The 57,671-nt window shown below is 43.8% G+C and carries 57 protein-coding genes (2 of these 57 only partly in view); 56 read left to right on the top strand and 1 reads right to left on the bottom strand.

What is annotated here, in order from left to right; translation table 11 throughout:
• The 6 genes from rplS to pgeF form a co-directional block, all read left to right on the top strand.
• On the top strand, nucleotides 1-118 hold the 3' portion of the coding sequence (gene rplS, locus V7D18_RS27255) for a 50S ribosomal protein L19 (RefSeq protein WP_097004120.1). 230 nt of this gene lie to the left of the window's left edge; the window shows 118 of its 348 coding nt (coding positions 231-348); its start codon lies off the left edge, out of view; the stop codon is at nucleotides 116-118.
• A 63-nt stretch (nucleotides 119-181) separates the two neighbouring features.
• Nucleotides 182-733: a signal peptidase I gene (gene lepB / locus V7D18_RS27250; RefSeq protein ID WP_426159164.1), complete on the top strand. Its 552-nt coding sequence runs from the start codon at nucleotides 182-184 to the stop codon at nucleotides 731-733.
• 9 nt (nucleotides 734-742) lie between these two features.
• The gene (ylqF, locus tag V7D18_RS27245; protein WP_426159162.1) at nucleotides 743-1,588 is read left to right on the top strand and encodes a ribosome biogenesis GTPase YlqF; all 846 of its coding nucleotides are present in this window, start codon (nucleotides 743-745) and stop codon (nucleotides 1,586-1,588) included.
• Between the two features lie 71 nt (nucleotides 1,589-1,659).
• Complete coding sequence (locus V7D18_RS27240) at nucleotides 1,660-2,316, top strand: ribonuclease HII (RefSeq protein ID WP_426159160.1); 657 nt, start codon at nucleotides 1,660-1,662, stop codon at nucleotides 2,314-2,316.
• On the top strand, nucleotides 2,309-2,650 hold the full coding sequence (locus tag V7D18_RS27235) for a YraN family protein (protein WP_426159158.1): 342 nt from the start codon (nucleotides 2,309-2,311) through the stop codon (nucleotides 2,648-2,650). Before V7D18_RS27240 ends, V7D18_RS27235 begins: the two co-directional genes overlap by 8 nt.
• A gap of 14 nt (nucleotides 2,651-2,664) precedes the next feature.
• Nucleotides 2,665-3,519, top strand: coding sequence for a peptidoglycan editing factor PgeF (gene pgeF / locus V7D18_RS27230; RefSeq protein WP_426159156.1), 855 nt, complete (start codon nucleotides 2,665-2,667; stop codon nucleotides 3,517-3,519).
• A 63-nt stretch (nucleotides 3,520-3,582) separates the two neighbouring features.
• On the opposite strand, the gene V7D18_RS27225 is transcribed toward pgeF, so the two are convergent.
• A complete protein-coding gene (locus V7D18_RS27225) occupies nucleotides 3,583-4,761 on the bottom strand; it encodes a ribose-phosphate pyrophosphokinase (RefSeq protein ID WP_426159154.1) in 1,179 nt (392 codons plus the stop codon).
• Between the two features lie 202 nt (nucleotides 4,762-4,963).
• On the opposite strand from V7D18_RS27225, the gene V7D18_RS27220 reads away from it, so the two are divergent.
• The 50 genes from V7D18_RS27220 to V7D18_RS26975 all read left to right on the top strand — a co-directional run.
• Complete coding sequence (locus V7D18_RS27220) at nucleotides 4,964-6,322, top strand: DUF512 domain-containing protein (RefSeq protein WP_426159153.1); 1,359 nt, start codon at nucleotides 4,964-4,966, stop codon at nucleotides 6,320-6,322.
• Between the two features lie 3 nt (nucleotides 6,323-6,325).
• Nucleotides 6,326-7,654, top strand: coding sequence for a ribosome biogenesis GTPase Der (gene der, locus V7D18_RS27215; RefSeq protein WP_426159152.1), 1,329 nt, complete (start codon nucleotides 6,326-6,328; stop codon nucleotides 7,652-7,654).
• Between the two features lie 2 nt (nucleotides 7,655-7,656).
• Entirely contained in the window at nucleotides 7,657-8,301 is a 645-nt protein-coding gene (plsY, locus tag V7D18_RS27210; RefSeq protein WP_426159150.1) for a glycerol-3-phosphate 1-O-acyltransferase PlsY, read from the top strand.
• Between the two features lie 10 nt (nucleotides 8,302-8,311).
• Nucleotides 8,312-9,319 carry an NAD(P)H-dependent glycerol-3-phosphate dehydrogenase gene (locus V7D18_RS27205; RefSeq protein WP_426159264.1) on the top strand — a complete coding sequence of 336 codons (1,008 nt, stop codon included), beginning with the start codon at nucleotides 8,312-8,314 and terminating at the stop codon, nucleotides 9,317-9,319.
• Between the two features lie 151 nt (nucleotides 9,320-9,470).
• Nucleotides 9,471-10,688: an ABC transporter substrate-binding protein gene (locus V7D18_RS27200; protein WP_426159262.1), complete on the top strand. Its 1,218-nt coding sequence runs from the start codon at nucleotides 9,471-9,473 to the stop codon at nucleotides 10,686-10,688.
• Nucleotides 10,689-10,775: 87 nt separating this feature from the next.
• Complete coding sequence (locus V7D18_RS27195; protein WP_426159261.1) at nucleotides 10,776-11,657, top strand: branched-chain amino acid ABC transporter permease; 882 nt, start codon at nucleotides 10,776-10,778, stop codon at nucleotides 11,655-11,657.
• A gap of 9 nt (nucleotides 11,658-11,666) precedes the next feature.
• Entirely contained in the window at nucleotides 11,667-12,743 is a 1,077-nt protein-coding gene (locus V7D18_RS27190) for a branched-chain amino acid ABC transporter permease (protein WP_426159149.1), read from the top strand.
• A 2-nt stretch (nucleotides 12,744-12,745) separates the two neighbouring features.
• Nucleotides 12,746-13,504, top strand: a complete 759-nt coding sequence (locus V7D18_RS27185) for an ABC transporter ATP-binding protein (protein ID WP_426159147.1) — start codon at nucleotides 12,746-12,748, stop codon at nucleotides 13,502-13,504.
• Between the two features lie 13 nt (nucleotides 13,505-13,517).
• Nucleotides 13,518-14,228, top strand: a complete 711-nt coding sequence (locus tag V7D18_RS27180; RefSeq protein WP_426159145.1) for an ABC transporter ATP-binding protein — start codon at nucleotides 13,518-13,520, stop codon at nucleotides 14,226-14,228.
• Nucleotides 14,229-14,381: 153 nt separating this feature from the next.
• Complete coding sequence (locus V7D18_RS27175) at nucleotides 14,382-15,161, top strand: ABC transporter permease (RefSeq protein ID WP_426159144.1); 780 nt, start codon at nucleotides 14,382-14,384, stop codon at nucleotides 15,159-15,161.
• Nucleotides 15,162-15,167: 6 nt separating this feature from the next.
• On the top strand, nucleotides 15,168-15,962 hold the full coding sequence (locus V7D18_RS27170) for an ABC transporter permease (protein ID WP_426159142.1): 795 nt from the start codon (nucleotides 15,168-15,170) through the stop codon (nucleotides 15,960-15,962).
• Between the two features lie 20 nt (nucleotides 15,963-15,982).
• Nucleotides 15,983-16,996 (top strand): ABC transporter ATP-binding protein, encoded by a 1,014-nt coding sequence (locus V7D18_RS27165; protein WP_426159139.1) that lies wholly within the window; start codon nucleotides 15,983-15,985, stop codon nucleotides 16,994-16,996.
• On the top strand, nucleotides 16,971-18,287 hold the full coding sequence (locus V7D18_RS27160; protein WP_426159138.1) for a helix-turn-helix domain-containing protein: 1,317 nt from the start codon (nucleotides 16,971-16,973) through the stop codon (nucleotides 18,285-18,287). Before V7D18_RS27165 ends, V7D18_RS27160 begins: the two co-directional genes overlap by 26 nt.
• A 48-nt stretch (nucleotides 18,288-18,335) precedes the next feature.
• Entirely contained in the window at nucleotides 18,336-19,811 is a 1,476-nt protein-coding gene (gene spoIVA, locus V7D18_RS27155) for a stage IV sporulation protein A (RefSeq protein ID WP_426159137.1), read from the top strand.
• A gap of 44 nt (nucleotides 19,812-19,855) precedes the next feature.
• Complete coding sequence (locus tag V7D18_RS27150; protein WP_426159136.1) at nucleotides 19,856-21,457, top strand: MBL fold metallo-hydrolase RNA specificity domain-containing protein; 1,602 nt, start codon at nucleotides 19,856-19,858, stop codon at nucleotides 21,455-21,457.
• A gap of 21 nt (nucleotides 21,458-21,478) precedes the next feature.
• A complete protein-coding gene (gene rnhA / locus V7D18_RS27145) occupies nucleotides 21,479-21,958 on the top strand; it encodes a ribonuclease HI (protein ID WP_426159135.1) in 480 nt (159 codons plus the stop codon).
• 125 nt (nucleotides 21,959-22,083) lie between these two features.
• Complete coding sequence (locus V7D18_RS27140; protein ID WP_426159134.1) at nucleotides 22,084-22,926, top strand: lysozyme inhibitor LprI family protein; 843 nt, start codon at nucleotides 22,084-22,086, stop codon at nucleotides 22,924-22,926.
• 141 nt (nucleotides 22,927-23,067) lie between these two features.
• Nucleotides 23,068-23,217, top strand: coding sequence for a hypothetical protein (locus tag V7D18_RS27135; RefSeq protein WP_170313342.1), 150 nt, complete (start codon nucleotides 23,068-23,070; stop codon nucleotides 23,215-23,217).
• A gap of 51 nt (nucleotides 23,218-23,268) precedes the next feature.
• Nucleotides 23,269-25,875 carry an alanine--tRNA ligase gene (alaS, locus tag V7D18_RS27130; protein ID WP_426159259.1) on the top strand — a complete coding sequence of 869 codons (2,607 nt, stop codon included), beginning with the start codon at nucleotides 23,269-23,271 and terminating at the stop codon, nucleotides 25,873-25,875.
• Between the two features lie 140 nt (nucleotides 25,876-26,015).
• Nucleotides 26,016-26,192 carry a 30S ribosomal protein S21 gene (gene rpsU, locus V7D18_RS27125; protein WP_003504099.1) on the top strand — a complete coding sequence of 59 codons (177 nt, stop codon included), beginning with the start codon at nucleotides 26,016-26,018 and terminating at the stop codon, nucleotides 26,190-26,192.
• Nucleotides 26,193-26,323: 131 nt separating this feature from the next.
• Nucleotides 26,324-26,590 carry a YabP/YqfC family sporulation protein gene (locus V7D18_RS27120; RefSeq protein ID WP_117415513.1) on the top strand — a complete coding sequence of 89 codons (267 nt, stop codon included), beginning with the start codon at nucleotides 26,324-26,326 and terminating at the stop codon, nucleotides 26,588-26,590.
• 26 nt (nucleotides 26,591-26,616) lie between these two features.
• Nucleotides 26,617-27,861: a sporulation protein YqfD gene (yqfD, locus tag V7D18_RS27115; RefSeq protein WP_426159131.1), complete on the top strand. Its 1,245-nt coding sequence runs from the start codon at nucleotides 26,617-26,619 to the stop codon at nucleotides 27,859-27,861.
• Nucleotides 27,848-28,864, top strand: a complete 1,017-nt coding sequence (locus tag V7D18_RS27110; RefSeq protein ID WP_426159130.1) for a PhoH family protein — start codon at nucleotides 27,848-27,850, stop codon at nucleotides 28,862-28,864. The genes yqfD and V7D18_RS27110 overlap by 14 nt, the downstream gene beginning before the upstream one ends.
• Complete coding sequence (gene ybeY, locus V7D18_RS27105) at nucleotides 28,854-29,351, top strand: rRNA maturation RNase YbeY (RefSeq protein ID WP_426159127.1); 498 nt, start codon at nucleotides 28,854-28,856, stop codon at nucleotides 29,349-29,351. Before V7D18_RS27110 ends, ybeY begins: the two co-directional genes overlap by 11 nt.
• Nucleotides 29,348-30,502 (top strand): DUF3048 domain-containing protein, encoded by a 1,155-nt coding sequence (locus V7D18_RS27100; RefSeq protein ID WP_426159125.1) that lies wholly within the window; start codon nucleotides 29,348-29,350, stop codon nucleotides 30,500-30,502. Before ybeY ends, V7D18_RS27100 begins: the two co-directional genes overlap by 4 nt.
• Nucleotides 30,489-32,165, top strand: coding sequence for a putative polysaccharide biosynthesis protein (locus V7D18_RS27095; protein WP_426159123.1), 1,677 nt, complete (start codon nucleotides 30,489-30,491; stop codon nucleotides 32,163-32,165). Before V7D18_RS27100 ends, V7D18_RS27095 begins: the two co-directional genes overlap by 14 nt.
• 54 nt (nucleotides 32,166-32,219) lie before the next feature.
• Nucleotides 32,220-32,606, top strand: a complete 387-nt coding sequence (locus V7D18_RS27090) for a hypothetical protein (RefSeq protein WP_117415507.1) — start codon at nucleotides 32,220-32,222, stop codon at nucleotides 32,604-32,606.
• Nucleotides 32,607-32,675: 69 nt separating this feature from the next.
• Nucleotides 32,676-33,890 carry an NAD(P)/FAD-dependent oxidoreductase gene (locus V7D18_RS27085; RefSeq protein WP_426159122.1) on the top strand — a complete coding sequence of 405 codons (1,215 nt, stop codon included), beginning with the start codon at nucleotides 32,676-32,678 and terminating at the stop codon, nucleotides 33,888-33,890.
• Between the two features lie 5 nt (nucleotides 33,891-33,895).
• Nucleotides 33,896-35,491 carry an NAD(P)/FAD-dependent oxidoreductase gene (locus V7D18_RS27080; protein ID WP_426159120.1) on the top strand — a complete coding sequence of 532 codons (1,596 nt, stop codon included), beginning with the start codon at nucleotides 33,896-33,898 and terminating at the stop codon, nucleotides 35,489-35,491.
• Between the two features lie 67 nt (nucleotides 35,492-35,558).
• On the top strand, nucleotides 35,559-36,422 hold the full coding sequence (gene proB, locus V7D18_RS27075; RefSeq protein ID WP_426159118.1) for a glutamate 5-kinase: 864 nt from the start codon (nucleotides 35,559-35,561) through the stop codon (nucleotides 36,420-36,422).
• 10 nt (nucleotides 36,423-36,432) lie between these two features.
• The gene (locus V7D18_RS27070) at nucleotides 36,433-36,654 is read left to right on the top strand and encodes a DUF896 domain-containing protein (protein WP_426159116.1); all 222 of its coding nucleotides are present in this window, start codon (nucleotides 36,433-36,435) and stop codon (nucleotides 36,652-36,654) included.
• Entirely contained in the window at nucleotides 36,632-37,174 is a 543-nt protein-coding gene (locus V7D18_RS27065; RefSeq protein WP_426159114.1) for a 5-formyltetrahydrofolate cyclo-ligase, read from the top strand. Before V7D18_RS27070 ends, V7D18_RS27065 begins: the two co-directional genes overlap by 23 nt.
• A 16-nt stretch (nucleotides 37,175-37,190) precedes the next feature.
• Nucleotides 37,191-38,435 carry a glutamate-5-semialdehyde dehydrogenase gene (locus tag V7D18_RS27060; RefSeq protein ID WP_426159113.1) on the top strand — a complete coding sequence of 415 codons (1,245 nt, stop codon included), beginning with the start codon at nucleotides 37,191-37,193 and terminating at the stop codon, nucleotides 38,433-38,435.
• A gap of 299 nt (nucleotides 38,436-38,734) precedes the next feature.
• Nucleotides 38,735-40,237: a ribosomal protection-like ABC-F family protein gene (gene abc-f, locus V7D18_RS27055; protein WP_426159112.1), complete on the top strand. Its 1,503-nt coding sequence runs from the start codon at nucleotides 38,735-38,737 to the stop codon at nucleotides 40,235-40,237.
• Between the two features lie 75 nt (nucleotides 40,238-40,312).
• On the top strand, nucleotides 40,313-41,755 hold the full coding sequence (miaB, locus tag V7D18_RS27050; RefSeq protein ID WP_426159110.1) for a tRNA (N6-isopentenyl adenosine(37)-C2)-methylthiotransferase MiaB: 1,443 nt from the start codon (nucleotides 40,313-40,315) through the stop codon (nucleotides 41,753-41,755).
• Between the two features lie 27 nt (nucleotides 41,756-41,782).
• Nucleotides 41,783-44,437 carry a DNA mismatch repair protein MutS gene (gene mutS / locus V7D18_RS27045; RefSeq protein WP_426159109.1) on the top strand — a complete coding sequence of 885 codons (2,655 nt, stop codon included), beginning with the start codon at nucleotides 41,783-41,785 and terminating at the stop codon, nucleotides 44,435-44,437.
• A gap of 17 nt (nucleotides 44,438-44,454) precedes the next feature.
• Nucleotides 44,455-46,380, top strand: coding sequence for a DNA mismatch repair endonuclease MutL (gene mutL, locus V7D18_RS27040; protein WP_426159108.1), 1,926 nt, complete (start codon nucleotides 44,455-44,457; stop codon nucleotides 46,378-46,380).
• Nucleotides 46,377-47,330, top strand: a complete 954-nt coding sequence (miaA, locus tag V7D18_RS27035) for a tRNA (adenosine(37)-N6)-dimethylallyltransferase MiaA (protein WP_426159258.1) — start codon at nucleotides 46,377-46,379, stop codon at nucleotides 47,328-47,330. Before mutL ends, miaA begins: the two co-directional genes overlap by 4 nt.
• A 3-nt stretch (nucleotides 47,331-47,333) precedes the next feature.
• Nucleotides 47,334-48,614, top strand: coding sequence for an aminotransferase class I/II-fold pyridoxal phosphate-dependent enzyme (locus V7D18_RS27030; protein WP_426159106.1), 1,281 nt, complete (start codon nucleotides 47,334-47,336; stop codon nucleotides 48,612-48,614).
• 90 nt (nucleotides 48,615-48,704) lie between these two features.
• Nucleotides 48,705-48,956, top strand: coding sequence for a DUF4321 domain-containing protein (locus tag V7D18_RS27025; protein WP_426159105.1), 252 nt, complete (start codon nucleotides 48,705-48,707; stop codon nucleotides 48,954-48,956).
• 48 nt (nucleotides 48,957-49,004) lie between these two features.
• Complete coding sequence (radC, locus tag V7D18_RS27020) at nucleotides 49,005-49,700, top strand: RadC family protein (RefSeq protein WP_426159103.1); 696 nt, start codon at nucleotides 49,005-49,007, stop codon at nucleotides 49,698-49,700.
• On the top strand, nucleotides 49,701-50,633 hold the full coding sequence (gene mreC, locus V7D18_RS27015; protein WP_426159102.1) for a rod shape-determining protein MreC: 933 nt from the start codon (nucleotides 49,701-49,703) through the stop codon (nucleotides 50,631-50,633).
• Between the two features lie 11 nt (nucleotides 50,634-50,644).
• The gene (mreD, locus tag V7D18_RS27010; RefSeq protein WP_426159099.1) at nucleotides 50,645-51,163 is read left to right on the top strand and encodes a rod shape-determining protein MreD; all 519 of its coding nucleotides are present in this window, start codon (nucleotides 50,645-50,647) and stop codon (nucleotides 51,161-51,163) included.
• A complete protein-coding gene (locus V7D18_RS27005; protein WP_426159097.1) occupies nucleotides 51,156-54,020 on the top strand; it encodes a penicillin-binding transpeptidase domain-containing protein in 2,865 nt (954 codons plus the stop codon). Before mreD ends, V7D18_RS27005 begins: the two co-directional genes overlap by 8 nt.
• Nucleotides 54,021-54,040: 20 nt before the next feature.
• On the top strand, nucleotides 54,041-54,706 hold the full coding sequence (locus V7D18_RS27000) for a septum site-determining protein MinC (RefSeq protein WP_117415490.1): 666 nt from the start codon (nucleotides 54,041-54,043) through the stop codon (nucleotides 54,704-54,706).
• A gap of 35 nt (nucleotides 54,707-54,741) precedes the next feature.
• Nucleotides 54,742-55,533: a septum site-determining protein MinD gene (gene minD, locus V7D18_RS26995; RefSeq protein ID WP_104437449.1), complete on the top strand. Its 792-nt coding sequence runs from the start codon at nucleotides 54,742-54,744 to the stop codon at nucleotides 55,531-55,533.
• Between the two features lie 11 nt (nucleotides 55,534-55,544).
• Nucleotides 55,545-55,823: a cell division topological specificity factor MinE gene (gene minE / locus V7D18_RS26990; protein ID WP_426159095.1), complete on the top strand. Its 279-nt coding sequence runs from the start codon at nucleotides 55,545-55,547 to the stop codon at nucleotides 55,821-55,823.
• A 2-nt stretch (nucleotides 55,824-55,825) separates the two neighbouring features.
• Nucleotides 55,826-56,950 carry an FtsW/RodA/SpoVE family cell cycle protein gene (locus V7D18_RS26985; protein ID WP_426159093.1) on the top strand — a complete coding sequence of 375 codons (1,125 nt, stop codon included), beginning with the start codon at nucleotides 55,826-55,828 and terminating at the stop codon, nucleotides 56,948-56,950.
• A 16-nt stretch (nucleotides 56,951-56,966) separates the two neighbouring features.
• Nucleotides 56,967-57,362, top strand: a complete 396-nt coding sequence (gene mgsA / locus V7D18_RS26980) for a methylglyoxal synthase (protein WP_097004165.1) — start codon at nucleotides 56,967-56,969, stop codon at nucleotides 57,360-57,362.
• Nucleotides 57,363-57,377: 15 nt separating this feature from the next.
• Nucleotides 57,378-57,671: the start of a D-alanyl-D-alanine carboxypeptidase family protein gene (locus V7D18_RS26975; protein ID WP_426159092.1), read on the top strand. 675 nt of this gene lie beyond the right edge of the window; the window shows 294 of its 969 coding nt (coding positions 1-294); the start codon lies at nucleotides 57,378-57,380; the stop codon falls past the right edge of the window.

Genomic DNA, 57,671 nt, shown 5'->3' with positions numbered 1-57,671 from the left:
TTCCCCTTCCGTAGACAACGTTGAAGTTGTAAGAAAGGGTAAAGTAAGAAGAGCAAAACTGAATTACTTAAGAGACAGAGTTGGTAAGGCTGCTAAGGTCAAAGAACTGGTTAAATAATTCCGGAACATTTGAGGGGGACAATGTAAATTGTCCCTTTCTTTAGTAGGTGGGGTGTCATAGATGGATTTTTATCATAGTGAAGATAATAACAGGCTCCGCCATTTTGTCAACTGGATTGTTGACATCGTTGTAGTGATTGCATTTGCATGGTTTCTGGTCTATGCTTATGGAACTCAGATCGTTGTTGCAGGGCATTCCATGCTACCCCTTTTAGCGTCCGGTGATGTGGTTTTAATGGATCGCCTGTCCTATGATTTTGGGAAGCCGGACCGGTTTGATGTGGTTGTGTTTCAAAGAGAAGACCAGAAGATGAATGTAAAGCGCATCGTTGGACTGCCGGGAGAGACGGTACAGATCAAAAACGATGAGATCTATATCAATGGCGAGAAGCTGGAAGAACCGGCAGGACTTGGCCGGATATCTCTGGCAGGGCTGGCTGAAAAGCCCATGAAGCTGGGAGAAGAGGAATATTTTTTGTTAGGAGATAACCGGGACAGCAGTGAAGACAGCCGTTTTTCCAATATTGGGAATGTAAGCGGCAGTCAGATCAAAGGGAAAATATGGTTACGAATGCTGCCCCTTGTAAAGCTGGAATTAATTCGTTCGAAGTAGAGGAATGTTATGAATATACAATGGTATCCAGGTCACATGACCAAAGCCAAAAGGGCAATGAAGGAAGATATCAAATTAATTGATTTGATTATCGAACTGGTAGATGCAAGAGTGCCTTTAAGCAGCCGAAATCCGGATATAGATGATCTGGGAGCAGGGAAAGCCCGCCTGATACTGCTGAATAAATCAGATCTTGCAGATGAACGGTGTAATAATGCATGGGCAGCTTATTTTGAAGAAAAGGGTTGTCATGTTGTAAAAGTGAATTCAAAAAGCGGTGCAGGCTTAAAATCTATTAACGGTGTTGTTTTGGAAGCCTGTAAGGAAAAGATCGAACGGGACCGGAGAAGGGGAATCTTAAACCGCCCGGTACGTGCCATGGTAGTTGGAATTCCCAATGTGGGAAAGTCCACATTTATTAATTCTTTCGCAGGGAAAGCCTGTGCAAAAACAGGAAATAAGCCGGGTGTCACAAAGGGAAACCAGTGGATCCGTCTGAATAAAAGCCTGGAGCTCCTTGACACACCGGGAATATTGTGGCCAAGATTTGAAGATCAGACGGTAGGCATCCGTCTTGCTCTCATCGGTTCCATCAACGATGAGATTTTAAATAAAGAGGAACTGGCCATGGAACTGATCCGTTTCTTAATGAAATCCTATCCGCATGTTTTATCCGAACGTTATGAGCTTTCAGCAGAAGATCCGCTGGAAGGTCTCATGCAGATCGCAAAGGCCAGAGCCTGTCTTGCAAGAGGAGGAGAACTGGATTTAAACAGAGCGGCTAATCTGCTGATTGAGGACTTCAGAAGCGGAAAACTGGGCCGTCTGACCCTGGAGACTCCGCAGCAATCATAAGAATACATCAATGGGCCGGCTCATTTACAGGAGCAGGTCCTTATTTTTAATCATATTACTGGAGAAAAAGGATGAGAAAATTAACAGAAGAGAAACGTCTGGAAGAGTTAAAACGGTTAGAAGTGATGAAGGAATTTGAACTGAAATATGATGCTCACGTACTTGTCTGCGGGATTGACGAGGCAGGAAGGGGTCCTTTGGCAGGACCTGTTGTTGCAGGAGCGGTTATACTACCCAGAGATTGTGAAATCCTCTTTTTAAATGATTCGAAAAAGCTGTCTGAAAAGCGCAGGGAAGCTTTATTTGAGGAAATACAGGAAAAGGCACTGGCAGTTGGACTGGGCGTAGTGGGTCCGGACAGGATTGACGAAATCAATATATTGCAGGCAACCTATGAAGCCATGAGAACTGCGGTTTCAAAAATGGGAATGGTACCTGAAATCCTGTTAAATGATGCGGTTACCATTCCATTGCTTGACATTCCCCAGATCCCCATCGTGAAAGGGGATGGAAAAAGCGTGTCAATCGCAGCTGCCAGTATCATGGCAAAAGTGACAAGAGATCATATGATGGAAGAGTATGATAAACTATTTCCCCAGTATGGTTTTGCAAAACACAAGGGATATGGCACCGGAGCCCACATTGTAGCACTGAAAGAACATGGACCATGCCCCATTCACAGGAGGAGTTTCATTAAACATTTCGTGTCCGGGGAGAACCATGAATAACAGAGAGACCGGAAGCCGGTTTGAAGGGATCGCAGCAGATTATCTGGAACGTGCCGGCTATGAAATTCTGGAGCGGAATTACCGGGACCGGTCAGGAGAAATCGACTTAATAGCAAAAGATGGAATGTATTATGTGTTTATAGAGGTAAAATACCGGGAGAATATAAAAAAGGGAGATCCTGCAGAAGCGGTGGATGCCAGAAAACAGCTGAAAATAAGGAATACTGCTAGACGGTATTTATACAGACACCGGCTGGGAGAGTCCGTCCCATGCAGGTTTGATGTGGTGGCTATCTTAGGGCAGGAAATCAGATTGATTCCGGATGCATTTTAAAAGGAGGTGCTGGAATGAGTGATATATGGAAACGTAAGGACAAAGAACTGGGAATGGATTATATTGAGACAGATCCGGTACCTTATTTATCCTTTCCCATATTGGAAAAAACAGGACTGGTTACCCAGGGATTTTCCACAAAAATGGGTGGAGTCAGCCAGGGTAAATTTGCAACACTTAATTTTACATTTACCAGAGGAGACAATCCCGATCATGTAATGGAGAATTACAAAAGAATGGGTGCAGCTCTTGGCGTCGACGAAAAACGGATGGTTTTATCTTATCAGACCCATACCACCAATGTCCGTCTGGTTACGAAAGAGGATGCCGGCAAGGGAATTGTAAAGGAAAGAGATTACACAGATGTTGACGGGCTTATCACCAATGTCCCGGGAATTACTCTGGTCACCTTTTATGCGGACTGTGTTCCCCTGTATTTCTTAGATCCGGTGCATAAAGCAATCGGACTCAGCCATTCGGGCTGGAGAGGCACGGTAAAGCGTATGGGAGCAGTCACGGCCGAAAAAATGAAGGAAGTATACAAAACAAAAGCAGAAGATTTAATTGCCTGTATCGGTCCCAGTATCTGCGGGGACTGCTATGAAGTAGGGGAAGAGGTGGCTTTGGAATTTAAAAAGGCTTTTGCAAAAAAAGACTGGGATAAGATTCTGCGGGAAAAAGAGAATGGCAAGTTCATGCTGGATTTATGGAAAGCCAATGAAATCATACTGACGGAGGCCGGATTGAGACCGGAGAACATACAGATAACGGATATCTGCACCCACTGCAATTCCGATTATCTGTTTTCTCACCGCACCTGCGGAAATGACAGGGGTAATCTGGCAGCATTTCTGGGATTAAAAGAATAAGGCAGTAAAAATCCGGAAGAATCCGTTCGTTCTTCCGGACTTTTACTGCATGATATAAGTGGCTTATGCTTTGTATTTTTTCAGCAGCTGCTGAATCTTATCCGTTGAGGATAATGCTGTACTGATGGAGACATCGTGGTTTAAGGAATTTACAATTGCAGCGATATACTTGCTGATGTCGGCTTCTACATACCACTCTCTGTTAAACAGCTCTTTGGGACGGTAATTTAAGTTTGTAGTTACAACTCTGTCAATGTATCCTTTGCTGTAATAATCATCAAACTTATCAAGACCATTGGTGAACAGTCCGAATGTACAGCATACAATTACCTTGTCCGCCTTGCGTTCTTTTAATTCCCTGGCAGTATCCAACATGCTTTCCCCGGAAGAAATCATATCATCTACGATCAGCACTGTTTTGCCTTCCACGGAAGCACCAAGAAACTCATGAGCTACGATGGGGTTGCGTCCGCCTACAACTTTGGAATAATCTCTTCTTTTGTAGAACATACCCATATCTACACTTAAGTTATTGGCAAGGTATACGGCGCGGTCCATGGCACCTTCATCGGGGCTTATAACCATCATGTGTTCTTTGTCAATCTTTAAATCAGGATATTGTCTTAAAACTGCTTTCGTAAACTGGTAAGTCGGCATGAAATTGTCAAAGCCGTTTAAAGGGATGGCATTCTGCACTCTGGGGTCATGGGCATCAAAGGTAATAATATTGCTTACTCCCATATTCACCAGTTCTTCTAATGCCATTGCACAGTCAAGGGATTCCCGCTTGGTTCTCTTGTGCTGGCGGCTTTCATATAGAAATGGCATAATTACGCTGACCCTGTGGGCAGTAGCTGTACATGCACCGAGAATACGCTTTAAATCCTGAAAATGATCGTCAGGAGACATGTGGTTTGTATATCCGTTCACTGTATAGGATATGCTGTAATTAGTGACATCCACCATTGCGAAAACATCGGTACCACGGACAGATTCCTTGACGATTCCTTTTGCTTCGCCGCTTCCAAAGCGAGGACACTCGCAGCTTAGAAGATAAGAATCGATATCGTAACCGCGGTAGTGAAGATCTGCCTCACGGCGCTTTAACTCCTCGATATCGTTTCTGCGAAAACCGACAATATGGTCATTTACCTTCCTGGCCAGTTCCCCGCAGCTTTCCAGCGCTGCGATCTTTAAGGGAGCAACAGGTAGCTGGTCGTTAAATACATAATCATTTGCCATGACAAAGATTCCTCCATAATAAATGAACAGCCAGTCGTAAGACTGCCTGTTTTATAATCTTACATCTTTTTATACCATTGAATGACAGAATGCGTCAATAGTCTTTGCAGTATTTCGCTGAAAAAAACAAAAAACGCTTCCTTTACAAAGAGTGACAATCTTGTTATGATATAAAAGATAGCTGCAGAAAGGTAAAATAGAAATGAGCAAAAGAGGACATGTTATTAAAGCTGTAGACACCGGTTCTATTGCAGAAGAACTGGAACTGGAACCAGGAGATGAAGTTCTTTCCATCGACGGACATGAACTGGAAGACATCTTCGATTATGAGTATTACGTAAACAGTGAATCCATTCTTATGACCGTAAGGAAAAAAAACGGGGAAGAGTGGGAATTAGAAATAGAGAACCAATATGAAGATTTAGGACTTACTTTCGAGAACGGTCTGATGAGTGAGTACCGTACCTGCAGGAATAACTGCATTTTCTGCTTTATTGACCAGATGCCTCCCGGAATGAGGGACACTCTCTACTTTAAAGATGACGATTCCAGACTTTCGTTCTTACAGGGAAACTATGTCACCTTAACCAACATGAGTGAACACGATATTGAGCGGATCATTGAGTTTAAACTGGCACCTATTAATATATCTGTTCACACCACGAATCCTGAACTGAGGTGTAAGATGCTTCATAACCGGTTTGCAGGTGAAGCTCTTGAAAAAATTGACCGGCTGTATGAGGCAGGGATATCCATGAACGGACAGATCGTGCTGTGCAAAGGTGTGAATGACAAAGAAGAACTGGAACGAACCATAAGAGATTTATCGAAGTATCTCCCTTATATGGAAAGTGTATCGGTGGTGCCGGTAGGCGTATCAAAATTCAGGGATGGATTATTCCCTTTAAGCCCTGTTACAAAAGAGGATGCCATATCCGTTCTGGAGATTGTGGAGCGGTGGCAGAAGTCACTTTTTAAAGAGCATGGCTGCCATTTTATTCATGCGAGCGATGAGTTTTATATTCTGGCTGAGAGACTTATGCCGGAAGAAAACCGGTATGACGGATACATTCAGCTGGAAAATGGTGTGGGTATGCTTCGGCTTTTAGAGACTGAGGTAAAAGAAGCCCTGAAAGAAGAAGGGGAAGATGATGCCGCAGAGGAGATATCCATTGCAACAGGAACGCTTGCAGCGCCATTTATAGAAGATCATGCAAGGCTGGTTTGCGAAAGGTTTCCGGGGCGGACCGTTCATGTCTACCCTATCGTTAATCATTTCTTTGGTGAGCAGATTACAGTTGCCGGTTTAATTACCGGACAGGATTTGATCGCCCAGTTAAAAGGAAAACCTCTTGGGAAGAGACTTCTTCTTCCAGAGTGCATGTTTCGCAGCGGAGAAGAGGTATTTCTTGATGACCTGACCCGTCAGGATGTACAAAATGCTTTACAAGTACAGGTAGATATTGTAAAATCAAGCGGTCAGGATTTCGTTTACGCTGTTTTAGGATACACTGAGGAAAAGAAACCTTCTTACGACGGATATGAATTAAAGGAGATATAATATATGAGTAAACCAGTAGTTGCCATCGTAGGCCGCCCTAATGTGGGAAAGTCTACGCTGTTTAATGTTTTAGCCGGTGAGACTATTTCTATTGTAAAAGACACACCGGGAGTAACAAGAGACCGTATTTATGCCGACTGTACCTGGCTGGATATGAATTTTACCCTGATTGATACCGGCGGAATTGAACCGGACAGCAGTGATATCATCCTTTCCCAGATGCGGGAACAGGCGGAGATCGCCATTGCTACTGCAGATGTCATCGTGTTTATTGTGGATGTACGTCAGGGTCTGGTAGATGCCGATTCAAAGGTTGCAGATATGCTTCGCAAATCAAAGAAACCGGTTGTCCTTGCAGTGAATAAGGTGGACAGTTTCCAGAAGTTCGGCAATGATGTATATGAATTTTATAATCTTGGAATCGGAGATCCCATCCCTGTTTCAGCGGCTTCCAGACTGGGACTTGGTGATTTGCTTGATGAAGTTGCAAAACATTTTGGCACATTTCAGACAGAAGAGGAAGATGATGACCGTCCAAGAATCGCAATCGTTGGAAAACCCAATGTGGGAAAATCTTCTATTATTAATCAGCTGCTGGGTGAAAACCGTGTCATTGTATCCAATATTGCAGGGACTACAAGAGATGCCGTAGATACGGAAATCGTCCATAATGGTACGGAATACGTATTTATTGACACAGCAGGACTTAGAAGAAAGAGTAAAATTAAAGAAGAGCTGGAGCGTTACAGCATTATCCGTACTGTGACAGCAGTAGAACGGGCCGATGTGGTGGTTGTGGTAATCGACGCAGAAGAAGGCGTTACCGAGCAGGATGCCAAGATCGCAGGAATTGCCCATGAACGGGGCAAGGGAATCATTGTGGCTGTGAATAAGTGGGACGCCATTGAAAAAGATGACAAGACCATTTATGAATACACCAGGAAAATAAAAGATACCTTATCCTTTATGCCATATGCGGAGTTTATATTTATTTCTGCAAAGACCGGACAGAGAATGAATAAGCTTTTTGAACTGATTGATATGGTCAGGGAGAATCAGACTCTGCGCGTTGCAACCGGAGTTTTAAATGAAATTATGACGGAAGCAGTTGCTCTTCAGCAGCCGCCGTCTGACAAGGGCAAGCGTCTCCGCCTTTACTATATCACCCAGGTAGCTGTGAAACCGCCGACGTTTGTTATCTTTATAAACGATAAGGAACTCACCCATTTCTCCTATACCAGGTATATAGAGAACAAGATCCGGGATGCGTTTGGTTTTAAGGGAACATCCTTAAAGTTTATTTATAGAGAGCGGAGCGGAAAGGAACAATAATTATGGAACGAATCATCTGCCTTATTGCAGGATATCTTTGCGGACTGTTGCAATCCGGTTATTTTTATGGGAAAACACAAAAAATTGATATCAGAAAATACGGAAGCGGTAATTCCGGCACCACCAATGCACTACGGGTCATGGGGCCTAAAGCGGGAGCAGTCGTCTTTTTCGGTGATTTTTTAAAGTCGCTTCTTCCCTGCCTGGCAATCCGCCTGGTGTTTCAGAACCAGCCGGAGATGATATATCTTCTGATCCTGTATACCGGTTTCGGTGTTATTCTGGGTCATAATTATCCGTTTTATCTGCAGTTCAAGGGCGGAAAGGGAATTGCCGCTACTGCAGGTCTTATTATGGCGACTGATTTAAGAATGACCCTTTTGTGCCTGATTTCTTTTATTTTAATCGTATTGATTACAAGATATGTATCTCTTGGTTCACTGGTTGTAGCAACCATATTCCTTATCTGGATGTGTGTGTTTGCATCTGTGGGTGCATATGGACTGAAACAGGATCTTCTGCCGGAATTTTACATAGTTGCGGCATTGATCAGCGGTCAGGCATTCTGGCGCCACAGGGCAAATATCGGCAGGCTGATCCGTGGCAAAGAGAATAAAATATCCTTTGGATCAGGAAAAACAAAATGAGGTGAGTCAGATGGCTAAAATTGGAATCATCGGATCAGGAAGCTGGGGTATGGCATTATCTGTACTTCTATATAATAATGGACATGAGGTGACGGTCTGGTCCGCTCTGCCGGAGGAAATTAAAGAGATGGAGCAGATTCACCGGCATCATACGCTTCCGGAACTGATACTTCCGGAAGACATGGTATTTACGGAAGATCTGGAAGAAGCCATGACAGGAAAGGATCTTTTAGTTACTGCAGTTCCGTCTGTTTATGTCAGGTCAACGGCGAAACGGATGAATCCATTCTGCCGCTATGGGCAGGTGGTTGTGAATGTGGCAAAAGGAATTGAAGAAACGACTCTGATGACTTTGTCTGAGATTCTGGAAGAAGAGCTGCCTATGGCAGATGTTGCGGTATTATCCGGACCAAGTCATGCGGAGGAAGTGAGCAAGGGACTTCCCACGACCTGTGTGGCAGGCGCGTCTACGAGAAAGACTGCCGAATACATTCAGAGCATGTTTATGAGCGAGGTATTCCGGGTCTATACAAGCCCGGACATTCAGGGGATTGAGCTTGGAGGGTCTTTAAAGAATGTCATTGCGCTGGCAGCGGGTATTGCAGACGGACTGGGATATGGAGATAATACAAAGGCTGCTTTGATCACCAGAGGCATTACTGAAATTTCCAGACTTGGCACTGCAATGGGAGGAAAGATTCAGACGTTCGGGGGGTTATCCGGAATCGGTGACTTAATTGTAACCTGCGCCAGCATGCACAGCCGGAACAGAAGAGCCGGAATTCTCATAGGCCAGGGAAAGTCCATGGAAGAAGCCACAAGGGAAGTGAAGATGGTTGTAGAGGGAGTCTACTCTGCAAAAGCAGCGCTGGCCTTATCACAGAAATATGAGGTGTCCATGCCTATCGTAGAACAGGTGAACGCAGTGCTGTTTGACGGCAAGTCAGCGTCAGAAGCAGTTCGGGATTTAATGCTGCGGGATAAGACGATTGAAAGTTCTGATATTCCGTGGGAATAATTCAAAAGCTGACTTTATTTTGTTGTTTTGAAACAAAATTAGTTGACATTTTTTAAAAGCCATTTTATTATAAAGACTATGTATACGTTACAACGTTAATGTGCCGTATATAAAATTGTTTCATGAGGAGGAATGGATTGTGAAAAAATCTATGAAAAAGTTACTGAGTCTTGGTTTGGCAATTGCCATGGCGGCATCTTTAACTGCCTGCGGAAGCGGAAAAGCTTCAGAGGGAACAACCGCAGCTGGAACAGAATCAAAGGGTGAGGCACAGACCACCGCAGCCGGCGGCGCAGCAGCAGGAGAGGGTACAATTAAGATCGGCGGAATCGGCCCTATCAGCGGAAGCACTGCTATTTACGGACAGGCCGTAAAGAATGGTGCAGAACTGGCAGTCAATGAGATTAATGCAAACGGAGGTATTAACGGTGCAAAGATCGAATTTAATTTCCAGGATGACGAAAATGATACGGAAAAATCAGTGAATGCTTACAATACCTTAAAAGACTGGGGTATGCAGTTACTGGTAGGAACTGTTACTTCAGCTCCCTGTATTGCAGTTGGTGCAGAATCCAGCAACGATAACATGTTCCAGTTAACACCATCCGGATCTGCTGCAGACTGTACCAAGTTTGAAAATCAGTTCCGTGTATGTTTCTCAGATCCTAACCAGGGTGTCGCTTCAGCACAGTATATCGGTGAAAACAAACTGGCTACCAAAGTAGCGGTTATTTATGACAGCTCCGATGTTTACTCATCCGGCATTCATGATAAATTTATTTCCGAAGCTGCAAATCAGGGCATTGAAATTGCAGCTGATGAAGCTTTTACAGCAGATAACAACACAAACTTCTCTGTACAGCTTCAGAAAGCACAGGATTCCGGTGCAGAGCTTGTTTTCCTTCCTATTTATTATTCACAGGCAGCTTTAATTCTTGCCCAGGCAAAACAGATGGGATATGCACCTGCGTTCTTTGGCTGTGATGGTCTTGACGGACTTCTTACAGTAGAGAATTTCGATACAGCTCTTGCTGAGAATGTAATGCTTTTAACACCGTTCGCAGCTGATGCCAAGGATGATCTTACTCAGAAATTCGTAACCTCTTTCAAAGAGAAGTACGGTGAGACTCCAAACCAGTTTGCAGCAGATGCTTACGATGCAGTTTACGCAGTGAAGGCAGCAGCTGAAAAAGCAGGCGTCACAGCAGATATGGATGCTTCTGCAATCTGCGATAAGTTAAAAACTGCAATGACCGAGATTTCCATCAACGGACTGACCGGTGAAAATATGAAGTGGACTGCAGACGGAGAACCGGATAAGGCTCCTAAGGCAGTAAAGATTGTAAACGGCGTATATACAGCAATGTAATATGACCCGCTGGAGGGCCGTCCAAGGGACGACCCTCTTCTTTGATATAATTTTCTTTAATAAAGACGAATGAGGTGCGTTGGTATGATGAGTTTCATATCCTATTTTATTAATGGTTTAAGCCTTGGCAGTGTTTATGCAATCATTGCTCTTGGATATACCATGGTATATGGCATTGCCAAGATGCTTAACTTTGCTCATGGTGATGTTATTATGATTGGAGGATACGTGGTGTTCACAGTTGTCAGCACAATGGGCTTAGGTCCTGTTGCGGGCATTCTCCTTGCGGTTATTCTATGTACTGTATTGGGCGTGGTCATTGAGGGCGTCGCTTATCGTCCTTTACGTATGGCAAGTCCTCTGGCAGTTCTGATTACGGCAATCGGTGTGAGCTACCTGCTTCAAAACATCGCACTGCTTGTCTTTGGTTCCAATCCAAAATCCTTTACTTCTGTTGTGAAAATTCCGGCATTAAAGCTGGCAGAAGGAAAGCTGACGATTTCAGGAGAAACGATCGTTACAATTATCAGCTGTGTTATTATTATGATTGGACTGACTGCATTCATTAAGAAGACAAGAGCAGGACAGGCCATGCTCGCCGTGTCAGAAGACAAGGGAGCAGCCCAGCTGATGGGAATTAATGTAGATGGTACCATTGCACTTACCTTTGCAATCGGTTCTGCTCTGGCTGCGATTGCAGGGGCACTTCTTTGCTCTGCATACCCGACCCTTACCCCATATACCGGTTCCATGCCTGGAATTAAGGCATTCGTTGCTGCTGTATTTGGAGGAATCGGTTCAATTCCGGGGGCGTTAATCGGAGGCCTGCTTCTGGGCGTGATTGAAAACTTAAGCAAAGCTTACATTTCATCCCAGCTTTCCGATGCTATTGTTTTCGCAGTTCTCATCGTTGTCCTTCTTGTAAAGCCTACCGGTATTCTCGGCAAGAAGATCAATGAGAAAGTATAGGTGGACGGAATGGAAAAAAGTACAGCAAAAAAGATTCATATCGATAAAACGTTAAAAACCAACTTAATTACTTACGGCATTGTGATTGCTGCATTTATTATTGTACAGCTTTTAATTTCAGCCGGAGAAGTCAGCAGTCTGATGAAGGGGCTTTTAGTACCTCTTTGTATTTACAGTATTATGGCAATTTCCTTAAACCTGACGGTAGGTATTCTGGGAGAACTGAGCCTTGGCCACGCTGGTTTTATGTGTATGGGAGCATTTTCCAGCTCGGTTTTCTCTATTTCCATGATGGATTCCATACCCAATGCCGGAGTTCGATTTTTCCTGGCAATTTTAGTGGGTGCAGCTGCAGCTGCAGCCGCAGGTATTGTTGTGGGAATTCCTGTTTTAAGGCTCAGAGGTGACTATCTTGCGATTGTAACACTGGCTTTTGGTGAGATTATTAAGAATGTTGTGAACGTTATTTATCTTGGAAAGGATTCAGGCGGATTTCACTTTTCCATGAAGAATGCCATGGCGCTTAATATGGAAAAGGACGGAACCGTGATTTTAAATGGTGCACAGGGTATTACCGGTACACCAAAAAACTCCACGTTTGTGATCGGTGTAATCCTGACTCTGATCACACTGTTCATTGTCCTCAATCTGATCAATTCCAGATCCGGCCGTGCGATTATGTCTGTCCGCGATAACAGAATTGCAGCTGAATCCATTGGTATTAATATAACCAAGTACAAACTTATGGCATTTACCATCTCCGCCTCCCTTGCAGGAGTTGCAGGAGTTTTATATTCCCATAACCTTTCTTCCCTGACAGCGACTCAGAAGAATTTCGGCTATAACCAGTCCATTATGATTCTGGTGTTTGTGGTACTTGGAGGAATCGGAAATATCAGGGGCTCCATGATTGCGGCAGTTTTACTGACGCTGCTTCCTGAGCTGTTAAGAGGTTTAAATGCTTACCGTATGCTGATTTATGCCATCATCCTGATTGTCATGATGATATTTAACTGGAGTCCGAAGCTGATCGATTTCAGGAAACGTTATTTTCATTTGAACAGGGCTAAGAAGGAGAGGGTATAATCATGGCTTTACTGGAAATTAAAAACCTTGGAATTTCATTTGGCGGTCTTCGGGCTGTAGATAATTTCAGCATCACCATTGAAAAGGGACAGCTTTACGGTCTGATTGGTCCAAACGGTGCGGGAAAAACCACGATTTTTAACCTTTTAACCGGTGTTTATAAACCCAATGCCGGAACGATCCTCTTAGACGGAGATAATATAACTGGGAAGAAAACTGTGGATATTAACCGGGCCGGAATAGCAAGAACATTCCAGAACATCCGTCTTTTTAAAGACTTAACGGTTCTGGATAATGTTAAAACCGGTCTTCACAACAGTCATCCTTATTCCACCATTGCCGGAATCTTAAGGCTTCCCCAATATTTTAAGGTTGAGAAAGAGATGGATGAGAAAGCGGTAGAGCTTTTAAAGGTCTTTGATCTGGATAAGGAGAAGGATACCCTTGCGTCCAATCTGCCTTATGGAAAACAGCGCAAGCTTGAGATAGCAAGAGCGCTTGCGACTGGTCCCAAACTCCTGCTTCTTGATGAGCCGGCGGCTGGTATGAATCCCAATGAGACAGCTGAACTTATGGATACCATACGTTTCGTACGGGATAATTTTGATATGACCATTCTTTTAATAGAACACGATATGAAGCTTGTCTCCGGGATTTGTGAGCGTTTGACGGTGCTGAATTTCGGTCAGGTGCTTACCCAGGGTAAAACAGCGGATGTGCTTCATGATCCGGAAGTCATCAAGGCATATCTGGGAGAATAAGGAGGCTTTCAACATGGCAATACTTGAAGTGAAAAACCTGGAAGTATATTATGGCGTCATCAAGGCGTTAAAAGATATTTCCTTTGAAGTAAAGGAAGGGGAGATTGTCGCACTGATCGGTGCCAACGGCGCCGGCAAGACAACCACTCTTCATACAATAACCGGTCTGATCAAAGCATCATCCGGCAGCATACAGTTTGATGGTAACGATATTACCAAAATCAGGGGAGATAAAATCGTAGGTATGGGCATGGCCCACGTTCCGGAAGGAAGAAGGGTTTTTGCAGCTTTAAGTGTGTATGAGAATCTGAAGCTTGGTGCCTATACGAGAAGAGATAAAAATGAAATAGAAGAAACTCTTCAGATGATTTACAAACGTTTCCCCAGACTCTTGGAAAGAAAGAACCAGCCCGCCGGTACATTAAGCGGTGGGGAGCAGCAGATGCTTGCCATGGGACGTGCGCTCATGAGCCACCCCAAGGTAATCGTCCTTGATGAGCCGTCTATGGGACTTTCCCCTATTTACGTGAATGAAATCTTTGATATTATTCAGGAAATCAACAAGTCGGGTACAACGGTTCTTTTGGTGGAACAGAATGCAAAGAAGGCATTATCCATTGCAAACAGGGCCTATGTTTTAGAAACCGGCTCCATTGTGTTAAGCGGTGATGCCAAAGAACTGATGAATGATGATTCTGTAAAGAAGGCATATTTAAGCGAATAACGAACAGGTTGAAACAGATACTGCAGCAGAAACTTGCTGAATGCAGTATCTGTTTTTGTCTCACATGGAAAAGTTTGTCCAAAACATCAAGAAAGCAGTGCATGATTATGGTAAGATAGCATTCGGAATCTAAAAATTGAAAGGAGGCAGGATATGTACTGGGTGCTTATGAAATGCTGCTTTCGGCAGCAAATTCAGTATAAATGGAATCTGCTTTTTCAGATTATTGGTGACTGGCTTGCTGTCTACATAAAAATCTGTATCTGGCAGGCGATTCTTAACGCAGGCGGAATAAAGAATATCAGCTTTCAAACCATGGTTTCCTATTCGGTGATAGCTGCCATGGTAAACGGTTTGCTGCGTTCCAGGATAGCCGAGGAACTGGCGGATCGTTTTCGGACAGGAATGATTGCGATTGATTTTATCCGCCCCATTTCTTTAAAATGGTATTACTTCTTTGGACAGTTAGGAGAGAATTTATATCATGTTTTGTTTGAAGGGATCTTTATCGCTGCAGTGTCATTTTTTCTATGGAAACTGCCTGTCCCGGGACCGGGAACTGTTTTGATTTTCTTTATCAGTCTGACTCTTGGAATTTTAATTATGTTTTCTATCCAATATACCATAGGACTATTGGTCTTCTGGATGAAAGACGGTACCTATACACGCATGACAGCAGATGCACTGTTTCTTCTTTTTTCCGGAATCGATATTCCTCTCTGGTTTTATCCTGACTGGCTGAAGTCATTTTGTGATGTTCTTCCCTTTTCCTATGTGGCATATAAGCCGGTTGCCATATGGCTTGGAATGGAGGAAGCGGACCAGTGGCAGAAACTATTGCTCATTCAGTTTACATGGATGCTCATTCTTTTTATGGCAGAGAGGATGATATGGAAGCGGATTCAAAGCAGTATAGAAATACAGGGAGGGTGAAAGATTATGTTTGGTCTGTATGGTGCATTTGCTAAAGTTGCTTTTCTGACACAGCTGGAATACAGGGGACAGTATCTTATGCGAATGACTGCTAAAATACTGGGCTGGTCTTCCGGTTTTATACTGCTTGTCATTCTGCTTAAAAAAGTTGGGCCTGTGGCGGGGTGGGGCTTATATGAGATACTTCTTTTATACGCCTTTGATGTTCTCTCTTATTCCATAGCGGGAACATTTTTTATGGGAGGCTTCGGCAAGCTGCCCAGGCTGATTCGCAGCGGAGAGCTTGATGGAATTTTAACAAAGCCGGTGAATCCTCTTATTTATCTGATCTGTACCAAAGTAAGCGCAGGATATACCAGCAATTATGTGATAGCAGGGTCAATAATAGGAATCAGCCTGCACAATCTGGGAATCTCTCTGTCTTTTAATCAGATAGTCTGGCTGATCCTTGATATAGCCGGCGCTTCGTTAATACAGGCTGCCGGTTTCATGGTAACAACAGTACCTGCTTTCTGGTTTTTGAAAAGCGATGGTCTGTATCGGCTTTTTTACAAGAATCTGACCTGCTTTCTGCAATATCCACTCACTATTTATCATGGCGGCATCCGTTTTTTGCTGACGTTTCTGCTGCCTTATGGATTTATTAATTTTTATCCTGTCCAGTTTTTTATTAACAGACAGGAGGGGATGCTGTCACCGTTATTTTTGTTCCTCACACCTTTTGTGGGAGCTTTTGTATTTTTTATTGCCTACAGATTCTGGCAAAAGGGGCTTCATGCATACCAGAGCACTGGATCGTAAAATATGAGCGGAGGGAAACGATGTCTTATATAGCAGTTGATCATGTAACCAGAGAATTTAAGAGTTTTAAACGTCCTGAGGGATTAAAAAACGCTCTTTCTTCTCTATTAAACCGCAGCTATGAGGTGAGAAAAGCAGTGGATGATTTATCTTTTACTGTAGAGAAAGGGGAACTGGTTGGATACATCGGACCGAATGGAGCAGGGAAATCCACGACCATAAAAATGCTGACGGGAATCATCACGCCTACTTACGGGACGATAAAAACCGGAGGAATCATCCCCTGGGAAAACAGAAAAGAAAATGCAAGGCACATCGGTGTTGTCTTTGGTCAGAGATCCCAGCTTAACTGGGACCTTCCCATGGAAGACACGTTTGAGCTGTACCGGAGAATGTATGGAACTGAAAAAGTCCGGTTTCAAAGAAATACGGAGATGTTCACGGAACTCTTAGAGATGCAGTCTTTTTTAAATAAACCGGTCCGGCAATTAAGTCTGGGGCAGAAAATGAGAGCAGAACTGGCGATTGCCCTTTTGCACGATCCTGATATTCTGTATCTGGACGAACCAACCATCGGACTTGATGTGGTGGTGAAGGATAAAATAAGAAAATTTGTAAGAGAGTTAAACCATGAAAAAAAGACAACGGTAATTCTTACAACCCATGATATGGCTGATATAGAAGAAATCTGCGACCGGATTATTATGATCGATCATGGTAAGCTGGTGCTTGATCAGCCGGTTGGTACGTTTAAGTCACAGGGGGCAGACCAGTACTACGCAGAGGTCACATTCCGGTGCTGCAAAGAACCGTTACACTTAGATGGCGTAGAGCTTATAAAAGAGTTTCCCCTCTGCCATACCTACAGCATCAATCCCAGACTCGTCTCCATGAACGTTCTGTTAAGCCGCATTTCGGAACTCTTTGAGGTTACGGATATTACAATTAAAAAACCAGAAATTGATGAGATCGTACGAAAAATATACACCTCTCAACCAGGAGAAGCAAGTGGACAGTTATTATATTCTAAATGATGCAATTCAATATGTGGAAGACCATATCAAAGAAACAATAGCAGCAGAAGAGATTGCAGCTGCCTGCAATTATTCCGTTTCAAATTTAAAGTACTTATTTCATAAGGTATTCCAGTATGGGATGATGGAGTATGTAAACAGAAGGAAGATTTCTGAAGCAGCATGCCGCCTTATTAAAACACAGGAATCGGTCTGTCAGATAGCCTTTTATTACGGCTTCAGCTCCCAGGAAGTTTTTACCAGAGCCTTTTATAAAATATGGCAGGAGACTCCCGGTGTATACAGAAAGAAAAGGCATTTTTACGGACTTTATCCCAGACAGGAATTTATCTGCGATGAATGCGGCGTTTTCCGCAGACGATATGATCTGACCGGTCTGACAGAAGAATTAAAGGCAAGAGACTGTTCATCAGTTGTGTGTTTTGATATTGTCGGCATCAGGTTTATAAAAACCTGCTATGGGAAAGAGGCGGGGGAGGCCGCGGCCTTACATGCGCTGCAACGGCTGGAAGAATACCTGGGCGGAGACTGTTCCATTTACCGGCTTGCAGGCGATAAGTTTGCAGTTAATTTAGGAGGAGCAGGATTTCATTCTGCCAGAAACGCAGCATTACAGGTACTTGAAGCAAATGGTGCCGCATTTACTTATAAAGGCAATGAGATTTCCTTATCCATGTTTGCAGGAGTGAGTCAGATTACTGCCAGGGGAATAACATCGAAACAGCTGTTTGATATTTTAAACCTTACCATAGAAAAGGCCCATAATCGGCTGTTCCGCAACTATACCGGTCCGGATGGATTACCTACCTTAAAGCTCCGCTGTGATGATGCTTCCGGGCTTTACAAAGGTGAGGTCAGTCATGTTTACCGGGAATCCCATATGGGTATCCATGGATTTGCCTGCCGTATCCCCTGTGAAGAAACGAATTATTTCTTTTCTGTTGATGACGAAACAGAACCGGTTCGATGGAAAACCTCTGAAAATGAATACCATCTGTTTTTTCCGGATGGGGAAGACTGGTATCGGAAAACAGTTTTTGACAGCAGCAAAGAGGCGGTGAGGGATCATTACTATATCATCAGGAACTTACACCGTCATAAGGATCATTTCCTTACATTTACCCTGTTGTATTTAGAAATCATGTGTTCTGCAGACGGCAGGGTAATAACACTGAACAGCGGGGAATTAAAAGAGGCGCTGCATGAGGGAATCATTTCAAAAAAAGAATACAGGAAAATATTAAATACCGGTAAATCCATCCTTAACAGGATCGAAAAGAAAAGGGAATAATCTTTTCACCCCCGCATATAGTGTAACAGCACAGAAGGGGGAATCTTTATGGACAATTATAACGTATACAATGATATCAAAGCCCGGACCAACGGAGAAATCTACATTGGAGTGGTTGGCCCCGTAAGAACAGGAAAGTCCACCTTTATCAAGCGTTTTATGGAATTGATGGTACTGCCGGGCATGGAAGACGAACACCAGAAAACTCAGACAAGGGACGAACTGCCTCAGAGCGCAGCCGGAAAGACCATTATGACGACGGAACCTAAATTTATTCCCAAAGAGGCCGCAACCATCCGGCTGGGAGATGAGATTGAGACAAAGGTCCGCCTCATCGACTGTGTTGGTTTTATGGTGGACGGCGCAGCGGGGCATATTGAAAATGAGGAAGAGCGTCTGGTAAAAACACCCTGGTTTGATTATGAGATCCCATTTACCAAAGCGGCGGAAATCGGTACGAGAAAAGTAATCAATGATCATTCCACCATCGGTGTCGTTGTTACAACAGACGGTTCCATCGGTGAACTGAAGCGTCCCAATTACATAGCTGCAGAAGAACGCACCGTCCAGGAACTTAAGAATCTTGGAAAACCATTTCTTATACTTTTAAATTCTGCAAAACCATTCTCAGATGAAACCGTTGCCCTGGCAAAGGATATGAGTGTGAAGTATGGTGTTACAGTTATGCCGATTAACTGTGAGCAGTTGAAGAAAGAAGATGTGGGAAACATTCTGGAGCGTGTATTAAAGGAATTCCCTGTAACGGAAATGGATTTTTACATTCCAAAATGGCTTGAAATACTTCCTGCCACACACTGGTTAAAGGCTCAGGTGATTCAGGCAGCCAAGGACATGGTAAAGAAGGTAACCCAGATGAAAGATGTATCTGCCGGTTTATTTAACGGGGAAACAGAGAGCATCCGCGGGGTGAAGGTTCAGAACATGAACATGGCAGACGGAAGCGTATCCGTTGACATGGATGTGGATGACAGCTTTTATTATCAGATTTTAAGCGATTACGTAGGAATCCCGATTGAAGGGGAATATCAGCTGATGCAGACATTAAGCGAGCTTGCAAAAATGAAAAAGGAATATGAAAAGGTCAATCAGGCCATGAGCCAGGTCAGAATGAAAGGTTATGGCGTAGTGACTCCCGAGCGTTCTGAAATCATGCTTGATGAGCCGGAAGTAATTAAACACGGGAATAAGTACGGTGTAAAAATGCGTGCAGAGGCCCCATCCATTAACTTAATTAAAGCCCATATTCAGACAGAAATCGCTCCCATCGTAGGAAGTGAACAGCAGGCAGAAGATTTAATTGCCTATATAAAGGAAAATGCCAGAGAAAGCGAAGAAGGTATCTGGAATACCAATATCTTTGGTAAATCCATTGAACAGATTGTGGAAGACGGAATTCAGACGAAAATATCCCAGCTTACAGATGACTGTCAGATGAAGCTGCAGGACACCCTCCAAAAAATAATTAACGATAGTAATGGCGGTATGATTTGCATTATTATCTAAATTAATGGTATAATAGGAAAAACAAATACAAAAGGAGGGCTTTTATGAAATTGACGTTCATCGGCGCAGCCCATGAGGTAACCGGAAGCTGTCATTATCTGGAAGCGGCAGGCTTAAGGATTCTTGTGGACTGCGGAATGGAGCAGGGGATTGACCGGTTTGAAAATGCCAGCCTGCCCGTCAGCTACGCCCAGATTGATTATGTGCTTCTGACTCACGCCCACATTGACCATGCAGGATTGCTTCCTTTTATCTACGCCAGAGGCTTCAGGGGAAAAGTGATTTCTACGGATGCAACCGCTGATCTATGCGCAATCATGCTTAAGGACAGTGCCCATATTCAGGAGTCTGAGGCAGAATGGAAAAACCGGAAAGCAAGGCGTGCAGGTCTTCCGGAAGAAGAGCCCCTCTATGGAATGAATGATGCCATGGGTGTATTGGAGCTGTTTCGGTCTTATCAGTATAATGAAAAAGTGGAACTGGAAGATGGCCTCACCATCCGATTTACCGATGTGGGTCATCTTCTTGGTTCCGCCTCCATCGAAACCTGGATCAGGGAAGAAAACTGTTCCAGGAAAATTGTTTTCTCCGGCGATATCGGCAATAAGAACAAGCCGCTGATCCGTGATCCGCAGTACATAAAGGATGCAGATTATGTAGTGATGGAATGTACCTACGGAGATCGCCTTCACGGCAAAATACCGGATCATGTGAGCGTACTTGCGGATATTGTCCAAAGAACACTTGACCGGGGCGGTAATGTGGTGATTCCTGCTTTCGCAGTAGGAAGAACCCAGGAACTGCTTTATATGTTCCGGCGGATCAAGTCCGAAAACCGGATTACAGGTCATGATGGATTTGAGGTATATGTTGACAGCCCTCTTGCAGTTGAGGCAACGGAAGTTTTTAAAGACAATCTGGTAGACTGTTATGATGAAGAAACCAGGGAGCTGGTTATGAAGGGGATTAATCCGATTTCATTCCCGGGCCTGAAGCTCTCGGTCACCAGTGAAGATTCAAGAAACATCAATTTTAATTCAAAGCCCAAAGTAATTATATCGGCTGCAGGAATGTGCGATGCCGGGCGGATCCGGCACCATTTAAAGCATAATCTGTGGCGCCCGGAGTGTACCATTGTCTTTACGGGCTATCAGTCCATAGGGACGCTTGGCAGAAGCCTGATCGATGGCAGCACCGATGTAAGGCTTTTTGGTGAAACCATTCAGGTGGAAGCCCATATTGAACAGATGGGTGGGATGAGTTCCCATGCAGATATGGAAGGATTGATTGCCTGGTTGAATGCATTTGAAGAAAAACCGCGACAAGTATTTCTGGTTCATGGCGATGATCTGGTCTGCAATTCCTTTGAACAGCTTTTAAAGAAAGAGTATGCTTACCAGGTAAGTGCGCCCTATTCCGGTTCCATATATGATCTCGCCCTGGGTAAATGGGTGGATGAAGCAGAAGGAGTCGCTGTAGTCAGAGTACCGGAAACCGCTAAAAAACCTGTTGGTGTTTACGCCAGACTGTTTGCAGCAGGAGAACGGCTCCTGCAGGTAATCCGCCATAATGAGGGCGGGGCCAATAAAGATCTTGCCAAATTTGCAGATCAGATTAATTCATTGTGTGATAAATGGGACAGATGAAAATAAGGAGAACATGAGAAATTGACAAAGGTACAGTTATTTACAGATGGAGCTGCGAGAGGAAATCCTGACGGACCGGGAGGTTACGGCGCGATTTTGCAGTTTACAGATTCTAAGGGGCAGCTCCATGAAAAATCAATGTCTGCAGGATATGTGAAAACCACTAATAACCGCATGGAACTGATGGCAGCGATTGCAGGTCTGGAGGCTTTAACCAGACCCTGCCAGGTGGAGCTGTATTCGGATTCCAAATATTTAACGGATGCATTTAACCAGCACTGGATTGATAACTGGGTAAAGAATGACTGGAAAAGGGGAAAGAGCGGTCCTGTAAAGAACATTGATTTATGGGAGCGCCTGCTGAGGGCAATACAGATGCACCAGGTTTCCTTTCACTGGGTAAAGGGACATGCTGGTCATCCCATGAATGAAAGGTGTGATGTGCTGGCTACCAGTGCAGCTGACGGACATGATCTGCTTACAGATGAAGGCCTTTCCTAAAGAGAAAAGTGAGTGGATAAAACTTACATATCTCTTACAATCTCTTACTAAATCCGGTTTCCTATTTTCTTTCTTTTTTATTTGTGATATGGTAATTTCATTAAAGCATGTTAGGATGAAACGTCATGAATAGAAACAGAGGAATTTGGATTGTAATAGGAAGTATACTGGTCATAGGCATATTGGTGACCTTTGCTACCTTCAGCTTCGTAAAGGGAAAAGACAGTACAACGAATTCTTCCGCAGTTTCGGGATATTCCGAAGACAGCCAGTTTCTAAAAGAAGAAAAAACAGGAAGCGGTTCTGTCAGGCAGATCTCTCCGGATGTGATGATTTCAAAAGAAACACAGAAGAAATCTGTTCCCGAAGAAACGGAAGCATCTTCAGATACATCCCAGTCAGAAGAGGACGACGAAAGTGCTGTATTACAGGATACCCAGGAGCCGATGATGAAAAGAGCGCTTTTATCAGAACCGGCTGCAGAGGGTGCGGATACATACGGTGAAAGTGAAACACAGTCTGCCGTTTCGGAACCTGTGATAACCCCGATTACTCCGGATTCCAAGGCCAAGACAGCCCAGGCGGCAGCTCCGTCTGAAGGTGCGGATTATTTCAGAAAGCATTTAAAGGAGCTGGATGCCCAGATTAAAAAGATGAGGGAGGATTCGGCTGATTCCAACACCTATTCCATGAAAGCCCTGGCTGACAAAGAACTGAAGCTTTGGAACCGGGAGCAGAATACGATATATGAAGCGATTTCTGAAACCCTGCCTGAAGATTTAAAAAGACAATTGGAAGCCTCCCAGCAGTCCTGGATTAAAGACAGGGATATAAAAGCGGGAGAAGCTGCCAAAAAATACAGCGGGGGAACCCTGGAAGAACTTGAATATACAGCTTCTCTTGCTGAATCCACGAGAGAAAGGGCTTACAGCCTGATCGAGGAATATGCGGAATATCTTACTCCATAGAAACGACGAAAAAGTACGGTTTTTACCGTACTTTTTCATTTGCATGAAAAAAATAACAAATGAATATCTTGCTAAATAAAATTCCTTGTGATAGGATAATAAAATGAGCGATATTATAATAACTTTCGGGAGGAAAAAATAATGACAGCAATATTTGCAAGTTTCCTGGGAACCGCTATTAAATTCCTGTTTTTCCTGCTTATTTCCTGGGGCGGAATTGTATGCGGAAAGAAATACAGAGATTATAAAGATGCCGCCAGTGCCGCAGCTGGTGCGGATGAGACAAAATAACTAACGGAGGACAGTAACGTGAATAACTACGGTGTGAATGAACTGAGGAGAATGTACCTTGAATTCTTTGAGAGCAAGGGACATTTAGCGATGAAAAGCTTCTCCCTGGTTCCACATAATGATAACAGCTTGTTATTGATCAACTCGGGTATGGCACCCTTAAAACCATATTTTACAGGTCAGGAGCTTCCTCCAAGAAGAAGGGTAACAACCTGCCAGAAGTGTATTAGAACCGGTGATATTGAGAATGTAGGCAAAACTGCCCGCCACGGCACATTTTTTGAAATGCTTGGCAACTTTTCATTTGGAGATTATTTCAAGAATGAAGCAATTCACTGGTCATGGGAATTTTTAACAGAGGTAGTCGGACTGGATCCGGACAGGCTGTATCCTTCCGTATATCTGGAAGATGATGAAGCCTTTGAAATCTGGAACAAAGATATCGGCATTGCACCGGAGCGTATATTCCGGTTTGGCAAGGAAGACAACTTCTGGGAGCACGGAGCAGGTCCATGCGGTCCATGTTCTGAGATCTATTATGACCGGGGTGAAAAATATGGCTGTAAAAAGCCTGGCTGCACCGTAGGCTGTGACTGTGACCGTTATATGGAAGTATGGAATAACGTATTTACACAGTTTGAGAACGATGGTCAGGGCAATTATGCAGAATTAAAGCAGAAGAATATTGATACAGGAATGGGTCTGGAGCGTCTTGCAGTGGTTGTGCAGGATGTGGATTCCATTTTTGATGTAGATACGATTAAAGCACTTTTAAACCGTGTGGCAAAGCTGGCCAATACAGAATATAAAAAGGATGCAGATGTTGATGTGTCACTTCGTCTCATTGCCGATCATATCCGTTCCTGTACCTTTATGATTTCCGATGGAATTATGCCGTCTAATGAAGGCAGAGGCTATGTTCTCCGCCGTCTTTTAAGAAGGGCTGCCCGCCATGGAAGGCTTCTGGGAATCGAAGGCAAATTCCTCGCGGATTTATCCACAACTGTCATAGAACTTTCAAAGGACGGTTATCCGGAACTGGAAGAAAAGAAGGCCATGATATTAAAGGTCCTTACTCAGGAAGAAGATAAGTTTAATAAGACCATTGATCAGGGACTTGCCATTTTAAATGAACTGGAAGAAGATATGGTAAAAAGAGGCAGCAGGATTCTGACTGGTGAAGATGCCTTTAAGCTGTATGATACCTACGGATTCCCTCTTGACTTAACTCTTGAGATTCTGGAAGAAAAACAGTTCGGTGTGGATGAAGAAGGCTTTAAGGCAGCCATGCAGAAACAGCGTGAAACAGCCAGAAATGCCAGAAAGACCACGAATTATATGGGTGCGGATGTTACGGTTTACCAGTCTATTGATCCGTCCCTCACAACGGAGTTTACAGGCTATGACAGTTTAATCTGTGATACTGTGATCACTGCACTTACCAGTGACAGCGATCTTGTGGAAGCCCTGACAGACGGAGAGACCGGAACGATCGTAACGGAAAAAACCTCTTTTTACGGAACCATGGGCGGTCAGCAGGGCGATACCGGTATAATTATCTGTGAAACCGGAGAATTCAAAGTTGAGGATACCATTCATCTTCAGGGCGGCAAAGTCGGTCATGTGGGAAAGGTTGTAAAAGGTATGCTGCAGACCGGTGATAAGGTAACCTGTAAGGTCTGTGAGAAAAACCGTCAGAATACAGGCAAAAACCACAGCGCCACCCATCTTCTCCAGAAAGCATTGAGAACCGTGCTTGGCAGCCATGTAGAGCAGGCAGGATCATTCGTTGATGGTGACAGACTCCGTTTCGACTTTACTCATTTTTCCGCTTTAATACCGGAAGAGATTGATAAGGTGGAAACTCTTGTTAATGAAAAAATCAAAGAATCCCTCCCGGTACAGACAGAGATCATGTCTCTTGAGGAAGCTAAAAAGTCTGGCGCCATGGCATTATTTGGTGAAAAATACGGAGACAGTGTCCGCGTGGTAAAAATGGGCGATTTCTCCACAGAACTTTGCGGAGGTACCCATATTTCCAATACAGGTGTCATCGGATCCTTTAAGATCCTTTCTGAGACCGGCATTGCAGCCGGCGTCCGCAGAATTGAGGCATTAACCGGTGACGGATTAATGAATTATTATAAAGAAACCGAAGCGGCTCTGCATGAAGCAGCAAAGGCTGCAAAAACCACACCTGCTTCCCTGACTGCGAAGATAGAATCTCTCCTGGAGGAGATAAAGACTCTTCACTCTGAAAATGAGAAGTTAAAGAGTAAGCTGGCCAATGATTCTCTTGGCGATGTTATGGATCAGGTGACAGAAGTAAAGGGCACGAAAGTTCTGGCTGTGAAAGTTCTGGATGTGGATATGAACGGTCTTCGGAACTTAGGTGACCAGTTAAAAGACAAGCTGGGAGAAGGCGTAATCGTAATCGCATCTGTACAGGATGGAAAGGTCAATTTAATGGCTGCTGTTACCGATGAAGCTCAGAAAAAGGGAGCTCATGCAGGCAACTTAATTAAGGCCATAGCTTCCCTTGTGGGAGGAGGCGGCGGCGGACGTCCAAACATGGCTCAGGCTGGCGGTAAGAATCCGGCAGGAGTTGATGAATGCTTATCCAAAGTGGCAGAAGTTGTGGGTGAACAGCTGAGATAATTGCCGTAATAATTGAAAAATAATAAAAAATTTTTCTTGACGTATGGCAAAATTATGCTATAATCATATCAGTGCTATAAAATACCCAAACAGTTGTATTATGCACAAGTACACAACTGGAGGGAGGTTAGGTGTGAGCTATGTCAAATGTAATCGTTAAAGACAACGAGAGCTTAGATAGCGCTTTACGCAGATTCAAAAGAAACTGTGCAAAAGCAGGTATCCAGCAGGAAATTCGTAAGAGAGAGCATTACGAAAAGCCAAGCGTAAGACGTAAGAAAAAGTCTGAAGCTGCAAGAAAACGTAAATATAACTAATTCTTAAAAGATGAATCCCTGGTCTCTTTTTTGTGACCAGGGGTTTTTTCGCCTTTTTACGCGCTATAGAATTTTCCATATTATAATTGCATATAGTAGAAAAGAAGAGAAAAGAGAAAGGCGAAAAAGTTATGCTGGAGGAAACAAAAGTAAAAGCAGCTTCCGCCTTAAAACTTCCAAAGGATGTGGTTCTTGGAGAAGTGCTTGTATCGTTTCTGGGCCGCCATAGTGTTGTGATCGAAAATTACAGAAGCATTATTTTATATACGGACTGTTTAATCAAGATTCAGGCAAAAAACTGCCGGGTTATCATAGGAGGCAGCCGTCTGATGATTGAGTATTACACCAATGAAGAGATGAAAATCAACGGTTACATTAAATCCCTGGAATTTGATTAGACTGGGAATAATGGAGGTGTAGTTACGTGCTTACATGGCTGAATCATCACTTTTTCGGATATCTTTTCGTTGAAATGACCGGTTTTTCTCCGGAACGTTTTTTTAATATGTGCAGCGCACATGAAATTGAGGTTTGGGATGTAGTTCATTCCGGGCATGCTTACCGGTTCTTTATCACTGTACCGGGATTTCGTAAAATCAAACCTCTTGTCCGTAAATCGAAGGTCAGACTTAGAATTTTGAAAAAGTTTGGACTTCCTTTTTTTTTATACCGGAACAGAAGAAGAAAATTTTATGCGGCTGGCTTTTTTGGTTTTATGATGATACTTTATGCTTTGTCCCTTTTTATCTGGGATATTGAATTTGATGGAAATCAGATGTATACATATGACACTCTTTTAAAGTTCTGCGAGTCAGAGGAGATTCGTTATGGCATGAGAAAGTCAAAAATTGACTGTGATGTGCTGGAGGAATCATTAAGAACCCGTTTTCCGGAAATTACCTGGGTGTCTGCAAGAGTATCGGGAACCAGACTTTTGGTTAAGATAAAAGAGAATGAAGTGCTTTCTGACATTCCGGTCAGGGATGAAACTCCCTGCGATCTTATTGCCCAAAAGGATGGAACCATTACCTCCATGATTGTCCGAAGCGGAGTTCCTATGGTAAAGGTCGGGGATCAGGTGGCTGCAGGAGATGTGCTGGTCAGCGGCACACTTCCCATCATTGGGGACAGCGAGGAAATTGTAAATACTCATTATGTACACTCTGACGGGGATATAACAGCCAGAACAGAGTATCATTATAACAGGAAGGTTCCGTTATTTAAGACCATTGAGGTGGAGACCGGGAAAGTAAGAAGAGGGCGGTATATAAAAGCCTTTCAGTTTTCCTTTCTGTTAATGAGACCCAGACCGGAAGGGACATCGTGGAAACGAACGATGGAAGAAACCCAGCTTCATCTGTTTGAAAACTTTTATCTGCCCATTTATGTGGGAAAAATAACAGGGAAAGAGTATGTGTCCTATGAACGCCCTTATACGGAAGAAGAGAAGAAAGAACTGGCAGATCAGATGAATCAGAGCTTCCAAAAAAAATTATTGGAAAAGGGGGTACAAATTCTGGAAAATCATGTTAAAATACTAGATAATGAATCTTTGTGCCAGATTACCATGGATTTTGTGACGGAGGAGCCCTTAGGCAGACAGGAAGCGCTGAAGATGCAGACAACAGAGGAACCGGAGGAGACGAATAATTCAAATGAGCGTAATTGAAACTATCATAGATATTCCAATTGAACACGAGAAGAATGTATGCGGTCAATTTGACAGCTATTTAAAAAAGATTGAACGGACCCTGCATGTTACCATGATTGCAAGGGATGGAGCTCTTAAAATCATCGGTCCGGAACAGATGGTGCAGAGAGCGAAAAGTGTATTCAGCAATCTGATTGAGCTTTCCAAACGAGGGAATGTAATCGCAGAACAGAATGTGGATTATGCTCTTTCTCTGTCCTTTACGGAAAGCGACAGTCAGATCCTTGAGATAGACAAAGATATTATCTGCAGAACCATTAACGGAAAGCCGGTGAAGCCAAAGACTCTGGGACAGAAGCAGTATGTGGATCAGATCAGAAAAAAGATGGTGGTATTCGGAATTGGTCCTGCTGGAACCGGTAAAACCTATCTTGCCATGGCTATGGCAATTCAGGCTTTTAAAAACGGTGAAGTAAACAGGATTATTCTTACGAGACCTGCAATTGAAGCAGGGGAGAAGCTGGGTTTTCTGCCGGGTGATCTTCAGAGTAAGATTGATCCGTATTTAAGACCGCTTTACGATGCTCTGTATCAGATTATGGGAGCTGAAAGCTACCTTCACAATGCGGAAAAAGGTCTCATTGAGGTAGCACCTCTGGCCTATATGCGTGGAAGGACTCTTGATAATGCATTTATCATTCTTGATGAAGCCCAGAATACAACGCCTGCCCAGATGAAGATGTTTTTAACCAGAATCGGTTTTGGCTCCAAGGTGATTGTTACAGGCGACCAGACTCAGAAGGACCTTCCGGCTGGAGCTGTATCAGGTCTTGACATGGCCATGAGGATCTTAAAGAAAATTGATGATATCAGCTTTTGTCAGCTGACCAGCAGTGACGTTGTCCGCCATCCGCTGGTTCAAAAAATTGTACAGGCTTATGACGATTTTGAGTCCAGGAAAAAGCCGGCTGATCGAAAAGTGAAAACAGTTACAGGAAGAAAGGCGCATTATGACGATTAATATAGAATACGAAGCGGAGAAAAAGCTGAAAATTCCCTATGAAGAGATTATAACCAGTGTGGCAGAGGAAGCGCTGGATTATGAAAACTGCCCTTATGAGGCAGAGATTAATGTTCTTATTACAGATAACGAGGATATCCGCCAGATCAATCAGGAATACAGGAATATTGACAGTCCCACCGATGTACTTTCTTTTCCGATGATTGAATATGAGACACCTTCTGATTTCGATCATCTGGAAGAGGCGGAGTATGACTCCTTTAACCCGGAGACAGGAGAACTTCTCCTGGGGGATATAGTGGTTTCTGTAGACAAGGTGGAGGAACAGGCGGAAAAATACGGGCATTCCATAGAACGGGAGCTGGCTTTTTTAATCGCTCACAGCATGCTGCATTTATGCGGCTATGACCATATGGAAGACGAAGAACGCCTTGTTATGGAACGAAAGCAGGAAGAAATTTTAAGCCGGAGGGGATACGTGAGATGAAAAAAAAGGTATGGTTTGGTTTTGCTATAGGAATGCTGTCTGCAGCCTTGCTCTCTGGCTGCGGTAAAAAGTACGAGGAAGTATCTGTTACAAACGCCCAGTCAGAATCACAGAAGGAACAATCGACAGAAGAGATCCGCATAAACAGCAGTACAGAGCAATCCCCCGGTGAGGACAGTGAATCCGGTGAATACTATACCAGTGAAGAACGTATCGAGAAAGATGGCAAAATACGCAGTTATTTAACCGGTGAGATGGTGGATGCAGCCATTGGTAACCGGAGGCCGGTAGCAGTGATGATGAGCAATGATAAGGAGGCGCAGCCTCAATATGGAATCAATCGGGCAGGAGTTGTTTATGAAGCTCCGGTAGAAGGCGGAATGAACCGGTACATGGCAATTATTGAAGATTATGATAATCTTTCAAGAATTGGCTCTGTCAGAAGCTGCAGAACGTATTATACATACTTTGCCCGTGAATTTGATGCTGTTTATGCCCATTATGGACAAAGCACCTTTGCCAAGCCTTATCTGTCGAATTTAGATCACATCAATGGTCTGGAGGCCATTGGTTCCGTTGCCTATTTCCGCTCCTCCGACCGGAAATCTCCCCACAATGCCTATACCAGCGGGGAACGGTTAAACAAGTCCATAGAAAAGCTGGGCTTTAAAAGAGAATATAATCCGGAATATAAGGGGCATTATCTTTTTGCAAAAACCGGTCATGAGGTTACTTTACAGGATGCGAACAGTGTAAAGGACGCTTATAAGGTTTACCCTGGCTACGTTTATAATAAGCCGTGGTTTGAGTACCATGAGGATGACGGGCTTTATTACAGATACCAGTATGGAAAGGCTCACGAGGGGGATGAAGGTCAGATCAGGGTGAAGAATATTATCCTGCAGTATTGTCCCTCCGCTCATTATGCCACTACTGAATATTTAAATATCAATGTTCACAATGATTCTTTCGGAATGTATGTGACCGGGGGCCGGGCAATTCCGGTGAAATGGTCCAAGGATGGAGAATTTGGGCCCACACATTATTACGATATGGAGAATAACGAGATCATCCTGAACCAGGGGAAAACCTGGGTTTGTATCATTTCAGCACAGGACTCTCCTAAAGTAGAAATATATGGAAAACAGTAGGACAAGTAAAAAAACGAAAAAAAGGGGTTCTTCTAACTTCCTTCTTCAGGGAATCATCCTTGCGGCTGCAGGCATTATTGTCCGGATAATCGGAATGTTTTACCGGATACCCCTTGCAGATATTTTAGGAGATGAAGGAAACGGATATTACAGTTCCGCTTTTTCAATTTACTCCATTTTATTAATTGTTTCTTCCTACAGCCTTCCCACTGCAGTATCCAAGATGGTTGCTGTAAGGATGGCGAGGAAAGAATATGTTAATTCCATGAAGGTACTGAAAGTATCATTGTTTTATGGAACGGTTGTGGGAGGTTTGGGCGCTGCAGTTCTGTGGTTCGGAGCGGATGTGTTTGCAAATCAGTTTTTAAAGATGCCATATACCAGTTATGCTTTGAAAACACTGGCACCTACTGTCTGGATCATCGCTTATCTCGGGGTTTTCAGGGGGTACTTCCAGGGACTTGGAACCATGCTTCCTACGGCGGTATCCCAGATTTTTGAACAGATTGTCAATGCAGTCATCAGTATCTATGCAGCAGCAATGCTCTTTAAAGAAGGACTTCGTTCCAATGCGCTCTATGGATCAACCCAGTATTCCTTTGCGTTTGGAGCAGCAGGCGGAACCATTGGAACCGGTGCAGGAGCACTTGCAGGCCTTCTGTTCCTTTTGTTTCTCATGTTCAGCTACCGGCCGATCATGAGAAGACAGTCCAGAAGAGACCGTTCCGGATATTTTGAAACATATCAAAGTCTTTCCGGGGTTTTAATCCTGACCGTTCTTCCTATTGTGTTCAGCAGCGTTGCATATAATATCAGCATCGTGATTGATAACAGCATTTACGGCATAGGTATGTCTTCTATGGGTATGGGGGCTCCGGAGATAGCTGCTAACTGGGGAATCTATTCTGGTAAATACAGGCTTCTTTTTAATATACCGGTTGCAATTGCCAATTCTTTAGCATCTGCATTAATCCCATCTTTGTCCCAGGCAGTGGCAGAAAGAAGCAGGAGCCAGATCATAAGAAAGATTTCCATGGTGATTCGTTTTTCCATGATAATCGCAATTCCTTCCACGGTGGGGCTTACTGTGCTTGCAGGACCTATCTGCAATCTGCTGTTTAGCAGAAGCAATAACATTGAACTGATTAAGATGATGATATATGGCTCCTCTGCAGTTGTGTTTTTCTCCCTGTCAACCGTTACCAATGCGGTGCTTCAGGGAATTAATCACATGAAGACACCGTTAAAGAACGCGGTCATTTCCCTGGTGCTTCACGTGGGAATCCTGTGGGTCATGCTGTTTCCGCTTAAGATGGGGATATATGGAGTCTTATATTCCAACATTTTGTTTGCACTTACCATGTGTCTGCTTAATGGCCTCTCCATACGGAAATATTTAAATTATCATCAGGAGATCAGAAAAACATTCTTTCTTCCTACTCTTGCTGCAGGAATTATGGGTGCTGTTTCCTATGGGGTGTATTTTCTGATCCATGCAGTTTTAAAGCATAATATAGTGGGAGTTTTGGCGGCTGTGGCTGCGGCGGTGATTGTATACGGAGTGTTACTGTTAAAATTCCAGTGTGTCGATGAAACCGAGTTAAATGGCTTCCCCGGAGGCAGAAAATTGGCAGGTATTGCAAGAAAATACCATCTTTTATGATTAAAATGTAAGAAGAAAGCAGATACTATACTTACGTGAAGGAGGTATCAACTCATGAAGAAGTATATGTTCTGCTTTCTATTATTTGTTGCGGCATCTGCGATCTGTCTGGGAATTGGCTTTGCCATTACAAAGGACAGTGTCAGACCGGAGGAAGCCCTCCCCGGGGCAACCATAGAAACCGAAACTGTGACAGAAGCGCAGATTGTCATAAACCAGGAAGAGGCAAAGCCTGCCAATGCTGAGAGCAAGGATAAATATTATCTGGTTTCAGAGGATGGGTATCTGCTCGTCCTCTATCAGGATAAAACAACCATCTGCCTTTATACCCATATGCCGGTTACTGATTTTCCGGAAGAAGAGAGAGGGAAGCTGATGGATGGAATCTGGTTTCCCTCGATGGTTGAAGTATTCAATTATCTGGAATCCTATACAAGCTAAACAGAAATCTGATTGAAATTTTATGATAAAGCGGATACAATAAGTCTGACTGAATATGAGGGGGACAGGATGAAACAACAGATCATAATTATTGGGGCCGGAGCTTCTGGTCTGGCAGCGGGTATTTCTGCAGCCAGAGAGGGAGCTTCTGTTACAATTATGGAACATACAGCCAGGCCGGGAAAGAAGCTTCTTTCAACCGGTAATGGAAAGTGTAATATTACGAATTTACAGCTACCGGCAGGGGCATACAGGGGTAATCAGCCGGATTTTGCATATTCGGCACTGAATGCATTTACCGTAAGCCAGACGATGGATTTCTTCAAAGATCTGGGAATCGTTCTGACAGAGCGCAATGGATATGTCTATCCTAATACCGGACAGGCAGCCACAGTCCTGGAGGCGATGCTTTTTGAACTGGAACATCTGGGCGTCCGGATTTTGACGGAATGCCGGGTGGAAGAGATTAAAAAGGATCTGACTGTAGTAACAGAGAAAGGAAAACGAAAAGGAGACAGGATTATTCTCGCTGCTGGTTCCATGGCAGCCCCCAAAACGGGTTCTGATGGAAGCGGTTATGATCTTGCCCGTAAGCTGGGGCATCGTATTGTAACACCTCTGCCAGCTCTTGTGCAGCTTCGCTGTAAGGAAAAATGGTACAGGCAGGCAGCAGGAGTACGGACGGATGCACTTGTGACTCTTAAGACAGATGGAAAGACGGCGGCCTCAGACAGAGGCGAACTTCAGATCACAGATTACGGAATCTCCGGTATTCCTGTTTTTCAGATCAGCAGATATGCTGCAAGGGCCTTAAACGAAGGACAGCAGGTGACAGCACAGCTGGATTTACTTCCTGAACTCTCGTTTTCAGACTTAGAAATGCTTCTTTTGGAGCGGCACAGAAGGTTTGGATACAGACCGGCGGAAGAATTTTTACATGGTGTGTTAAATTCCAAACTGGCTAAGATACTTTTAAAAGAGGCCGGTATTACACGGGCATCATGGGTAAAAGAGATTACAACAAGAGAGATTAAGAATCTTGTCCGCTGCTTAAAGGATTTAAATACAGTAATTGTTTCTACCAATGCGTTTGATCAGGCTCAGGTATGCAGCGGCGGTGTGGATACAAAAGAGGTAGATCCTGTTACAATGGAATCGAAACTAATAAAGGGACTCTATTTTTCGGGAGAAATCCTTGATGTAGATGGAATATGCGGGGGTTATAACCTGCAGTGGGCATGGTCCAGCGGAATTACGGCAGGAATTCATGCAGGAAGAGGATAAATATTATGATACGAATCAATCAATTAAAACTTGCAGTCGATCACACAAAAGAAGATCTGCTGGCGAAAGCGGCTAAATTATTACGAATACCCGTAACTGAGATACAGTCTTATGAAATAATCAAACAATCAGTTGATGCCCGTAAAAAAGAGGAGATTCATTTTATCTACTCCATTGACATTGAGACAAAAAATGAAGAAGCAGTTATACATAGAGCTAAAAATGTCAATGTTACACCGGCAGTGAAAAGGGAATACCAATTTCCTGAGATCGGAACAGAAACAATGACAAACCGTCCGGTCATTGTGGGTGCAGGCCCTGCAGGGCTGTTTTGTGCAGTCATGCTGGCCAGAAGCGGTTACCATCCTCTTCTTTTAGAGCGGGGCGAAGATGTAGACAGCAGGCGGCTTGCAGTGGATGGGTTCTGGAACGGCACACCATTAAATCCGGACAGCAACGTTCAGTTTGGTGAGGGCGGGGCAGGAACCTTCTCTGACGGAAAATTAAATACTCTGGTTAAGGACCCTCTGATGCGAAATCGCAAGGTTTTAGAGCTGTTTGTGGAATTCGGCGCAGACCCTTCTATTTTGTATATAAACAAGCCTCATATCGGTACTGATGTACTGAGCGGAATCGTAAAAAATATGAGAAAGGAGATCATCCGCCTTGGAGGAGAGGTCCGTTTTAACAGCCTTGTTACGGATGTTTTAATGACAGACGGGAAGATCTCCGGCATCAAAGTTAATGAAAGGGAAGAGATCCCTGCTGATACTTTAATTCTGGCCATCGGACACAGTGCAAGGGATACGTTTCATGTACTTGAACGCAGAGGGGTTCCCATGGAAGCCAAAGCGTTTGCCGTAGGACTCAGAATCCAGCACCCCCAGGAGGCTATCAACCGTTCCCAGTACGGGGAGGCTGCTCATGAGATTCTTGGAGCGGCAGATTATAAGCTTACCCATCAGTGCAAAAACGGAAGAGGGATCTATACATTTTGCATGTGCCCCGGCGGATATGTTGTGAATGCTTCCTCAGAAGAAGGGCGGCTGGCAGTCAATGGTATGAGCTATCATAAGCGTGATGGTATCAATGCAAACAGTGCGCTCATTGTCACTGTAACTCCTGAGGATTTTGGCGGCGGTTCACCCCTTGCGGGAATTGCTTATCAGAGGAAACTGGAAGAAGCAGCTTATCTGCAGGGTAAGGGCAACATACCAATCCAGCTTTACGGGGATTTTAAGAGAAACTGCAGTTCAAATACCTTTGGAGATGTGAAACCGGCATTCAAGGGAGGATATGAATTTACAAATATGAGAGAAATGCTTCCTGATTATATATCGGAATCCATTATCGAAGGCGTTGAGGCTTTTGAAGGAAAGATACGCGGCTTTTGCAGGCAGGATGCCATACTGGCAGGCGTGGAAAGCAGGACTTCATCACCGGTAAGGATTTCCAGAGATGAAGCATTTGAAAGCAGGATCAGGGGCATTTATCCCTGTGGAGAAGGCGCCGGCTATGCAGGCGGGATCACGTCTGCTGCGATGGATGGACTAAAAGTGGCAGAAGCCATTGCCAGAAGATATAAAAGCTTTTCTTTCTAAATTGACGTATTTTTAAAAATGATGTAAGATATGAGATAAAAAGTAATTTAGAAAGCGGATGAAGAAGATGAATATTGAGGAACGAGTGAAACTGAAGGATAAAAAACGAATTGTAATTAAAATCGGATCTTCTTCCTTAACCCATACTCATACCGGGGATTTAAATCTGATGAAGATTGAAAAGCTCATCCGGGTAATCAGTGATTTAAAAGGACAGGGTAAGGAAGTGGTTTTAGTTTCTTCCGGTGCGATTGCAGCTGGACGGCAGGCACTTGGCCGTCATACAAGGCCTGTAACCATCTCTGAGAAGCAGGCTTTTGCAGCAGTCGGGCAGGCCAGGCTCATGATGGTATATCAGAAGCTGTTTGCCGAATACAACCAGATAGCGGCACAGGTGCTTCTTACAAAGAATACCATGGTCAGTGAAAACAGCCGCTTTAACGCACAGAATACCTTTGATGAACTTTTAAAGCTGGGTACCATTCCTGTTGTCAATGAGAATGATACTGTTTCTACCTCAGAGATTCCCCTTGTGGATAATTTCGGCGACAATGACAGGCTCTCAGCGGTTGTAGCTGCATTAATCGGAGCGGATCTTCTCATCCTTTTATCTGATATTGACGGACTGTATTCTGATGATCCCAGGCAGAACTCAGATGCAAGGTTCATCAGCCTGGTGAGAGAAATCACACCGGAACTGATGAATATGGGCAAATCCACATCAGGCAGTGACGTGGGCACAGGAGGTATGTCAGCAAAGCTTGCAGCAGCCAGGATCGCAACAGACAGCGGCTGTGATATGGTGATTGCCAACGGTGACCATGTGGAAATTATCAGCCAGATTTTAGAGGGACAGGAGAAAGGAACTTTATTTCTGGCCCACCCCAATCATGACTTTGATTTGATGACCTATATTAATTACGAGTATTAAGGAGACTAAGATGAATCAGGATAAAATCGACCGGATTAACACGCTTTATCATAAATCCAAAGCAACCGGACTTTCAGAAGAAGAGAAGGCGGAACAGGCGGCTTTAAGAAAAGAGTACATTGAAGCCATACGGAACAGCTTAAGAGGAAATCTAAACAGTATCTCCATTCAGGAAACAGATGGTACTGTTACGGATCTGGGAAAAAAGTATGGAAAAGTTGGAGAAGAATGAGATTCGTAAATGGGTGAAGGAACAGCGGAACAGTCTTAGTGTGTCAATAGAGGCACAATGGGATGAAGCGATCTGTGCCAGGCTTTCGGAACTTGAGGAAATAAACAGAGCGTTCTGCATTTACTGTTACGCTTCCATGCGCCATGAAGCAGGAACCTGGAAATTCATGGATCTGTTGTTAAAACAGGGGAAATGCGTAGCTGTTCCCAAAGTGTCAGGAAAGAAACTGGATTTTTATGTTATCACTGGAAAGACCGATCTGGAAGAAGGAACGATGGGGATTATGGAACCCAAGTCAACCTGTTTAAAAATCAATGATACGGAAGCTCCCGTGATAGTGCCGGGAATTGCCTTTGATAAAAACAGAAACCGGCTTGGGTACGGAGGAGGATATTATGACCGGTTCTTTGAAAAGGAACCTGCCCATAGGAGAATCGCCATTGCCTATAATTTTCAGATATTTGACAGGATCCCCGCAGATTCATATGATAAGACAGTAGATATGATTATTATTCCTTAAAAGAGAGGAGACTTTCATGACAATAACTGAGATTGGTAAAAAGGCGAAAGAAGTAACAGGAATGATTGGAATCGCTGGTTCTGCAAAAAAGGATGAAGGGCTGAAACTGGCAGCGGCCGCCTTGCTGGAAGGTGAGGCGGAGATTCTTTCTGCCAATCAGGATGATGTGATTAAGGCGACGGCAGCAGGAATGAACCAGGGACTGGTAGACAGGCTGGAACTGACACCGAAGCGAATCGAAGACATGGCACAGGGACTTCTGGCAGTAGCGGCACTAGAAGATCCTGTGGGAGAAGTTCTTTCCATGAAGATGCGGCCTAACGGGCTTACCATTGGTCAGAAAAGGGTCCCTCTCGGGGTTGTTGGAATTATATATGAGGCCAGGCCTAATGTGACAGCTGATGCCTTCGGACTTTGTTTTAAATCCGGTAATGCAGTGATTTTAAAAGGTGGAAGCGATGCTCTGGAGTCCAATAAAGCCATTGTCAAATGGTTAAGAACAGGGCTGTCCCGTGCAGGACTGCCGGAAGATGTTCTCCAGCTCATCACGGATACAGACAGAGAAAAGACAAAGGAATTTATGCGTCTTCGTGAATATGTGGATGTACTGATCCCAAGAGGAGGGGCAGGGCTTATAAAAAGCGTTGTTGATAACAGCACCATTCCTGTGATTGAGACCGGCACAGGTAACTGCCATATCTTTGTAGATGAATCAGCAGATTTTGACATGGCACTGGATATCATCTTTAATGCAAAAACTCAGAGAATTGGGGTTTGCAATGCATGTGAATCGCTTTTGGTACACAGAGCGGTGGCAGCCCGGTTCCTACCCTTATTAAACCAGCGCCTTTCAACAAAATCAGTGGAAATACGCGCGGATGAGGGGGCGTGTGAGATTGTAAAGAATTTTGTACCGGCTAAGGAAGAAGACTGGGGTACGGAGTACTTAGATTATATTGTATCTTTAAAGCTTGTTGATTCTGTAGAGGAAGCCATAGCTCATATTAACCGTTATAATACCAAACATTCGGAGGCAATCATTACATCCGATTATAATAATGCCCAGAAATTTTTAAATGAAATTGATGCAGCAGCTGTTTATGTGAATGCATCCACCCGGTTTACCGATGGATACGAATTCGGTTTTGGAGCTGAGATCGGAATCAGTACACAGAAGCTGCACGCCAGAGGTCCTATGGGATTAAAAGAACTTACTACCACCAAATATATTATTTATGGAAATGGACAAATTCGGCCATAATATAATTTGCCATCATTGTTTGACAATTCTTTTATTGTGTGATAAACTACCGACAGAAGAAATGGAAGGGGTGAAAGGATGAAGAAATAATTCTTGTAAAGTAACTGCATAATGAAATCAGGATATTTTATATCTTTTTTTATTGTGCTTGTTTTTGCAAGAATATTACTTCATTCTCAAGCCTTTTTTTGTGTCCGGAAATAGACACCATCGGTAAAAGGAACGGCTGTGAGAATTACAATTCTTGCAGCTGTTTTTTATGCAGAAATTTATTTACTGCAATATTTGGAGGGATGTCTATGTCATTGATTCAGGTTACAGATCTTTCATTTACTTACGAAGGAAGCAGTGATCCGGTATTTGAACACGCTTCGTTTCAGCTGGATACAGACTGGAAGCTTGGTTTTACAGGAAGAAACGGGCGGGGGAAGACTACATTTTTAAATCTTCTTATGAACCGGATGGAATATACAGGAAGTATTATATCAAGCGTCAGATTTGATTATTTTCCCTATGAAGTGGAGGACCAGGAAGCGCAGACACTTGATATTGTCAATTCCATTCTTGGCGACTGCCCGTACTGGGAGTTAAAAAGAGAACTGACAAAGCTGCAGGTTTCAGAGGATGTGCTTTACCGGCCTTACAATACGCTGTCAAACGGAGAGCGGACAAAGGTTTTGCTGGCTGCCTTATTTTTACGAGAAGGTAATTTTCTCCTCATTGATGAGCCGACCAATCATCTGGACAGAGAAGGAAGGGCACTGGTCAGCCAGTATTTAAACAGCAAAAAAGGTTTCATATTGGTGTCTCATGACCGAAAATTTTTAGATGAATCGGTAGATCACATTTTATCCATTAATCGGGCTGATATTGAGGTTCAAAAAGGAAATTTCTCTGTGTGGTACGAAAACCGGCAGAGAAAGGATCAATATGAACAATCGGAAAATGAACGTTTAAAAAAGGATATCCGCCATCTTGAAGCAGCAGCCAGACAATCCGGAGAATGGGCGGATAAAGTGGAGTCCACCAAAATAGGAAAAAAGTCCGCGATCTATGAAACATCCATTGATACCCGGGCTTATGTGGGAGAAAAATCAAGGCGTATGCAGATGCGCAGAAAAAACTTAGAGCGCAGGCAGAACCAGGCAATTGAAGAGAAGAGAGGGCTGTTGAAAAATGTTGAGGAAGCAGAAGATTTAAAGCTGTATCCGTTAAAACACCATTCCGGCAGACTGCTTGTTTTAAAGGATGTTGTGCCGTACTATGAGGGACCGGTATGCGCTCCGGTCAGTTTTAACCTTGAACAGGGACAGCGGTTATCACTGCAGGGGAAGAACGGCAGCGGAAAAACAACCATTCTGAAATTGATTTTAGATAATAAAAACCCGGAAAGTCTGATTGATTACCATGGAACCATTGAAGTGGCAAGCGGACTGAAGATTTCCTACGTTTCCCAGGATACCTCTTTTTTAAAGGGAAGCCTGACAGAATACGGAAAGCAGTGCGGTTTGGAGGATTCTCTGTTTAAAGCCTTGTTAAGGAAACTGGATTTTTCAAGAGAACAATTTCAAAAACCCATGGAGGCGTTCAGCGAGGGGCAGAAGAAAAAAGTTCTTATTGCGCGCAGTCTGTGTGAGCAGGCCCACCTTTATATATGGGATGAACCTTTAAACTTTATAGACGTATATTCCAGAATCCAGATTGAAAACCTGATCCTTAAATTTCAGCCGTCCATGCTTTTGGTGGAGCATGATGAGTTCTTTACACAGAATGTGGGTGCTGAAACCGTCTGGCAAAGTTGACATTTTATGGTGTTTCATGTAAAATGCTTTTGATAAAGGGTTTAAAAAACAGAATGAATGAAAGGGATTTTTCAGATGCAGATTGATATAGATCAGATTGATATAAAAGGGGAAGTGCCGGTAAGGGAACCTGAAAGACAATATTATTTTATGGCAAAAGTCAGCAGGTATGTAAAACAGCGGAGTGAAGAGCTTGGACGCCCTATGACCTTTTGTACACAGACATTTGGCTGTCAGATGAATTCCAGAGATTCCGAAAAGCTCCAGGGAATTTTAGAGGCTGTTGGATTTGAACAGACAGACACCGAGGAGGCAGATTTTGTTCTTTATAACACCTGTACTGTAAGAGAAAATGCCAATCAGAAGGTTTACGGGAGGCTGGGAGTTTTAAACAGTCTGAAAAAGAAAAATCCTGACATGATGATTGCTCTTTGCGGATGCATGATGCAGGAAGAAGATGTGGTGGAAAAAATTAAAAAGAGCTACCGGTTTGTAGATGTTATTTTCGGTACTCATAATATCTATAAGCTGGCTGAGCTTTTATACCAGCGTCTGGAAGCCAAAAAGATGGTGGTTGACATCTGGAAGGGAACAGACCAGGTGGTGGAAGACCTTCCGGCTGACAGGAAATATTCATTTAAGTCCGGTGTCAACATTATGTTTGGCTGTGATAATTTCTGCAGCTACTGTATCGTACCCTACGTAAGAGGAAGGGAGCGCAGCCGCAGCCCAAAAGATATTATTACTGAGATAAAAGGACTTGCAGATGACGGTGTGGTAGAGATTATGCTGCTGGGCCAGAACGTAAACTCCTATGGGAAAACGCTGGAAGAACCAATCAGCTTTGCAGATCTTCTTATCCAGGCAGATGAGGTGGAAGGGCTGGAGCGCATCCGTTTTATGACGTCACACCCTAAGGATTTATCCGATGAACTGATAGAGGCCATGAAAAACTCCAAAAAAGTATGCCGTCACCTTCATCTTCCTCTCCAGTCAGGAAGCAGCCGGATCCTAAAGCTTATGAACCGGAAATATACAAAAGAAAAATATTTAGAGCTTGTTGAAAAAATACGTTCTGCCATGCCGGATATTTCACTGACTACTGACATTATTGTAGGGTTCCCGGGGGAAACAGAGGAAGACTTTGAGGAAACACTTGATGTAGTAAGAAAAGTACGCTTTGACAGTGCATTTACTTTTATCTATTCCAAGCGCACAGGTACACCGGCAGCAAAAATGGAAGACCAGGTCCCGGATGAAGTTGTAAAGGAACGTTTTGACAGACTGTTGTCTTTAGTCCAGAAGATTTCATCTGAGGTTTGCGGCAGAGAAGTGCATACAGTCCAGAAGGTCCTGGCAGAGGAAGTAAATGATCATGGAGAGGGTTATTTAACCGGACGGTTAAGCAATAACACGACCGTTCATTTTAAGGGAGATCCTTCTCTGATCGGAAAAATAGTGGACGTATATCTTGATGAATCCAAGGGATTTTATTATATGGGAACGTTAAGACCATAAACAGAAGAAAAGAGGAAACAAAAGAGAATGGCTGGATTATCGCCAATGATGGCTCATTATTTGGAAACAAAAAAAGAATACCCGGGATGTCTTTTATTTTACAGGCTGGGTGACTTTTATGAAATGTTTTTTGAAGATGCGATTACGGTATCCAGAGAGCTGGAAATAACTTTAACTGGTAAAGAATGCGGATTAGAGGAACGGGCACCTATGTGCGGCGTTCCTCATCATGCTGTTGAAACCTATTTAAACCGTCTGGTACAAAAGGGGTATAAAGTTGCCATTGCCGAACAGATGGAGGATCCCAGGCAGGCCAAGGGACTTGTTAAACGGGAAGTAATCCGTGTGGTAACTCCCGGAACCATAACCAGCGCGCAGGCTCTTGATGAAACAAGAAATAATTATCTGATGGGAGTTGTTTACATCGGAGAGGCATATGGCATTGCCGTCACAGATATCAGCACCGGCGATTTTCTGGTAACAGAAGTGGAATCCGACCGGGAACTGATTGATGAAATTAACAAATTTACACCATCTGAAATCATTTGCAATGAAGCTTTTTATGTATCAGGAGTGGATATAGAAGAAATTAAAAACCGGTATCATACGGTTATTTCATCTCTGGATCATCATTATTTTTCCGACGAAGTCTGCAGAAAAATTTTACGTGAACATTATCAGGTAGGCACCCTTACAGGGCTTGGGCTTGATGATTACGATATGGGTGTGATTGCAGCCGGCGCAGTGATGCAGTACATGTACGAAACCCAGAAAAGCAGCCTGTCCCATATCACAACAATCACACCTTATTCCACCGGGCAGTACATGATCATTGATACATCCACCAGAAGAAACTTAGAGCTTCTTGAAACGCTCAGGGAAAAGCAGAAACGGGGAAGTCTTCTATGGGTTCTGGACCGGACCAAAACAGCAATGGGAGCCAGAATGCTGCGCACCTATGTGGAACAGCCCCTGATTCATAAATCTGAGATTATAGGCCGTCAGAATGCCATTGAAGAACTGAATATGAATTACATATCCAGAGAGGAGATCAGTGAGTATTTAAATCCCATCTATGATCTGGAGCGCCTGATCGGAAGAATCAGCTATAAAACTGCAAATCCCAGGGATTTAATCGCATTTAAGAATTCACTGGAGATGCTTCCGTATATTAAAACACTGTTAAAAGAATTTACCAGCGGGCTCTTAACTGATCTGTATAATGATCTGGATCCCCTTGATGATATAAAGGATTACATTGAACGTGCAATTATTGAAGATCCCCCTGTGTCCATCAGAGAGGGCGGAATCATCAGAGAAGGCTTTCATGAAGAGGCGGATAAGCTCCGCAGTGCGAAAACAGAAGGTAAAACCTGGCTGGCAGATTTAGAGGCAAGGGAAAAAGAAAAAAGCGGAATCAAGAATCTGAAAGTGAAGTACAACAAAGTATTTGGTTACTATTTTGAAGTGACCAATTCCTTTAAGGATATGGTTCCGGATTATTTTATCAGAAAACAGACACTGGCCAATGCAGAACGTTATACCACCAATGAGTTAAAGGAACTGGAAGATATCATCCTGGGAGCTGAGGATAAGCTTTTTTCCCTGGAATATGACCTTTTCTGCGAAGTCCGGGATATGATTGCTTCCAAGGTACTTCGAATTCAGAAAAGCGCCAGAGCCATTGCAGGGATTGATGTGCTGGTTTCCTTATCTTCTGTAGCAACGAGAAATAATTATGTGAAGCCCCAGATTAATGAAAAGGGTATCATTGATATTAAAAACGGACGCCATCCGGTTGTGGAAAAGATGCTTCGGGATGATTTGTTCGTATCCAACGATGTTTATTTAGACAATGGAAAAAACCGCCTGTCTATTATAACGGGACCTAACATGGCGGGAAAATCAACCTATATGAGGCAGACGGCGCTGATTGTACTGATGGCTCAGATTGGCTGCTTTGTTCCTGCTGATGAAGCAAACATCGGAATCTGTGACCGGATTTTTACCCGTGTGGGAGCTTCTGATGATCTGGCTTCCGGTCAGAGTACTTTTATGGTGGAGATGACGGAGGTTGCCAATATTCTGCGCAACGCCACCAAAAACAGTCTGATCGTCCTGGATGAAATCGGAAGAGGAACCAGTACCTTTGACGGACTGAGCATTGCCTGGTCAGTGGTGGAGCATATCAGCAATTTAAAGCTCCTGGGAGCAAAGACTTTGTTTGCCACTCATTATCATGAGCTGACCGAACTGGAAGGGACCATGAGCGGGGTCAATAACTACTGCATCGCTGTGAAAGAGCAGGGAGATGACATTGTTTTTTTAAGGAAAATAATTAAAGGCGGAGCTGATAAAAGCTATGGAATTCAGGTAGCCAAGCTTGCCGGTGTTCCCGATACTGTCATAATCAGAGCCAAGGAACTGCTTGCAGAGTTAAGTGATGCGGATATTACAGCAAAAGCGAAAGAAATAGCGGAAGCGAATGGCGGCATATCCCAGCGGAAGGCTGTTCCAAAGCCGGATGAAGTGGATTTGCAGCAGATGTCACTTTTCGATACGGTAAAGGATGATGATATAATCAGGGAATTGGGAGAACTGGAGCTTGGCAACATGACTCCCATTGATGCCCTTAATACGTTATACCGTCTGCAGACCAAACTGAAAAATCGCTGGCAATAGGAAAAGGAGCAGGTGCCATGGCAAATATAACCGTACTGGATCAGAATACGATTAATAAAATAGCAGCGGGAGAAGTGGTTGAGCGTCCGGCTTCTGTGGTAAAGGAGCTTTTGGAGAATGCAATTGATGCAAAGGCGACAGCTGTTACGGTGGAAATCAAAGAAGGCGGAACCTCATTTATCCGCGTGACGGATAATGGCTGCGGTATTCCAAAGGAAGAGGTTCCTCTTGCTTTCCTGCGCCATTCCACCAGTAAAATCAAATCGGTAGAGGACCTGTTTACAGTCTCCTCTCTGGGATTCCGCGGTGAGGCGCTTGCCAGTATTGCATCAGTCTCACAGGTTGAGATTATTACAAAGACCAGTATTGGGTTAACAGGTACCAGATACCAGATCGAGGGAGGAATGGAACGGTCCATCGAGGAAATCGGTGCACCGGAAGGAACAACCTTCATTGCAAGAAACTTATTTTTCAATACACCCGCAAGAAAAAAGTTTTTGAAAACTCCGGTTACGGAAGGCGCGCATGTGGCTGATCTGGTGGAGAAGCTGGCGCTTTCCCACCCGGAGGTATCCATACGATTTATACAGAATAATCAGAATAAGCTTCATACATCCGGAAACCATAATCTGAAAGATATTATATATACCGTATTTGGCAGAGAAATTGCATCCAACCTGTTAGAGGTAACGGTTAAAAAGGGTGAGGTCACTGTAAATGGTTTTATTGGAAAACCGGTGATTGCCAGAGGCAACCGGAATTACGAAAATTATTTCATCAACGGAAGATTTATTAAAAGCAGTATTATTTCCCGGGCCATTGAAGAAGCTTACCGGCCGTTTATGATGCAGCATAAGTATCCGTTTACCATGCTTCATTTTACCATAGAACCGGAACTGCTTGATGTGAATGTTCATCCCACCAAGATGGAACTTCGCTTCCGTGACGGAGAAATGATCTATCATATGGTTTATCAGGCAGTAGCAAATGCCCTTGCACATAAAGAATTGATTCCGGAGGTCAGCCTCAATAAAAAAAGCGAAGAAAAGAAAGAGGAGATGCCTGGAAAAAAGTTCCAGCCTTCACCGGAACCATTTGAAAATCATAGGCTCATGGCTTTGAATCAGACAGCTGTTTCCCAGGAAAAAAAGCCATCTGACGGATTTTCTTTCCCCAAACGCCTGATCCCGCCTCAGCCTGAATCAGTCAGAGAACCGGACACTCTGGAAGAAAACTGGCTGGCTCCTCCGGTACCTGTTTTAGAAGAGAGGCCTGTTGTAAAGCAGCAGTTAAGCCAGATGAAACAGGAACAAAAGGCAGAGCAGCTGGATTTGTTTGACGGAAAGCTTTTAGAGCCGGAGTCCCGTATAAAACATAAACTGATCGGTCAGGTGTTCGATACCTACTGGCTGGTGGAATTTTCTGACCAGCTCTATATTATTGACCAGCATGCAGCCCACGAAAAGGTTTTATATGAGAAAACCATGGCAACACTTAAATCCAGAGAATATACTTCCCAGGTGATCAACCCTCCGATTATACTTACATTAAACCGGAATGAAGAGCTTTTGCTGAACCGCCATTTGTCTGTTTTTACAGACATGGGATTTGAAATTGAGCCATTTGGCGGAAAAGAATTTGCAGTGAGAGGTGTTCCGGCCAATCTTTTTACCATTGCGAAGAAGGAACTGCTGATTGAAATGATTGACAGCTTGTCCGATGATACGTCATTTACCAATCCCTCGATCATTTACGAGAAAGTGGCGTCAATGTCCTGTAAAGCAGCAGTGAAGGGAGGAAATTCCTTATCAGCGGCAGAAGCCAATGAACTGATCGATCAGCTTCTGAAACTGGAAAATCCTTATGCCTGCCCTCATGGCAGACCGACGATCATTTCCATGAGTCGGTATGAACTAGAAAAGAAATTTAAGAGGATTGTCTGATGAAACCATTAATTATTATAACCGGTCCAACAGCCGCAGGCAAAACAGATTTATCGGTCCGTCTTGCCCAGGCAATCGGAGGGGAAATTATCAGTGCAGATTCCATGCAGGTTTACCGTCATATGGATATTGGATCTGCCAAGATCACAGAAGAAGAAAAAAAAGGAATACCCCACTATTTAATTGACGTACTGAGTCCGGATGAGGAATTTAATGTGGCAGTTTTTCAGAAAATGGCAAAGGCTGCAGTGAATACTATTTATTCTCATGGAAATATTCCTATTGTGACAGGAGGCACCGGATTCTACATCCAGGCGCTTCTCTACGACATTGATTTTACGGAAACAGGCGAGGATTCCTCCATACGGGAGGAACTGGAAACCATGGGAAGAGAAAAAGGCGGGGAATACCTTCATGCACTGCTTCAAAAGATAGATCCCGATTCTGCCGCAGAGATTCATCACAACAATAAGAAACGGGTAATCCGAGCTATTGAGTATTTCAGGCAGACGGGAGAAAAAATCTCAGAGCACAACAGACGGGAAAGGGAAAAATCCTCTCCCTATAATTTCCTGTATTATACAGTAAACATGGACCGGGAGGTTTTGTATCAGAGAATTGACCGGCGTGTGGATTTAATGATGGAACGGGGGCTGGTTTCGGAAGTTAAAAGGTTGAAAGAAAAGGGCTGCACCAGAGAGATGGTATCCATGCAGGGACTGGGATATAAGGAAATACTGGATTATCTTCAGGGAATCTGTACACTTGAAGAGGCTGTATATATCCTGAAGCGGGATACCAGACATTTTGCCAAACGGCAGATTACCTGGTTTAAACGGGAAAGAGATGTCAGAAATATATATCTTCCCGATTATGATTATGATTTAGACCGGGTTCTAAAAAAGATTGTGCAGGATACGAATGAGATTATCGGATTGGAGAAATGTTAAATCATGGAAATAGACAGTATGTATGAGGAACTTGGAATCAGCCGGAAGGTTCTGGACTTTGGAACAAAGATTGAGACAGATTTGAAATCAAGATTTGAAGAAATAGATAAAAATGCGGAATATAACCAGATGAAGGTCATTAAAGCCATGCAGGATAACAGAGTCAGTGACATTCATTTTGCAGCAACCACTGGCTATGGGTACAATGATCTGGGGCGCGATACACTGGAGGCTGTTTATGCCAGTGTTTTCCACACGGAAAGCGCGCTGGTAAGACCCAATTTAATCAGCGGTACCCATGCACTTTCCATCGCCTTATCCGGGAATTTACGTCCGGGAGATGAACTTCTTTCCCCTGCAGGAAAGCCATATGATACGCTGGAGGAAGTGATTGGAATCAGGGAGAGTGTGGGATCACTGAAAGAATACGGTGTTGTATACCGTCAGGTAGACCTCCTTTCCGATGGAACCTTTGATTATGATTCCATTGCAAAAGCGGTAAATGAAAAGACACGTCTGGTTACCATTCAGCGTTCCAAGGGCTATGATACCCGCCCCACTTTTTCTGTTTCACAGATCGGTGATCTGATTTCTTTCATAAAAAAAATCAAACCCGATGTTATCTGTATGGTAGATAACTGCTACGGTGAGTTTGTGGAGCGGATTGAGCCTTCCGATGTGGGCGCCGATATGATTGTGGGATCACTGATCAAAAATCCCGGCGGAGGTCTTGCTCCCATCGGCGGTTATATTGCCGGAAGAACAGACTGTATCGACCGTGCTTCCTACCGCCTTACTGCACCAGGACTGGGGAAGGAGGTCGGCGCAAGTCTGGGGCTGAACCAGTCTTTTTACCAGGGACTCTTTCTTTCTCCCACAGTAGTGGCAGGTGCTTTAAAGGGTGCTGTTTTTGCGGCGAATATTTATGAGAGACTGGGATTTCCGGTAGTACCTGATGGAACCCAGTCCCGCCATGATATTATACAGGCTGTCACGTTTGGAAATCCGGAAGGAGTGATCGCTTTCTGCCAGGGAATTCAGGCAGCGGCACCGGTGGACAGCTTCGTTACTCCGGAGCCGTGGGATATGCCGGGATACGATGCCCCTGTTATTATGGCAGCCGGTGCTTTTGTACAGGGATCTTCTATTGAGTTAAGTGCGGATGCCCCAATTAAGCCGCCATATGCAGTATATTTCCAGGGCGGTCTTACCTGGTATCATGCAAAGCTTGGAATATTGATGTCACTCCAGAAGCTTCTGGAAGCAGGTTTGATTGTATTGTAAAAAAGGGTGTACACAGCTGTAAAATTATGCTAGAATATTTTGATAGGTATGGATAATCCTGCCAGGAAACAAAAAGGAGTATCATAACAGATGAGAGGTAAAAACTACTGGGTACTGCTTCTTCTTATGCTTGCCGGTGTTGTGATCGGCGGCTTTGTCGGAGATCTGACTAAGACAATCCCATGGCTGTCCTGGTTAAATACTGGCCAGTCATTTGGATTTGATGCTCCGTTAATTGTCAATTTTGGTATTCTGGTTATAACCTTCGGCATTAATATTAAAATTACCATGGCTGGCATTATAGGAATGGCTGCAGCCCTGGTGGCGTATCGGTTGATTTAAATCATACATGTGTCTGTTGCGTACCTGGAGAGTAACCGTAGGAGGCATATGGAACGTATAACGATGAAAGACATCCCTAAGGATGAAAGGCCCTGTGAGAAGTGTTTAAAAGAGGGTCCGGAAGGTTTAAGTGATGCAGAACTTCTGTCCATTATTATCCGGACAGGTTCCAGAGAGGACAATTCCCTGGCACTGTCACAAAAGATACTGGCCTTAAACTATCCGCGAGAGGGTATTTTAGGGCTTTTGCATCTTTCCATGCAGGAACTGATGCAGGTGAAGGGAATCGGCCGTGTGAAAGGTGCACAGCTTTTATGCATCGGAGAACTTTCCAGAAGAATCTGGAAGAGGACGGCCTGCCCCAAAGGAATTAATTTTCACAGTCCTCAGGATATCGTCAATTACTTTGTGGAAGATATGCGCCACAGAGAGCAGGAGCAGGTTTTTGTCATGCTCTTAAATACAAAAGGTGCCCTTATAAAGGACATTATGATCTCTCAGGGAACGGTGAATACTTCCGTTGTTTCTCCCAGGGAGATTTTCATTGAAGCAGTCAGACATCATGCAGTCAGCCTGGTTATGGTCCATAATCACCCCAGCGGAGATCCGGCTCCCAGCAGAGAGGATCTTTCTATTACCCGCAGGGTGAAGGAGGCAGGGGATTTAATTGGTATCAGACTGTTGGATCATATCATTATAGGAGATAATTCCTATATCAGTTTAAAAGAACGGGGAATCGTATAGATGGAACCAAAGCGCAGTAAATATATTCTGATTGCATTAACAGTTTTTTGTGTCCTCTTAATTGGACTGACTTCGATTCATGACGAGTGGCTTACGCCTCTTCGGACCGGCGTGGGATATTTCCTGATCCCGGTACAGTCGGGAGTCAATTCGGTGGGATCTGCTATTTATGATGAGTTCACGGATTATTCCAAGCTTAAGGATGCGATGATTGAAAATAAGGATATGAAAGATCTTATTAACCAGCTGACTGAGGAAAACACCAGGCTGCAGTCAGAAGAATTTGAATTAAAACGATTAAGGGAACTGTACAGTCTGGACCAGGAATACGGACAGTATACAAAGGTTGGAGCCAGAGTAATTGCCAACGATTCAAGCAACTGGTTTAAAGTGTTTCGAATTGACAAAGGTTCCAGGGATGGAATTGCCACAGATATGAATGTGGTGGCAGGCGGCGGCCTTGTGGGAATTGTTACCGACGTAGGTGCCAATTATGCTACCGTACGGTCCATCATAGATGATTCCAGCCGGGTCAGCGGTATGGCCATGCAGTCCGGAGACAGCTGTATTGTTGCCGGCGACTTAACCCTGTTTAAAGATGGCAGGTTAAGGATTACCAATGTATTAAAAGAAAGCGATTTAAAAGACGGAGATAAGATCGTAACATCCAATATCAGCTCTGTGTTTTTACCTGGAATTTTAGTGGGATATGCTTCCGATATCACCAATGATACGAATAATGTGACTAAATCCGGTTATTTAATTCCGGCAGCAGAATTTGACAGCCTTCAGGAGGTGCTTGTAATTACCCAGCTGAAGGCCGATATGATGAAGGAAGGGGAATCAGCCCCATCTGCAGAGGGAGAAGAGACTGCACAGACGACTGCGGAATCAGCCCAGACTTCAGAAAGTGAAAGCGCTTCTCAACAGTGAAAAGGAGTAACATGAGACGGATTTTATTCAACGTACTGCTGATTATACTGGCATTTACCATTCAAAACTGCATATTCCCCCTGCTTCCATTTTTATCGGCTGCACCCAATCTGCTTTTAATTCTTACATTTTCCTTTGGGTTTATGCATGGGAAAGAAGCCGGGATGTATTATGGCCTTTTATCAGGTCTTCTTATGGATTTGTTTTACAGCGGACCCTTTGGTTTTTATACCCTGATTTTCATCTTTATGGGATATGCTAACGGAATATGTACCAGGTATTACTATGAAGACTATATAACGCTGCCATTAATTCTGAGTGTTTTAAACGAACTGGCATACAATTTATATATCTACGTGTTCCGCTTTTTAATCCGGCAGAAACTGAGGATTGGTTTTTATTTTATTAATCTGGTCCTGCCGGAGATTATTTTTACCGTTGTAACCACGCTTCTTCTTTATCGGGTATTCCTGATTATGAACCGTCATTTGGAAGAGATTGAAAAAAGAGGTGATTCGACTATTGTTTAGGGAATTGTTGGAGATCATAAGAGATTTAATCAGGAAAGCGGCATCATCCCGTCTTTTTATTCTTGCGATCATCTGCTTTGCCATGTATACCGGACTGGTTCATAAGCTTTTTAATATGCAGATCATTCATGGTGAAAAAGCGCTGAATGATTATTTACAGCTTACCGAGCAGACCATTACGACTGCAGGTACCAGAGGGAACATCTATGACAGAACCGGAAAGGTGCTGGCATATAATAAACTGGCCTATTCTGTTATGATTCAGGATACTGGAGCCTATAAGAATTCGGATGATAAAAACCGCATGTATTTAAGACTGGTGCAGATTCTTAGAAAGCATGGAGAGACCGTACAGGGTAAATTTGAAATAGCTGTTGATTCCAATGGCGATATGGTTTATACTTCTTCTTCTGAATCCGCAAGGAAACGTTTTCTACGTGATTATTACGGCCTGAAAAAAGTGGAGGATTTAGATGACGAAAAGGGCCTTTATCCTTCCAATTTAAGTGCCAGGGAATTATTTGAACAGATCTGTGAGGATAACGGATTAAACAGTTTAAAAAATTCTGACGGCGCAGCCATATCTGTTACGGATCAGGAGGCGCTGGATATTATAAATATAAAATATGCTCTGCGTCTTATGCTGTACCGGAAGTATGAGGCGACGGAAGTAGCCACGGAAGTATCTGATGAAACGGTGGCTGATATTCTGGAACACATTGGAGATATGCAGGGAGTTACGGTAGAAGAGACAACAATCCGTGCCTATAATAACAGTGTTCCCTTTGCCCCTGTGATCGGATATACCGGAAAGGTTCCGGAGGAACAGCTGGAAAACCTCCAGAGCCGTAAAGATGACTATGATATCAATGATATTGTAGGCCGTACAGGCATTGAGTATACCATGGAGCACGATCTGCAGGGAACCAAAGGGAAAAAGACCATCTACAAAGACAGTGTAGGCAGAATCCGGGAAACCAAGGACGAGACGGATGCTTTGGCTGGCAATGATGTTTATTTAACGCTGGATGCAGATCTTCAAAAAGGGATTTATCATCTGATCGAGCAGTCTCTTGCAGGCGTTTTGATTAAAACCATAGTTAATGGAGACTATCAGGCGGGCAGCACGACTGACGGATCCAATATGAAAATTCCGGTAAAAGATGCTTATTTTCAGCTGATTAATAACAATGTCCTGTCTTTAAGGGATATTGAGGCAGAGGATGCGTCAGATACCGAGAAAAACATATACCGGAAGTATGAAGCTTCCCAGAAGCAGATATTTAACGGTCTGCGAAACGAACTCATGAGTCCTCATGCAACGGATATGAAAAATCTTCCGGAAGATACGAAAGCCTATATGTTCTATATTTACAGCTATCTTTCCGGTCCCACAGTGGGAATTATTAAAGAAGGGGCCATGGATACAACCAGTGATGAATTTAAGGCGTGGAAATCAGATGAGATCAGCTTAAGGGATTATCTTTATTATGGAATTGCAAACGGCTGGGTTGATACGACAAAACTGGAGACAGATACCAAATATTCCAGCGCAGATGATACGTTTGAAGCACTGGTAAATTATGTGCTGGGCAAACTGGAAGAGGACAGAAATTTCACCAAGAAGATATACCGGTATTTAATCAATAATGATACTATTACCGGACAGGAACTTTGTCTGGCTTTATATGATCAGGGCGTATTAAAGGAAAATGAACAGGACATTGCTGAATTGAGAGCAACGAAAGATGCTTACAACTTTCTTCTAAAAAAGCTGTCTGCGCTTGAAATCACTCCGGCTCAGCTGGCATTGTCACCCTGTAACGCAGGAGTGGTAGTGACCAATGATAAAACAGGAGAGGTTCTTGCACTGGTGTCTTATCCTGGATACGATAACAACCGGATCGGGGATGGCTCTTATTTCAGCCAGCTTCAGGCGGATTTATCCCTTCCCCTTTATAACAATGCCACACAGACGCGAAAAGCGCCGGGTTCTACGTTCAAGCCGATTACGGCAGTAGCTGCTCTTGAAGAGCATGCGATCACTGCAGATGAGACGATTAACTGTACAGGAATTTATACAGATGTGGAACCTCCCATTAAGTGCTGGATCTATTCGGGTCACCATGGTCCGCTTAATATCGTGGGGGGAATTGAAAACTCCTGCAACTATTTCTTCGCGGATTTAGGACACCGCCTTTCCACAGATGGCAGCGGAATCTATACTCCGGATTTGGGACTGGATGTTTTGCGGAAATATGCATCAAAATTTGGACTTGACCACAAATCCGGTGTGGAGATTGGGGAGCTGGATCCTCAGATTTCCAAAGAAGCGCCGGAACGGTCCGCCATGGGACAGGGAAGCCACGCTTATACCAATGTCCAGCTGTCAAGGTATGTGGCTGCCATAGCAAACAGGGGAACTGTTTTTGAACTGAGTTTACTTGATAAAACAACGGATTCTGAAGGTAATCTGATCAAAGATTATACCCCTGAGATTTCTTCTCATATTGACGCGGCGGGCTCAACGTGGGATACTGTACAACAGGGAATGAGAGAGGTGATTGCTAACGGTTCGACAAAGAGATTATTTGCTGACCTTGAAGTGGAGATTGCCGGTAAGACGGGAACTGCCCAGGAGGCCCGCAATAAGCCGAATCATGCGTTCTTCATTTCTTATGCGCCATATGACAATCCGGAAATCTGTGTAACAGTGAATATTCCGTATGGCTATTCATCATCGAACGCCGCCAACATTGCGAAAAATGTCTATAAGTATTATTATGGCTATATAGACTTAGAATCCATTGTAAACGCAGGCGCCCTGGATGCAGCAAAGGTCAACATTCGCGACTAACGAGGATAAGAGGTGATATGATGCATGATACCGTAGTAATAAAAAGCAACAAAGCAGGTATGACTGTTATCCTGGATCCGGATATCCCCTTCCCTCAGCTTCTTTCTGACATTGGGAAGAAATTCGGAGATCATGCCAAGTTCTGGGGATCCGCACAAATGACTCTGACAATCGAAGGCAGAGAAGTTACACCCGAAGAAGAATTCGCTGTTATAAACCAGATTACGGAAAATTCCAATGTGGAAATTATCTGCCTGGTGGATACCGATGCAAACCGTATGAAGAGGTGCGAAAAAGCACTTAATGAGAAACTGATGGAACTTTCCTGTCAGACAGGCCAGTTTTTCAAAGGCAATTTACAAAATGGAGAGACTTTGGAATCAGAGGCAAGCATTGTGATCATCGGGGATGTCCTGAAGGGTGCAAAAGTTATGGCAAAGGGGAATGTAGTTGTTCTTGGAAAGCTTTCCGGCACTGTTTGTGCAGGTGTGGCGGGAAATAAGGGTGCGCTGATTACAGCGCTTGAAATGGCACCTTCCCAGCTGAGAATTGCAGATTGTACCTCAGGACTTGACGGCAGAGGCCGCCGTCTTGGACGCGGACCAATGAAGGCATATCTGGAAAATAATAAAGTCCTGATAAAACCAATGAAAAAAAGTGTGGAAATATTCCGAAAATTAAGGTAAAATAGAATGAGGTATAAAAAACAGGAGGATATGGTATGAGCGAGATCATCGTAATCACTTCTGGAAAAGGCGGGGTAGGCAAGACGACAACTTCTGCCAATGTTGGTACCGGACTGGCGATTCTGGGTAAGAAGGTAGTCCTGATAGATACAGATATCGGGCTTCGGAACTTAGACGTGGTTATGGGTCTGGAAAACCGCATTGTCTATAATCTTGTAGACGTGGTAGAGGGAAACTGCCGTATGAAGCAGGCCCTGATTAAAGACAAAAGATACCCGAACTTATTTTTACTTCCATCAGCGCAGACGCGGGACAAGACTGCAGTTACGCCTGGGCAGATGGTGAAACTGGTGGATGATTTAAGAGATGATTTTGATTATATTCTGTTAGATTGTCCGGCCGGAATTGAACAGGGCTTTCAGAACGCAATAGCAGGTGCTGACAGAGCCATTGTTGTAACAACTCCGGAGGTGTCCGCAATCCGGGATGCAGACCGGATTATTGGTCTTTTGGAAGCTGCCGATATGGGCAGCATTGAACTGATTGTGAACAGGATCCGGGCCGATATGGTGAAAAGGGGAGATATGATGTCTCTTGATGATGTCATGGACATTCTGGCCATCGATATTATCGGTGCTGTTCCGGATGACGAGGATATTGTCATTTCCTCCAATCAGGGGGAGCCTCTGGTAGGCATGGGGACTCCAGCCGGACAGGCCTATATGGACGTATGCAGGAGAATCATCGGTGAGAATATTCCGATTCAGAATCCAGCGGTACGGGAAGGTCTGTTCTTTCGACTCTCGCATCTCTTAAAGAGAGCATAGGGGGGTCTGATATGAGCCTGTTTCCTGTATTCCGTAAGAAGAATTCAGGAGAAATTGCAAGAAATCGTCTGAAACTTTTGCTGGTTGCGGACAAGGCTGACTGTTCTCCTGAGATCATGCAGATGATAAAAGACGATATGATCCGTGTTATTTCACGATACATGGATATTGATTCCGACAGAATAGAGATACAGATGAAAAAATTAAAGCAACCGGATTGTGAACGTTTTACACCGGTGCTTTATGCAAACATCCCTATTCGCGATGTACCTGACAAGGGGATATACTGACTATGTTTTCTGACTACAATTTTAAATATTATAATTACCGGTTAGTTTTGTACATGCTGTCACTGGCTGTGATTGGAATTTTAGTGGTGGCAAGCGCCTCCAACCAGGATTCAGGTATTGTGACAAAACAGATTATCGGCGTAATGGTGGGATTTGCACTGGCAATCGGGCTTTCCATCATAGACTATCGTAAGCTCGTTAAGCTTTATGTTCTGGTTTATGGACTTTGCATCCTACTACTGGGAGCGGTTCTTGTCATGGGACATACCGCAGGAGGCGCGACCAGATGGATCAACATCCCGGGCATCGGGCGGATCCAGCCTTCTGAATTTGTGAAAATCGGACTTATCGTATTCTTTTCCTGGTATTGGAATAAATACCAGGAAAGGATGAATACGCCTGTTATGGTGGGGCTGGCTGCGTTGCTTGCGGCATTTCCCATAGGTCTTATTTTTGCAGAACCCAATTTATCTACCAGTCTGGTTGTTACCGTCATCATACTGTGTATGGTGTTCTCAGCCGGAATCAGTTACCGATGGATCGGCGGTGTTCTGGCAGTCGCGGTGCCGGCAGGCATGCTGTTTATATTTCTGCTGACGAAGGGCTTAATTCCTTTCATACACGATTATCAGGCGCGGCGTATCCTTGCGTGGATTTATCCTCATGCGGAACAGTATGCGGAAAACTTATACCAGCAAAAGAATTCAATTATGGCAATCAGTTCCGGACAGCTTCAGGGAAAGGGACTTTTTAATACAACCATTGCTTCTGTGAAAGACGGAAACTTTTTATCGGCCGGTGAAACGGATTTTATCTTCGCTATTATCGGAGAAGAGATGGGATTTCGAGGCAGTGTGATTGTCATTGCTCTTATTGGACTGGTTGTATTTGAATGTCTTTATACTGCATCCAAAGCAAAAGACATGTCCGGCAGGCTGATTTGCACCGGTATGGCAGCCCTGATCGGTTTCCAGGCTTTTTCCAACATCGCGGTAGCGACACAGATCTTTCCAAATACAGGTCTGCCGCTTCCCTTTGTCAGTTCCGGAGTGAGCTCTTTAATCAGTATTTTTATGGGAATGGGTCTGGTGCTGAACGTTGGACTGCAACGCAAAATCGGTAATTAAAAGGAGGTATATCGTTATGAATATAGGACTAGTTGCTCATGATTCAAAGAAAAAGCTGATGCAGAATTTCTGCATTGCGTACAGAGGTATTTTAAGTAAGCATATGTTATATGCAACAGGAACAACGGGACGTTTGATTGAGGAAGTTACGAACTTAAATGTTCATAAATATCTGGCAGGTCATCTGGGAGGAGAACAGCAGTTAGGATCCCAGATTGAGCACAACGAGATCGACCTTGTGATTTTCTTAAGAGATCCTCTGACACAGAAATCACATGAACCGGATATCGTAAATATCATGAGAACCTGTGATATGCACAACATCCCTCTTGCAACCAATCTCGCCACAGCAGAATTATTGATTAAATCTCTGGAGCGCGGTGATCTGGAATGGCGAGAGATGTATAAATAACAGAGGTAGATATAAGTGAAAAGAAGAGTTTTTGTGACATCAGGCTGCATCATCTTAAGCACACTTTACCTGTCGGGCTGCGCCGGTTTTCATAAACTTGACAATCCTTATGTGTTTTCTGAAAGGACCGCCCTTTACCAGTCTTCTTCTGTGGCTGGTAAATCGGAAACCTTTGCCCATGATCTTTGTGTAGTATCGAAAGATACTCCTGATTCAGATGACTCAGTGACAGCAGAAGCTGCCGCTGTATTTGATTTGTCTGATAATACTGTATTATTTGCAAAGAATCCTTTTGAGAAATTATATCCT

Origin of the sequence: Lacrimispora sp. 38-1 (genome assembly GCF_049890855.1) — a bacterium.
Lineage (GTDB): Bacteria > Bacillota > Clostridia > Lachnospirales > Lachnospiraceae > Lacrimispora.
The sequence above is the reverse complement of the archived record's forward strand: the minus strand, read 5'-3'. Positions and strand labels throughout refer to the sequence as shown.

What these genes read in the sequence shown, in the direction of transcription:
- proB (WP_426159118.1), top strand. Translation starts at nt 35,559, where the DNA reads ATGAATATTGAGGAACGAGTGAAACTGAAGGATAAAAAACGAATTGTA.
- ybeY (WP_426159127.1), top strand. Translation starts at nt 28,854, where the DNA reads ATGACGATTAATATAGAATACGAAGCGGAGAAAAAGCTGAAAATTCCC.
- ylqF (WP_426159162.1), top strand. Translation starts at nt 743, where the DNA reads ATGAATATACAATGGTATCCAGGTCACATGACCAAAGCCAAAAGGGCA.
- V7D18_RS26985 (WP_426159093.1), top strand. Translation starts at nt 55,826, where the DNA reads ATGTTTTCTGACTACAATTTTAAATATTATAATTACCGGTTAGTTTTG.
- mgsA (WP_097004165.1), top strand. Translation starts at nt 56,967, where the DNA reads ATGAATATAGGACTAGTTGCTCATGATTCAAAGAAAAAGCTGATGCAG.
- V7D18_RS27100 (WP_426159125.1), top strand. Translation starts at nt 29,348, where the DNA reads ATGAAAAAAAAGGTATGGTTTGGTTTTGCTATAGGAATGCTGTCTGCA.
- V7D18_RS27090 (WP_117415507.1), top strand. Translation starts at nt 32,220, where the DNA reads ATGAAGAAGTATATGTTCTGCTTTCTATTATTTGTTGCGGCATCTGCG.
- V7D18_RS27225 (WP_426159154.1), bottom strand. Translation starts at nt 4,761, where the DNA reads ATGGCAAATGATTATGTATTTAACGACCAGCTACCTGTTGCTCCCTTA.
- V7D18_RS27190 (WP_426159149.1), top strand. Translation starts at nt 11,667, where the DNA reads ATGGAAAAAAGTACAGCAAAAAAGATTCATATCGATAAAACGTTAAAA.
- V7D18_RS27180 (WP_426159145.1), top strand. Translation starts at nt 13,518, where the DNA reads ATGGCAATACTTGAAGTGAAAAACCTGGAAGTATATTATGGCGTCATC.
- mutS (WP_426159109.1), top strand. Translation starts at nt 41,783, where the DNA reads ATGGCTGGATTATCGCCAATGATGGCTCATTATTTGGAAACAAAAAAA.
- V7D18_RS27060 (WP_426159113.1), top strand. Translation starts at nt 37,191, where the DNA reads ATGACAATAACTGAGATTGGTAAAAAGGCGAAAGAAGTAACAGGAATG.
- radC (WP_426159103.1), top strand. Translation starts at nt 49,005, where the DNA reads ATGGAACGTATAACGATGAAAGACATCCCTAAGGATGAAAGGCCCTGT.
- plsY (WP_426159150.1), top strand. Translation starts at nt 7,657, where the DNA reads ATGGAACGAATCATCTGCCTTATTGCAGGATATCTTTGCGGACTGTTG.
- minE (WP_426159095.1), top strand. Translation starts at nt 55,545, where the DNA reads ATGAGCCTGTTTCCTGTATTCCGTAAGAAGAATTCAGGAGAAATTGCA.
- V7D18_RS27170 (WP_426159142.1), top strand. Translation starts at nt 15,168, where the DNA reads ATGTTTGGTCTGTATGGTGCATTTGCTAAAGTTGCTTTTCTGACACAG.
- V7D18_RS27185 (WP_426159147.1), top strand. Translation starts at nt 12,746, where the DNA reads ATGGCTTTACTGGAAATTAAAAACCTTGGAATTTCATTTGGCGGTCTT.
- V7D18_RS27095 (WP_426159123.1), top strand. Translation starts at nt 30,489, where the DNA reads ATGGAAAACAGTAGGACAAGTAAAAAAACGAAAAAAAGGGGTTCTTCT.
- V7D18_RS27165 (WP_426159139.1), top strand. Translation starts at nt 15,983, where the DNA reads ATGTCTTATATAGCAGTTGATCATGTAACCAGAGAATTTAAGAGTTTT.
- V7D18_RS27175 (WP_426159144.1), top strand. Translation starts at nt 14,382, where the DNA reads ATGTACTGGGTGCTTATGAAATGCTGCTTTCGGCAGCAAATTCAGTAT.
- V7D18_RS27235 (WP_426159158.1), top strand. Translation starts at nt 2,309, where the DNA reads ATGAATAACAGAGAGACCGGAAGCCGGTTTGAAGGGATCGCAGCAGAT.
- mreC (WP_426159102.1), top strand. Translation starts at nt 49,701, where the DNA reads ATGGAACCAAAGCGCAGTAAATATATTCTGATTGCATTAACAGTTTTT.
- V7D18_RS27220 (WP_426159153.1), top strand. Translation starts at nt 4,964, where the DNA reads ATGAGCAAAAGAGGACATGTTATTAAAGCTGTAGACACCGGTTCTATT.
- spoIVA (WP_426159137.1), top strand. Translation starts at nt 18,336, where the DNA reads ATGGACAATTATAACGTATACAATGATATCAAAGCCCGGACCAACGGA.
- V7D18_RS27135 (WP_170313342.1), top strand. Translation starts at nt 23,068, where the DNA reads ATGACAGCAATATTTGCAAGTTTCCTGGGAACCGCTATTAAATTCCTG.
- abc-f (WP_426159112.1), top strand. Translation starts at nt 38,735, where the DNA reads ATGTCATTGATTCAGGTTACAGATCTTTCATTTACTTACGAAGGAAGC.
- mutL (WP_426159108.1), top strand. Translation starts at nt 44,455, where the DNA reads ATGGCAAATATAACCGTACTGGATCAGAATACGATTAATAAAATAGCA.
- V7D18_RS27200 (WP_426159262.1), top strand. Translation starts at nt 9,471, where the DNA reads ATGAAAAAGTTACTGAGTCTTGGTTTGGCAATTGCCATGGCGGCATCT.
- V7D18_RS27195 (WP_426159261.1), top strand. Translation starts at nt 10,776, where the DNA reads ATGAGTTTCATATCCTATTTTATTAATGGTTTAAGCCTTGGCAGTGTT.
- V7D18_RS27205 (WP_426159264.1), top strand. Translation starts at nt 8,312, where the DNA reads ATGGCTAAAATTGGAATCATCGGATCAGGAAGCTGGGGTATGGCATTA.
- V7D18_RS27065 (WP_426159114.1), top strand. Translation starts at nt 36,632, where the DNA reads ATGGAAAAGTTGGAGAAGAATGAGATTCGTAAATGGGTGAAGGAACAG.
- V7D18_RS27070 (WP_426159116.1), top strand. Translation starts at nt 36,433, where the DNA reads ATGAATCAGGATAAAATCGACCGGATTAACACGCTTTATCATAAATCC.
- V7D18_RS27120 (WP_117415513.1), top strand. Translation starts at nt 26,324, where the DNA reads ATGCTGGAGGAAACAAAAGTAAAAGCAGCTTCCGCCTTAAAACTTCCA.
- V7D18_RS27240 (WP_426159160.1), top strand. Translation starts at nt 1,660, where the DNA reads ATGAGAAAATTAACAGAAGAGAAACGTCTGGAAGAGTTAAAACGGTTA.
- V7D18_RS27150 (WP_426159136.1), top strand. Translation starts at nt 19,856, where the DNA reads ATGAAATTGACGTTCATCGGCGCAGCCCATGAGGTAACCGGAAGCTGT.
- lepB (WP_426159164.1), top strand. Translation starts at nt 182, where the DNA reads ATGGATTTTTATCATAGTGAAGATAATAACAGGCTCCGCCATTTTGTC.
- V7D18_RS27085 (WP_426159122.1), top strand. Translation starts at nt 32,676, where the DNA reads ATGAAACAACAGATCATAATTATTGGGGCCGGAGCTTCTGGTCTGGCA.
- der (WP_426159152.1), top strand. Translation starts at nt 6,326, where the DNA reads ATGAGTAAACCAGTAGTTGCCATCGTAGGCCGCCCTAATGTGGGAAAG.
- miaB (WP_426159110.1), top strand. Translation starts at nt 40,313, where the DNA reads ATGCAGATTGATATAGATCAGATTGATATAAAAGGGGAAGTGCCGGTA.
- V7D18_RS27025 (WP_426159105.1), top strand. Translation starts at nt 48,705, where the DNA reads ATGAGAGGTAAAAACTACTGGGTACTGCTTCTTCTTATGCTTGCCGGT.
- V7D18_RS27000 (WP_117415490.1), top strand. Translation starts at nt 54,041, where the DNA reads ATGCATGATACCGTAGTAATAAAAAGCAACAAAGCAGGTATGACTGTT.
- rpsU (WP_003504099.1), top strand. Translation starts at nt 26,016, where the DNA reads ATGTCAAATGTAATCGTTAAAGACAACGAGAGCTTAGATAGCGCTTTA.
- V7D18_RS27110 (WP_426159130.1), top strand. Translation starts at nt 27,848, where the DNA reads ATGAGCGTAATTGAAACTATCATAGATATTCCAATTGAACACGAGAAG.
- pgeF (WP_426159156.1), top strand. Translation starts at nt 2,665, where the DNA reads ATGAGTGATATATGGAAACGTAAGGACAAAGAACTGGGAATGGATTAT.
- V7D18_RS27140 (WP_426159134.1), top strand. Translation starts at nt 22,084, where the DNA reads ATGAATAGAAACAGAGGAATTTGGATTGTAATAGGAAGTATACTGGTC.
- V7D18_RS27030 (WP_426159106.1), top strand. Translation starts at nt 47,334, where the DNA reads ATGGAAATAGACAGTATGTATGAGGAACTTGGAATCAGCCGGAAGGTT.
- V7D18_RS27080 (WP_426159120.1), top strand. Translation starts at nt 33,896, where the DNA reads ATGATACGAATCAATCAATTAAAACTTGCAGTCGATCACACAAAAGAA.
- alaS (WP_426159259.1), top strand. Translation starts at nt 23,269, where the DNA reads ATGTACCTTGAATTCTTTGAGAGCAAGGGACATTTAGCGATGAAAAGC.
- mreD (WP_426159099.1), top strand. Translation starts at nt 50,645, where the DNA reads ATGAGACGGATTTTATTCAACGTACTGCTGATTATACTGGCATTTACC.
- minD (WP_104437449.1), top strand. Translation starts at nt 54,742, where the DNA reads ATGAGCGAGATCATCGTAATCACTTCTGGAAAAGGCGGGGTAGGCAAG.